Consider the following 54,532-nt stretch of genomic DNA (forward strand, 5'->3'; position numbering starts at 1 on the left):
CGTCCGGGTGGGCGCGGGCGTCGGGGCGGCAGTCGGCCGCGGCGCGGGGCTGGCCGTCGGCGTGGGGCGCGGCGTGACCGGACCGCTTTCGCTGTCCACCGGCCCTTGCGTGGTGGGGCTCGCGGTTGGCGTCGGATTGGGCGGAAGCTGAAAATCCTGCACCGATTGCGCCCGTAGCGCGCCGGACGGCGCCGCAGCGGCAAGAACGAACAGGGGCAAGGCGACAGAGGCGAGAAGGCGGGTCATCATCGGATCGGTTCGGGATTGGGGTGCGAAAGAGCTCGCGAAGTTGCGCTAAATAGGGAGTGAAGCGGGCGCTTGCCAAGCTCTCGCTTGCACCGCGTCCACGATGCGGGCAGAGGCGCGGCATGGGCGACACACCTGATCCCAAGTTTCTCGGCGCGAACACGCCGCTCCCAGCTTCTCCCGAAGAGGCCGAACTCGATTACGTTCCCAATCCGAGGGCGGGCGAGCTTTACATGGTGCGCTTCGCCGCGCCGGAATTCACCTCGCTCTGCCCGGTCACCGGCCAGCCCGATTTCGCGCATCTCGTTATCGATTACGCGCCCGGCGAAACCATCGTCGAAAGCAAGAGCCTGAAGCTCTTCCTCGGCAGTTTCCGCAACCATTGCGGCTTTCACGAGGATGTGACGGTCGGCATCGGCAAGCGCCTGTTCGACGAGATGCGCCCGCGCTGGCTGCGGATCGGCGGTTACTGGTATCCGCGCGGCGGCATACCGATCGACGTGTTCTGGCAGAGCTCCGCTCCGCCGAAGGATTTGTGGCTGCCCGATCAGGGCGTGGCCTCCTACAGGGGAAGAGGGTGATGAGCGATCTGAAGGCTAATCTGCCGAAATACGCGCTGTGGGCGGCGCTGGCGCTGCTCGTCTGGTTCGCCATCGCCGTGTTCGGCCCCAAGATCGGGCTGATCGGCTGGAAGACCGGCTTCGGCTTCATGACGGTCACGGCGGGTCCGTGGCTGATGGGGATCGTGGCGCTGGTGGCGCTGATCGCACTGTTCCTCGCCCTGCGCGGCAATCCGCGCGGGCCGGTCTGGAAGGCCGCGATCGCGCTGGCGATCCCGGTCGTGCTCTTCATGGGCCTGCTGTCCGTCCGCGCTGCGGGGGAAGCCGCGCCGCCGATCCATGACGTCGCGACCGATCTCAGGAATCCGCCCGCTTTTTCGGCGCAGACGATGCAGATGCGCGAGGAATGGGGCGCGAACCCCGTGGTCGATTACGGTACGCCGCTGGGTCAGCTCGATCTGTGGAAGGATCGCGTCGATGGCGATCTCGCCGTGCAGAACCACGCCGACGTCATCGCTGCCAATTATACCGATCTGCGTCCGATCCCGGTCGGCAACGCCACGCGCGAACAGGCGATGAATGCCGTGGTCGCCGCGATGGGCGAAATCGGCCTCGACGATATCCGCGCCGACAATGCGACCGGTATGGTCGAAGGCGTCGCCGAGACGTTCGCTTACGGTTTTCGCGACGACGTGGTTGCGCGCGTGACCGACACGCGCATCGATCTGCGCTCGGCGAGCCGAGTGGGCGTCAGCGATCTGGGCTACAACGCCGATCGGGTGCGCGAATTGTCGGACGCGATCCGCAGCAGGCTCGGAAGCTAAGGACCTGGAATCAACGGCCTGAGAAGCGCGCGATCCAGCGGCGGTCCAGCCAGTCCTTGAGCCGCCGCAGCCAGCGCGCCTTCAGACCGAAGGCGCCGTAGCTGAGGATGCTCGTGCCCCGGCAGGTGTTGAACAGGTAGAAGTCTTTGCCGAACGGCGAATAGGTCGCCAGATCGCTGCGCCCTGCGATCAGGCGGCGCAGATTTGTCGCCAGCACCGGCCCTGCATAGACCGCGTGCACGCCGGAATGGCGCACGCGGACATCGGTGCGCCGCGCGACATCGCCCGCGGCGAGGATCTGGGGAAGGCCCTCCACCTGTTGGGTAGGGCCGACGCGGATAAAGCCGTCTTCGTCCACCGGAAGCCCGCTCTCGCGCGGCCAGGAGGGCGCGCCGCTGCCGACTGCGGCGAGGATCGCGTCGAAAGGTTCGATCGCCTTGTCCTCCACGGTGAGAGCGCCGTGGTCGTCGAATTGCGCTTCGCCGGTGAGGACGGTGATGTTCTGGCTTTCCAGCTCGCGCCCCACCACGCGGCGGGCTGCGGCGGGATGGCCGGGGATGAGGCCGTGTTCGCCTGCGATCAGCACGACCTCGGGCTGGCTCGTGGAATTGCGCGCCCCGAAAGCGAGTTCCACGCCGCCCGCGCCTCCGCCGATAACGGCGATGCGGCGCGGCTCGGCGGTGTCCTCGACTTCGTCCCAACGCTCCATGAAGCCGTCGATCGGCCTTATGTCGATCAGTCGCGGATCGCGTCCGACCAGATTTTCCGCCCGGCCCGCGCCGCCGATGGCGATGGAGCAGACATCGAAAGCGATGCGCTCGCCCGTTTCGAGGAGGACTTCGCGGCTGACGGGATCGAGCCCGACCGCGCGGCAGCGACGCCAGTCGATCCGCGCCTCGCGCACCAGCGGTGCCAGCGCGATGCGGGTCTCCTCGTCGCGATATTCGCCCGCCATCCAACCCGGCACCATGCCCGAATACTGCATCGCGTCACGCGGCTCGACGAGGATCGTCCGTACGGGCGGCGAGCCATGCTTCAACCAGTCGTCGATTACGCCAAGATGCGCGTGGCCCGCCCCCAGAAGGACGATCGTCGGACCGCTGTCGCTCACCCGAGAACCGGTCCGCGACCAGCGGACCGCAAGCGCGACCGCGCGCCCGCAGCGACCAAAGGAAGTGAGAATATCGCGCTCGCAAAAGCGAGCGCCCAAACAAAAATGGTGCCGGTTAGAGGATTCGAACCCCTGGCCTGATGATTACAAATCAACTGCTCTACCAACTGAGCTAAACCGGCCCGATGCGTCATAAGCGCGAGGCGAACGCCCTTCGATCATAGCGCGCCGAAAGTCCAGCCCTCGGTGCGGGCGATGGCGGGCGTAAGCTGCGCCGGAGCCCAGCGACGGGCTTCTCCTGCCACCTTGCGCAGCCATGCGGCGGTCAGCAGCGCGTCGGAAGAATGGTCGTCGATCGCGCCGTCGCCACCAACTGGCGGCGATCCCAATACGGCCAGCGCCTCGTTCAATTCGGCGAAGCTGCGCATCTTGGCTCGCGCGACGCTGCGCCCGGCTTCCAATGCGGCGAGGCTGGTGTAGATTTCGACCGCGACCGATCCCGTGTCGGGCAGCGGATCGATGGGCCAGACGGGCAGCCTACCGCGCAGGCGATGAAGCATACGCATTCCGGTCAGGCTCGACTTGCCGACCTGGGCGGCGCCGACCAGGTTGAAATTGGAGTAGGGTTTGCAGCCCATGGCGGCCTGCGCCTGTTCGGTGACGCGGAAACGGCCACGGCCATGTTCGGCGCCGTCGCAGCGGAAATGCAGTCCCGTTGCAGCGCCGTTGCGAAAATAGGGTGCGAAGCGCGGATCGGCGACGAAGCTTCCCGCTTCGAGGTTCGAATCCTCTGCGCACACCGCGTCGATCAGCGCCCAGAGAGCGGGCGCATCTTTTGGACTATCCTCCAGACCGGGAAAATAGGCACCGCAATCCGCGAAGGGCAGAGCAATGCCGAGGTCCATTCCGACCAGCGTATCGGGCGGCAGATCGTCGCGCAGCAGCGCAAACACGTCCTCGCGCCCCCAGCCGCGCCCGCGATCGATCAGGACGGGCGGGCCGCCCTCGCCATCGGCGAAGGCGAGCGCGATGCCCTTTTGGCGCGGCCCCTTCGCGCCCGACCAGTCGATGGCGAGGAAATGTTTAAACCGCACCCCGTTCCCGCCGCAATTTATCCCAATAATCCAGCCGCTTCTTCACTTCGCGCTCGAACCCGCGATCGACGGGCTGGTAATAGGTCTGCGCGTCCATCTCGTCCGGCCAGTAATCGTCGCCGGAAAATCCTTCCTCCGCATCGTGGTCGTAAGTGTAGCCCGAGCCGTAACCGATTTCCTTCATCAGCTTGGTCGGCGCGTTGAGGATGTTCTGCGGGGGCATCAGGCTGCCGGTTTCCTTCGCGTTGCGGAAACTCGCCTTCATCGCCTTGTAGGCCGCGTTCGATTTGGGCGCGGTGGCGAGGTAGATGCAGGATTGGACCAGCGCCAATTCGCCTTCCGGAGAGCCGAGAAATTCGTAGGCATCCTTTGCTGCCAGGCATTGGACCAGCGCATGCGGGTCGGCCATGCCGATATCCTCGACCGCCATGCGAACCAGCCTGCGCGCGAGAAAGCGCGGCTCCTCGCCCGCGGTCAGCATCCGCGCGAGGTAATAGAGCGATGCCTGTACATCCGACCCGCGCACTGCTTTGTGGAGCGCGGAAATCAGATTGTAATGCCCTTCGCGGTCCTTGTCGTAGACGGCCACGCGGCGTTGCAGGAAGGCGCCCAAAGCCGCGGGATCGAGAGCTGCGTCAAGCTTCGCATTGTAGAGCGTTTCCGCCTGATTGAGCAGGAAACGCCCGTCTCCATCGGCGCTGGCGACCAGCGCGTCGCGCGCCGGATCGGTAAGGGGGAGGGGGCCTTCCAGCTCCTCCGCGCGGGTCAGCAATTGGCCCAGCGCCTCGCGATCGAGCCGCTGGAGGATCAGGACTTGGGCACGGCTGAGCAGAGCGGCGTTGAGCGCGAAGCTGGGGTTCTCGGTCGTCGCGCCGACCAGCGTGACCGTTCCGCGCTCCACGAAGGGGAGGAAGCCGTCCTGCTGGGCGCGGTTGAAGCGGTGGATCTCGTCCACGAACAACAGGGTCCGCTGCCCCGCTTCGGCGGCCTTGTCGGCAGCGGCGAAGGCTTTCTTCAGATCCGCGACGCCGCTGAACACCGCGCTGACGCTTTCGAACCGCATTCCCACGCTGTCGGCGAGCAGGCGCGCGATCGTCGTCTTGCCCGTGCCGGGAGGCCCCCACAGGATCATGCTGGACAGGCGCCCCGCCGCCACCATCCGCCCGATCGCGCCTTCCGGCCCGGTCAGATGATCCTGCCCGATAACCTCGCCCAGATCGGCGGGCCGCAATCGGTCGGCGAGCGGGGCATCCTCGCGAACGGATTCTGGGCGTGATGGGGGAAGCTCGTCGGCGAAGAGGTCGGCCATGGACCAGAACTTAGGTATTGGCGCGCCGATTTGCCATCATGCGCGGTTCGGGTAAGTTCACAACGGGGTCTGAACAGGGGAGGATATGATGGATCGAAAGGTAGGGGCGCCGTGGCATTTGTGGGTGGTTGGCGTGGTAACTTTGCTGTGGAATGCGATCGGCGCGGCGGACTTCGTGTTTTCAAACCTGCGCAGCCCGTTCTGGTTCGAAGCGATGCAATATCCTCCCGAGGGAATCTCCTATCTCGATGCGTTTCCGTTCTGGGCGAGAATGGCCTGGGGCATGGGCACGATCGGCGCGTTTCTGGGCTCGCTCCTGCTGCTGCTTCGCAGCCGCCTGGCCGTGATCGCCTTCGCGCTGTCGCTGGTGGGCATCCTGCTCACCACGATTTACGAAGCGGGCGCGGTCATGCCGCCGGAACTCGAAGCGATGCAGCCCGCATGGTTTCCGATCCTGCTCTGGAGCGTGGCGGTCTTCCTTCTGATCTACAGCTGGTCGCTGCGGCGCAAAGGCGTGCTGCGGTAGATCAGCGATCCGCGCCCCGTTTCGCCTCTCGGTGCAGCCGCAGATAGGTGTCGACCACGGCCTGATTGATCGCATCCCAGGAATAGGCGCGGCTGGCCCTCTCGCCTGCCGCACCGTGGGCATGGCGCAGTGCGTCGTCCCGGCAATAGGGGGCGATCGCATCGGCGAACCCTTCCGGCGATCCCGCATCGACCAACGCGCCCGTCTCGCCATCCGCGACCAGGCTGGCGCTTCCGGTCGCGCCGGCAGCGACCACGGGCAGGCCACTCGCCATTGCTTCGAGCGTGACGTTCCCAAAGGTTTCGGTGACCGAGGGGTTGAAGAAGATATCGGCGCTGGCCAGCGCTCGACCGAGGTCCGGGCCGGTCTGAAAACCGGCGAAGATCGCCTCCGGCATCGCATTCTCGAACCAGGCGCGCGCAGGACCGTCGCCGATCACCAGCACCTTGTGCGGCACACCCCGTTCGCGCAGGAGGCTCATAGTATCGGCGAACATGCCGAGCCCTTTCTCCATGACGAGCCGTCCGAGAAACGCGATGGCGACGTCGCCATCTTCGAGCCCGAATTCGTGGCGCCATTGCGGATCGCGCTTCGCGGGATCGAATATCGACCGATCGACGCCGCGCGACCAGATCGTCACGTCGTCATGCATGTGCTGATCGTGCAGCGTGTCGACCATGCTTTGCGAAGGCGTCACCAGTGCGTCGCACTTGCGGTAGATGCCGCGTAGATACGCTTCCACCACCGGTTCGAGAAAACCCAGGCGGTAATAGCGCGGATAGGTTTCGAAGCGGGTATGGACCGAAGCGAGCACGGGAATGTCGCGTCCGCGCGCCCATTTGACGGCGGCCCGCGCGCTGAAATCGGGCGAGGCGATGTGGACCATGTTCGGCGCGAACACGGCGAGATCGTCGCGCGTATCGGCATCGAGCCCGAGGGGCACGCGATATTCCGAGCGACCGGGAATGGGGACCGAAGGCAGGCTGACGAGATCGCCCTGCGGTTCGAAGGCGGGCGTGTCGATCGTGGGCGAATAGACGCGCAGGGCAGCGCCGCGGCGTATAAGATATTCCGCCAGTCGGTTCAGTGCCTTGTTCGCGCCATCCAGCGTCATATTGTAATTGCCGCTGAACAGGGCGATGCGGAGATCGGTCACATCCATTGCGGCGGGCCATAAGCCAGCGGGTCGCTTTTGGCGAGGGGCGAGAGCAAGCGATCCGGGGTGCTTCATCCGGTTGTCGACCATCCGATTGTTAGACCGCCCTGTCGATAGCGCGTGATTCCACGTTGACTCGCCGCGCCGCAACTTTATTGCCGCCCCTGGGCCACGCGGTCCCAACGCCGCGCGTGCTCTCTGAAAGGAGAGAATACATGACTGACCAACCGACGCTTAAGCCTGAGCGTCCCTTCTTCTCGTCCGGGCCGACTGCCAAGCGCAAGGGCTGGTCCGCGTCCAATCTCAAAACCGAATCGCTCGGCCGCTCGCACCGCAGCAGCCTCGGCAAGGCGCGGCTGAAATACGCCATCGACCTGTCGAAGGAGATGCTCGGCGTGCCGGAGGATTACCTCGTCGGCATCATGCCCGCGAGCGATACCGGCGCGCTCGAATGCGCGATGTGGACGATGCTGCGCCCCGATCGCCCGGCCACCGTGGCGGCGTGGGAAAGCTTCGGCAATGTCTGGATTCAGGATGCGGTCAAGCAGCTCAAGCTGCCCAAGCTGACCACGCTGGACGCCGATTACGGCCATATTCCGGACCTGGCGTCGATCCCGCAGGAAAACGATGTCGTCTTCACCTGGAACGGCACGACCTCGGGCGCGAAGATTCCGAACACCGACTGGCTGGCCGAAGGCCGCGAAGGCGTGACGATCAACGATGCGACCAGCGCCGTCTTCGCGCAGGAGATGGATTGGCCCAAGCTCGATGCCACGACCTATAGCTGGCAGAAGGTTATGGGGTCCGAAGCGCAGCACGGGATGCTGATCCTCAGCCCCAAGGCGGTCGAGCGGATCGAGAGCTACGATCCCGAATGGCCGTTGCCCAAGCTGTTCCGCCTGAAGAAGGGCGGCAAGATCAACACCGGCATCTTCGAGGGCGCGACGATCAACACCCCGTCCATGCTGGCGACCGAGGATTACATCGACGCGCTCGAATGGGCGCAGGCGATGGGCGGGCGCATGGCGATGTTCGAACGCGCCGACGCCAATGCCAAGATCGTTCTCGACTGGATCGAAGCGACGCCGTGGCTGCGCAACATGGTCCCCGATCCCGCGCAGCGCACCAATACGGGCGTCTGCTTCGTGTTTCAGGGCGATTGGTACGAAAGCCTCTCCGCCGAAGATCAGGCGGGCGTACCGAAAAAGATCGCGTCCATGCTCGAAAAGCTCGAGGTCGGATACGATTTCAACGGCTATCGCGACGCCCCGCCGAGCTTGCGCATCTGGTGCGGCGGCACGGTCGAAGAGGAGGATCTGAAGCGCCTCCTCCCGTGGATCGAGTGGGCTTACGAGCAGGTGAAGGCGGGCGCCTAGCCCGACCGCCTCTCCCCGCAGCGGGAGAGGAAAACCTTCTTCATTTTCAATCTTTTGAAGGGGCCGGGGCGGAGTATCTTTCCATCCGGTCTTCCCCCCTTGGAAGGGGGCGGAGTGTATCATGACCAAACCCAAAGTTCTCATCAGCGACAAGATGGACCCCAACGCCGCGCGCATTTTCGAAGAGCGCGGCTGCGACGTCGACGTAAAGCCGGGCATGACGCCCGAGGAACTCGCCGCCGTGATCGGCGAATATGACGGCCTCGCCATCCGTTCCGCCACCAAGGTGACGCCGGCGATCCTCGAGGCTGCGACCAATCTCAAGGTCGTGGGCCGCGCCGGCATCGGGGTAGACAATGTCGACATCCCCGCCGCCAGTTCGAAGGGCGTCGTGGTGATGAACACGCCTTTCGGCAATTCGATCACCACTGCCGAACACGCCATCGCCATGATGTTCGCGCTCGCCCGCCAGATTCCGGCAGCCGATGCGCGCACGCAGGCTGGCGAATGGCCCAAGAACGATTTCATGGGCGTCGAGGTGACGGGCAAGACGCTGGGCCTGATCGGGGCGGGCAATATCGGCTCGATCGTCGCCTCACGCGCGCTCGGTCTCAGGATGAAGGTGGTCGCCTTCGATCCATTCCTGACGGCGGAACGCGCCATCGAGATCGGCGTCGAGAAGGTCGATCTCGACACGCTGCTGGCGCGCGCCGATTTCATCACGCTGCACACGCCGCTGACCGACGAGACGCGCAATATTCTCAGCCGCGAAAACCTCGCCAAGACCAAAAAGGGCGTGCGGATCGTCAATTGCGCGCGCGGCGGGCTGATCGACGAAGCGGCGCTGGCCGATGCGCTCGATAGCGGGCAGGTCGCGGGCGCGGCGCTCGACGTGTTCCAGACCGAACCGGCGAAGGAATCGCCCCTGTTCGGAAAGCCGAATTTCGTCTGCACCCCGCATCTGGGAGCCAGCACCACCGAAGCGCAGGTTAATGTCGCGCTTCAGGTCGCCGAACAGATGGCGGATTACCTGGTCAGTGGCGGTGTCACCAACGCGCTCAACATGCCCAGCCTTTCCGCCGAAGAGGCTCCGAAACTGCGTCCCTATATGGGCCTTGCCGAAAGCCTCGGCAGCCTGGTTGGCCAGCTGGCGCACGGCAATCTGACCCGCATTAGCATCGAGCGGGAGGGCGCTGCAGCCGCTCTGTCGGGCAAGCCGATCGAAGGCGCGGTGCTGGCGGGGCTGATGCGCCAATATTCGGACACGGTGAACATGGTCAACGCGCCCTATCTCGCCAGGGAGCGCGGGCTCGACATCCGCTCGATCCGGCACGAGACCGAAGGCGCGTACAACACTCTGTTGCGCGTGACCGTGGGCACGGAAAGCGGCGACCGTTCGGTTGCCGGCACGCTGTTCGGCAGCGACGCTCCGCGCCTGACCGAGATTTTCGGTGTGCGGATCGAAGCCGAACTGACCGGCCACATGCTCTATATCGTCAACGAGGACGCGCCCGGCTTCATCGGCCGGATCGGCTCTCTTCTGGGCGAGAACGGTATCAATATCGGCACCTTCCACCTGGGCCGCCGCGAGGCGGGCGGGGAAGCGGTATTGCTTTTGAGCGTCGACCAGCCGATCCCGCAGGATGTGGTGAAGAAAGCCTGCGCGATCGAAGGAGTGCGCCGGGTAACGCCGCTGGCCTTCTGATCCTTCCGTCTGCCGACGGGGAGAATTTCGCCTTCCGCTCGCCTCCCGCGCCGATTAGGGGCGGGGCATGACCGACCAAGACGATCTTCTCCCCATCGGCCTCGAAGATGCGCTGCCCGAGCGTGCGGCTGCGATCACGCGGGCGATGCGCGCCGTGCTCGATACGATGGATTCGCACGGCTACGACCGGGTGCGCCCCCCGCTGATCGAGTTCGAGCATTCGCTCGGCGGGCGCATGCAGGGCGTCGCGACCCGGCGGATGGTGCGCTTCACCGATCCCGACAGCCTGCGCACGCTGGCCCTGCGCGGCGACATGACCGTGCAGGTCGGGCGCATCGCGGCGACGGGTCTCGCCACTGCACCGAGGCCGCTCCGGCTCTGCTATGCGGGCGAAGTGGCTCTGCTCCGCGCCGATCAGCTCGATCCCGCCCGCCAGCGCCTCCAAATGGGCGCGGAACTCATCGGCAGCGATGCAGTGGCCGCTGCGAGCGAGGCCGTGTTGCTGGCGATCGCAAGTCTCGAAGCGGCGGGCCTCGCCGACATATCGGTCGATTTCACGCTGCCCGATCTGGTGGATGTGCTGGCCGACGGCGCATTCCCGCTCGATCCCTCGGCGCGCGAGGCGGTGCGGCGTGAACTGGACACCAAAGATGCGGGTGGACTCGCTGCGGCGGGCGGCCACGACTATCTGCCGCTTCTCTACGCGACCGGGCCGTTTTCGGAAGCGGCGGACAAGCTCAAGGCACTCGATGCGGGCGGCGAACTTGCCAGCCGGATCGAGGGGTTGGAGGCGATTGTCGAACGGATCGGATCGCGCGCCCGGATCACGTTGGACCCGACCGAGCGGCACGGTTTCGAATATCAGAGCTGGTTCGGCTTCACGATCTATGCGGCGGGCGCACGCAACGCGATCGGGCGCGGCGGCACTTATACGATCCGCGGCAGCGACGAGGCGGCCACAGGCTTCTCGCTCTATGCCGAGCCCTTGCTGGAAGCGTTGGGGAGCGCGGAGGGTGCGCCGCGCGACACACTATTCCTGCCGACCGACCACGATCCTTCGGTGGCGGCGCGGTTGCGCGCGATCGGCTGGCGCACCGTGGCGGCGATCGACGATGGTAATGACGCGCTTGCGCTCGGTTGCACGCATCGTCTCGATGGAAGCGAACCGGTAGCGCTCTAGCTCTCAGCCGGTCTTTCTGCCGCCGCCACACCCGATCTCATCGCGTGTGGCGAAGGAGACGGGTGCGTCGGCGTCCAGAATTGGGATCGATCAGTTCAATTCTGCGGGGTGCGGGCCCATGCGCCCATCATCGCTGTCGAGTGCGTCGATGCGGCTCATCTGATCGTCGCTCAGTTCGAAGTCGAGCGCTTCGAAATTGGCTTCGATATGCTTGCGGCTCGATGCCTTGGGGATCGGCACCAGTCCGTGCTGGAGATGCCAGCGCAGGATGACGGCGCTGTTCGGACGCCCGGTCTCTTCGGCGATTTTGGCGATCGCGTCATTGTCGAGACCTTCGCCCTGGCCGAGCGGCGACCAGCTCTGCGTGACGATGCCGAGCTCTTCATGCACCTTGCGCAGTTCGCGCTGCTGGAAACTGGGATGCAGTTCGATCTGGTTGAGCGCCGGAGTGACGCCGGTCTCGTCGATGATTGTGCGCAGATCTTCCTCGCGGAAGTTCGACACGCCGATGGACTTGGCCTTGCCCTCGTCGCGCAGCTCGATCAGCGCTTTCCAGGTTTCCACGAACAGGCCGTTATCGGGGCAGGGCCAGTGGATCAGCAGCATGTCGACATGCTCGCGCCCCAGACGATCGAGGCATTTCTGCGCAGCCTTCTTGGTCCGCTCGTACCCCTGGCTTTCGTTCCAGATCTTGGTCTGCAGGAAGATGTCGGACCAGTCGCCGATGCCCTTGCCGACGCCCTTTTCGTTTTCGTAGATCGCCGCCGTGTCGACCAGCCAGTATCCGACATCGAGCGCGGTCTTCACGATTTCGGGCGCGTCGCCTTCGTCGATCTTGTACGTACCGAAGCCGAGCTGGGGAATCTGGCGTTCGTCGTTGAGAGTGAGAGTGGGATAATCGGTCAAATTCTGTCTCCTTTCCCCATCAATGGCCGGGCCGCCCGGTTGTTTCCCGCGCTCTTGCCGCCACCGCCACTTGCCCCGCTCTGCCCCAGCGCCTAACGCCGCACGCGTTTGAGCACCTGAAGGAACGAGCGAGCGCATATGGCCAATGTTACCGTGATCGGTGCCCAGTGGGGCGACGAGGGCAAGGGCAAGATCGTCGACTGGCTGGCGAGCCGCGCCGATGCCGTGGTACGTTTTCAGGGCGGCCACAATGCCGGCCACACGCTGGTTATCGACGGGACGACCTACAAGCTGTCGCTCCTGCCCAGCGGGATCGTTTCCGGCACGTTGAGCGTGATCGGCAATGGCGTCGTGCTCGATCCGTGGGCCCTGAAGTCCGAGATCGAGAAGCTCGAAGGCCAGGGCGTCACCATCACGGACGATAATTTCGCGATCGCCGACAATTGCGCGCTGATCCTGCCGCTGCACCGCGATCTCGACGGGCTGCGCGAAACCGCTGCGGGCAAGGGCAAGATCGGGACGACCGGGCGCGGGATCGGCCCGGCTTATGAAGACAAGGTCGGCCGCCGGGCGATCCGCGTGTGCGATCTGGCGCATCTGGACGATCTGGAGCCGCAGCTCGATCGCCTCTGTGCGCATCACGATGCCTTGCGCGCCGGGTTCGATCAGGAGCCGATCGACCGCGCCGCTCTGCTCGCCGAACTGCGCGAGATCGCTCCCTTCGTGCTGCAATACGCGCAGCCGGTCTGGAAGCGGCTGAAGAAGGTGAGGAAAGCGGGCGCGAAAATCCTGTTCGAAGGCGCGCAGGGCGTGCTCCTCGATATCGATCACGGCACCTACCCCTTCGTCACCAGCTCCAACACCGTCAGCGGCACGGCGGCGGCGGGCAGCGGCCTTGGGCCGAACGCGACCGGCTTCGTGCTGGGGATCGTCAAGGCCTACACCACCCGCGTCGGCAGTGGCCCGTTCCCGACCGAGCTGGAAGATGAAATCGGCCAGCGTCTGGGCGAGCGGGGCCATGAATTCGGCACCGTCACCGGGCGCCAGCGCCGGGTGGGCTGGTTCGATGCCGTGATCGTGCGCCAGAGCTGTTCGATCAGCGGCGTGACCGGCATCGCGCTCACCAAGATCGACGTGCTGGACGGGCTGGACGAAGTGAAGATCTGCACCGGCTATCGCCTGCGCGGACAGGTCTACGATTACCTTCCCAGCCACGCGGCGGACCAGGCGGCGGTACAGCCGATCTACGAAACGATGGAAGGCTGGAAGGAAAGCACTGCGGGCGCGCGCAGCTTCGCCGATCTGCCCGCCAATGCGATCAAATATATCCAGCGTATCCAGGAATTGATCGAAACCCCCGTTGCGCTGGTTTCGACCAGCCCGGAACGCGACGACACGATCCTGATGCGCGACCCGTTCGAGGATTGAGACGTTCGGGATTGACGACATTGCAAGCATGAGGGGCTAGGACGGAATAATGCGCTTCCTCGCCCCTCTTTCGTTGCTGCTTGCAGTCCTCGCTGGCGCTCCGGCTTCGGCCCAGCAGGCGCGAGCGGGAGAAAAGGCCGATCTGGTCGTGGTCGACAAGTCGGAACGCACTCTGTGGGTCTATCAGGATGGCAAGGCGATCCGCACCTATCGCGGCCTCCAGTTCGGCGACGCGCCGCAGGGTCACAAGCGTTTCCAGGGCGACGAGAAGACGCCCGAGGGCCGCTACACGCTCGATTACGCCAATCCCCAGTCTAGCTATTATCTCAGCCTCCACGTCTCCTACCCCAATGCGCAGGATCGCGCCTATGCGCGGGCGCGCGGGCGCTCGCCTGGCGGCGATATCTTCCTTCACGGCCAGCCCAACGGCATGCCCTTCGATGAGCGGGTGGAGGGCGACTGGACCGACGGGTGCATTGCACTCTCGAACCGCGAGATCGCCGAGATCTGGAGCCTGGTGCCCGACGGGACGCCGATCCACATCAGGCCGTGAGACGCCGATAGGTCCAGAATGGACCTCCTCCATTCTTGACATAATCTGGTTTTGTTCTACTTCCGTTTCGTCGTTGAACGGAGAGCAATGCATGGCGCAACTGGCCTATCTGATCGATGCGGAATCCGATTCGCCGGGTGCTTCGGGCGGTGCGCCCTTGGCCGCGCGTAGCCTGTCGCTGTTCGGTTCCGATACGGCGCGGCTGGGTCGGATCGCGGATGATGCGCGGCTCGCCGGGCTGACGGTTCAGGCGATGCGGGCGCTCTCATGCCTGAACGAGGATGCGGGCGGCCTGCTGGGCGATATCGTGGCGGTCGATGCGCCCCTTCTATCCGCAGCGGAGATGGCTGCGCTGGTCCGGCTGGACGAGCGGGTCGCAAGGGCGGGCGCGCAGCTGATCGTGTTGACGAGCGAGGCGGCGCTGGAAGATGTGTTCGGCTGCCTCGAACGCTCGCACCCGCAGATCGTGATCGGCGGCCGCCAGTCGGAAGGGCTGATCGCCCTGGGCGCGGCGCTGGCGCGGCTTCCCGGCCGCCGTGTGCGCGAAATGGATGAGGAGGACCGGCTCGCCTTCCTCAAGCTTACCGAACAATTGGGGCGCCTGTCCGATCGGCTGGACCGCTTCGAAAGCGGCGCCTCGCGGCTCGAATCGCCCGCGCCGGGCTTTCGTGGTGAAAGCGGCGATGCCCGCCGCCGCACGCGCCCGGCTCTGCCCGACGCGCGGCTGGTGCACCGCATCATGCACCAGCGCCGCCTGCGCGAGAAATTCCTGGGGACCGATCTCTTCGCCGATCCAGCCTGGGATATCCTGCTCGACCTTACCGCCGCGCGGGTCGAACATCGCCGCGTTTCGGTGACATCCCTTTGTATCGCTGCGGGCGTTCCGCCGACAACGGCTCTGCGCTGGATCGGACAGATGATCGATAGCGGCCTGCTGGTGCGCGAGCAGGACGATCAGGACCGTCGCCGCGCCTTCATCGATCTGAGCGAGGAAGGTGCCGCCGCCATGGCGCGCTATTTCGCTGCGCTCGATGGCGAGGGCAGTCAGCTGAGCTGACGATAGCGGCCGGATTGGCTCAGGCGTCGGATGCCTGAAAATGCAGAACGACCGTCAGACCGTCCTCGTCCTGCACCTCCGACCAGTCATCCCGAAGCACACGCTCCGCGTCCGCACGTGCTCTGACGAGGATCGCTTCGGGTATATCTCGCGGATGCACCACGCGGTCGGCGGTGCCGAGCAGGCGCGCCTGGCGCAAGGTAAGATCGTCGGGATCGGAACTTGTCAACGCGATTTCCACCGTTCCGACCGCGCCCGCGCCGCTTTCTTCCGACAGCCAGCTTGCAACGCGATCTGCGGACCCTGCATCCATCGGATCGAGCACACCGCCGCTTGCCAGGGCCTTGTCGAGCGATCGCCGGCGCTCGCCGCCATCGGGCCAGCGATCGCGCATCGCCTTTTTCGCATGCGCCAACCGTGTGGCCAGATCGCCGAGCGAGGCGGGCAGCATCCGTTCGAGCGCCAGCCGCAATTGCTTGGCGAGGCCCGCGGACGCGCCACCCGTCGCCACCGCAATCGTTATCGGACCCCGTTCGAGCACGCTGGGAAGCGTGAAATCGCACAGATCCGGCCTGTCCGCGACATTCACCAGCAGGCCCAGCCGCTTCAGCCGCAGCGTCGCCGCCTGCGCCTCGCGTTCGTCCTCCAGCGCCACGAAGCCCAGCCGCGCCTGATGCGCTTCCGCCTCGCTCACGCAGGTTCCGCCCGCGCGTTCAACCAGCCGCCGCTTCGCATCCGCCATCGTGCCCGCGCCCACCAGGACGATTCGGGCGCTCTCCAGGCGGTGCAACAGCGGCAGTCCGTTCACGTCAGCCAGTCCGGCACGCGTTCGGCGTCCATGATCGCAGCGGGTGCGATCCGGTCGGCCACCACGGCGTAGCGATCGCCGTCCACCAGCACTTCTGGCACGAAACCGCGCGAATTGTAACTCGACGCCATGGTCGCCCCATAGGCGCCTGCGCTTCGGAACACGGCGAGATCGCCTGCCGCCAGCGCGTCGCAATCGCGGTCCATCGCGAAAGTGTCTCCGGTCTCGCAGATCGGGCCGACGATATGGGCGGTGGTGCGCGTCCCATCGGGGGCGACCGCGTCGAAATCGTGCCAGGCGCCGTACATGGCGGGGCGGGCTAGATCGTTCATCGCGGCGTCGACCACCACGAAGGGCGGGCCGTTACCGCTGCGCTTAGAACGGATCACGCGGGTCAACAGCACGCCCGCATTGGCCGCGATCACCCGGCCGGGTTCGAACATCAGCCGCACGTCCCAATCCCTCGTCACGCGCGCCACCATCGCGCCGTATTCGGCGGGGCTGGGCGGCGTTTCCTCCGCCCGATAGCTCACGCCGAGGCCCCCGCCGAGATCGGCATGCGTGACCGCACAGCCGCGCGCGCGAAGGTCGGCGATGAGCGCACCCAGTTTGACGAAGGCGATTTCGAGCGGTTCGAGGCTCTGCAACTGGCTGCCGATATGGACGGCGATACCGCGCATATCGAGCCCGTCTTCCTCGGCGAGCGCTGCGTAGAGCTGGGCGGCACGGTCATAGGGAACGCCGAACTTGTTTTCGCTCTTGCCGGTGGAAATCTTCTCGTGGGTACGGGCATCGACATCCGGATTGACGCGCAGGGCGCATCGCGCCGTAACCCCCTGGCGGCGCGCGATCGCGGCGAGCTCGTACCCCTCTTCCTCGCTTTCGATGTTGAACTGCCCGATCCCGGCTTCGAGGCCTTGGAGCAGTTCGGCGTGCGTCTTTCCGACACCGCTGAAGACGATATCTTCCGGCTTCATGCCCGCCGCCAGAGCGCGCGCCAATTCACCGCCGGAGACCACGTCCGCCCCGTACCCCTCGTTCGCGAGCACGCGCAGGACGGCGAGATTGGGGTTCGATTTGACGGCGAATGCGATGTGCGGATTGTCGAGCGCGCTCAGCCCGTCGCGGAACACGCGGGCGTGGCGGACCAGAGTGGCGCGCGAATAGACATAGACGGGGGTGCCGACCTCTTCGGCGATCCTGGGGAGCGGTACGTCCTCGGCGTGGAGGATGCCGTCGCGAAGCTGAAAGTGATCCATATTCGGCGCCTCTGGCGAAGCTTCGCGCCGCTGTCGAGCAAGCCTTGCTTCGCCCCGGGAAATCCCCTCGCTACAAAATGGTGGTGAGCATCATTCCGGCGGCAGGTCGAAGGGATCGTCCTCGCGCTCTTCGCTGCGACGGCGCAGCTCCACGCTGCGTTCCGGTGCCGCCTGCGGATCGAGTTCGAGCAGATCCTCGGCCTCGGGCCGTTCCGCCGTCCCGTAAGGGGCGGGCGGCAGGCTTTCGCCCGGCGGCGGTTCGAGCGCGGCCTGCTGGCCGCACGCGGCGAGCAATCCGGCTCCGGCAAGGACGAACAGGCTGCGCATCATGTCTCCATCCCCAGATCCGAGCGCGCTTCGGCGACCCGTGCCCGTACCTGATCGGGCGCGGTACCGCCATAGGATGCGCGCGCGGCGACCGAAGCATCGACCGACAGGGCATCGAACACGCGGGCATCGATGCGCCTATCGATATCCTGCAAATCCGCGAGCGGGAGAGAGTCCAGCGCCACGCCCCGGCTTTCGGCCAGCTTCACGGCGGCGCCGGTGATGTGGTGCGCTTCGCGGAACGGAATGTCCGCCTCGCGCACCAGCCAGTCGGCGAGATCGGTGGCGGTGGCGAAGCCCATTTCCGCCGCCTGCCGCATCCGGTCGGTCTTGAACTCGCTATCGGCGATCATGCCCGCCGTGGCGGCAAGGCAAAGGTCGAGCAGGCCCGCCGCTTCGAAGACGGGCGGCTTATCGTCCTGCATGTCCTTGGAATAGGCGAGCGGAAGGCCCTTCATCGTCACCATTAGCGATGTCGCGCAGCCGATGATCCGACCGGCATGGCCGCGCACCAGCTCGGCCGCGTCGGGGTTCTTCTTCTGCGGCATGATCGAGCTGCCGGTCGAAAGCGTATCGGGCAGGCGCACGAAGCCGAAAGGCTGGCTGGCCCACAGGATCAGCTCTTCGGCAAGGCGCGAGAGATGGATCGCGCACTGGCTGGCGGCGGCGAGGTAATCCATCGCGAAATCGCGATCCGACACGGCATCGAGGCTGTTGCGTGTCGGACACTCGAAACCGAGCGCCTGCGCCGTCGCATCGCGATCGATCGGAAAGCCCGTTCCGGCCAGAGCAGCGCTGCCCAGCGGGCATTCGTCCATCCGCGCCCGCGCATCCGCAAAGCGGCTGCGATCACGCCGCGCCATCTCGTAATAAGCCATCAGATGGTGGCCGAGCGTGACGGGCTGCGCGGTCTGCAAATGGGTGAAGCCGGGCATGATGCTGGCGGCGTGTTCACAGGCGCGCGTCACCAGCGCACGCTGGAGCGCCTCCAGCCCCGCTTCGGCCCGCGCGGAGGCTTCGCGCACCCAGAGGCGGAAATCGGTCGCCACCTGATCGTTGCGGCTGCGCGCGGTGTGGAGCCGCCCGGCGGCGGGACCGATGAGATCGGACAGGCGCGATTCCACGGTCATGTGGATATCTTCGAGATCCCAGTCCTCGGGCACCCCATCGCGCTCGTATTCCTCGGCGATCCGGACCAGGCCCGCATCGATCGTCCCGGCGTCCTCGCGCGAGACGATGCCCTGATCGGCAAGCATGGCGACATGGGCGCGGCTGCCCGCGATGTCCTGCCGCCAGAGTGCCTTGTCGAACGGGATCGAAGCGTTGATTTCGCGCATGATCGCGCTAGGCCCGGCAGCGAACCTGCCGCCCCACATCGCATTGGAGCCCGCCTTGTCCGCTTTTTCGCGTTCGTCCTCGCTCACACTCGCTCTCGTTCTGTTAGCCGGTCTGGGCGGTTGCGATAGGGACAGCGCCGAACCGGCGCAAGAAACTCCCGCCACCCCGTCCGCCGCGCCGAGCGGCGAAATCGACCGCAGTCAGGCGGGGCAGCTGATGCCCGCGGTCAATCTGGCGCACCCTGATGGCCGCACGCTTAATCTGGGCGCGCTTCAGGGCAAGCCCGTCCTGCTGAACCTGTGGGCGACCTGGTGCGCGCCCTGCGTCAAGGAAATGCCCCTGCTAGACGATCTGGCGAGCGATTACGACGGCGATCTGCGGGTCCTCGTCGCCAGCCAGGATTTGCAAGGCGCCGAAGTCGTCGAGCCGTTCTTCGCCGAACGCAATTTCGCCTATCTCGAACCGTGGCTCGACACCGAAACCGCCTTGAGCTTCGCGCTGTCGGGCAATCTGCCGACCACGGTGCTCTATGATGCTGGCGGGCGCGAGATATGGCGTGTGACCGGCGATCTCGACTGGGCGGACCCCGAAGTACGCGCTGCGATCGATGATGCGATCGGGCGGGAGAATTGACCTGAGGGGATATGGTGGGCGCTGACGGGCTCGAACCGCCGACCCTCTCGGTGTAAACGAGATGCTCTACCAACTGAGCTAAGCGCCCGCTTTCCGATCGGAAGCGTGCCGTGCACATAGCGCGGCGGACATGAAATGCAATTGCCCGGTTCGGGCACCGAATTTTAGGGCACAGACATGACGACCAGGCTCACCGTCCTCGCCACCGGCGGCACCATTGCCGGGATCGCGGGCTCCGCGATCGCAAAGGATTATCGCGCGGGAGAGATCGGGATCGAGGCCTATCTCGAAGATGTCGGCGCCTTGGGATTGGAAGCGGACCTATCCGGGCGCCAGATCGCGAATATCGATTCGGCGGATATCGGACCCGATGTCTGGATCCCGCTCCACGAGGCCATTCTCGAAGCGCTCGCCAGCGAGGCATGCCAGGGCGTGATCGTGACGCATGGGACCGACACGCTGGAAGAGACCGCCTTCCTGCTCGACCTGACGCTGCCCGCGACCAAGCCGGTGGTGCTGGTCGGCGCGATGCGGCCTGCCGATGCGGTGGGGTATGACGGCCTGCGCAATTTCGCCAATGCGGTGCGGGTGGCGAGCGATCCGCAGGCTGCGGGGCGCGGCGTGCTGGTGGTGATGGGGGACCGCGTCTTCGCCGCGCGCGACGTGCGCAAGGTGAGGACGCGCGGTTCGGAAGCGTTCCGCGGCTTCCCGCGCGAATCGCTCGGCCTGGTCAGCCCCTCCGCGCTCGAATGGTTCGGCGCGCCCTGGCGCCCCAACGCGGCGGCGCGCTTCGCATGGGTGGACGAATTACCCGAAGTGGCGGTCATCCATGCGCATGCCGGGCTGACGGGCGAAGCGGTCGAGCGGATGGTGGGCACGGCGGCACGCGGCGTGGTGATGGCGGGCGTGGGCGAGGGGAACTTCCCCGAAGCCGTGCGCGCGGCCTTACGCCGGATGCGGGATCGCGGCGTCTTCGTGGTACGCGCCAGCCGCGCGGAAGAGGGGCTGGTGGACCGCGAGCCGGACGACGATAGCAACGGCTTCGTCGCCGCGCGGGCACTCAATCCGCAGAAAGCGCGCCTGCTGTTGCAGGTGCTGATCGCGAACGAGATCACCGACCTCGCCGCGATCCAACGCGCTTTCGACGGGAATTGACCGATCGGGTTCAGGCCCCCGATCAGGCCTGCGGCGTGACCAGATATTTCTCGCCGGTCTTCATCTGGCGATAATCGAGGATCGCGTCCTTCGTCAGCATCTCTTCCAGCGAGACCTTCTTCTTGTAAGAGCTGGCGAAGGTCGTCGTCAGATTGTCGAGCACGCGCTGGCGCATCCGCATCACACGCTCCATGCCCGCATTCTGGAGGAACGGGGTCAGCAGCCAGCCGGACAGCGTCCAGCCGAAACCGTAGCTCGGCGTCAGCGTGGTGGGACCCATGTCGAGACGGCCGTAGATGAACATCCGCTTCTGCTGGTTCGACCCGTAGCGCGAATATTCTGTCATCTTGGCGACCGCGACCTGCTCCATCGCCTTGAAGCAATGGTCGACCATCTTGCCGCCACCGATGGGATCGAAGCCGTAGAAGGCATCCGTCGCGTCGATCGCGTCGCGCAGCTGCGCGGCGAAATCGCCTTCCGAGGAATCGACGACGTATTCGGCGCCCTGGTCTTTCAGCATCTGCGCCTGATCGGGCTTGCGCACGATATTGACGAGCTTGATGCCGTCTTCCTGACAGATGCGGTTGAGCATCTGGCCGAGATTGGACGCGCCGACCGTGTGGAGGATGGCGTTTTGGCCGTCCATCTTGGCATTCTCGACGAAGCCCAGCGCTGTCATCGGATTGACGAAGCTCGACGCGCCTTCTTCCGCGCTGTGATCGCCCAGCGGCAGGCACATGGTGGCATCCGCGATCGCGTATTCGCTGAAGGCGGTGCCGGGGACGCAGGCGACGCGCTGCCCCATCAGCGCCTTGGCCATGTCGCCGTCTCCCGTAGCGACCACGGTGCCCGCGCCTTCATTGCCGGCCGGAAGCCGCCGGCCGTGGCGCGCCTTGGAACCGGAATTGAACGGTTCGGGCATTTTGGCCACGACCTTGCCGGGGGAATAGTCCGCATTCTCGAAATCGGCAGCGCCGGTCAGGATGGCGAGGTCCGACGGATTGATCGGCGCGGCTTCCATCTTCACGAGGACCTGATTGTCCTTGGGTTCGCGAAAAGTGCTTTCCGCGATTTCGAGCGTGAGCGTGCCGTCCGCTTCGAGCGTGGTGAAGAGTTGCTTGCCTGTCGTGGTCATCCTTGGGTCTCCTTTTGCCACTCGCCTAGGGTGTCGTATCCGGTGACACAAGCGGAGCGGGATAATCCGCCCGCACGAAATAGAGCCCGTGCGGCGGAGCGTTCAGCCCCAGCGCCTGGCGATCGCGCGCCGCCAGTGCCTCGCCGACGCGGCCTTCGTCCCACCGCCCCATGCCGACGAGGGCGAGGCATCCCACCATCGAGCGTACCTGGTGATGCAGGAAGCTGCGCGCCTCGGCATGGATGCAGACTTCCTCGCCGTTGCGTTCGACAGCCAGCCGGTCGAGCGTCTTGACCGGGCTGTCCGACTGGCAATGGACCGATCGGAAGGTGGTGAAATCGTGCAAGCCGACGAGCGCCTGTGCGGCGCGGTGCATGGCTGCCGCGTCGAGATCCTGCGGCACCTGCCACAGCCGGTCCTTCTCCAGCGTCAGCGGCGCGCGGCGGTTGGCGATGCGATAGACATAGGCGCGGCCCGTACAGGAAAAGCGCGCGTGCCAGTCGTCCGGCACGATCTCGCAGTGCGTCACCGCAATCGGATCGGGGCGTAGATGTGCGTTCAGCGCCTCCATCAGGCGGAAGGGCGTGATGTCCTTCGCGATATCGACATGGCTGCGCATGGCGAGCGCGTGGACGCCCGCATCGGTGCGGCCCGCGCTGTGCATCCGCACCTCCTCGCCCGTGACGCGCATTGCGGCCTCTTCCACCGCCTGTTGGACGCTCGGCCCGTCCTTCTGGCGCTGGAGGCCGAAGAAGGGCGTTCCGTCGAATTCGAGAGTGAGAGCGAAACGGGTCATGCGGTCAGTCGAAAATAGTCCCCGCGGCCACCTTGTTTCCTCGCAGGAAAGTTTCGAGATCCATCTTCGGCTTGCCGGCACGCTGCAATTCGAGCGGGCGCAGTGCCCCTTCGCCGCATGCGATCGTCAGTTGCGCGTCGAGGACCTCGCCCGGCGATCCCTCGCCATCGACCTTTTCGGCCCGGAGCACCTTTACCCGGTCGCCGTCCAGTTCGAACCACGCGCCGGGGAAGGGCGACAATCCGTGGATCTGCCGCACCACTTCTTCCGCCGGGCGCGACCAGTGGATCCGCGCCTCGCTCTTGTCGATCTTCGCGGCATAGGTCGCCTTGTCGTCGTCCTGCTCCAGCGGATGCAGCGCGGCGAGATCGATCAGCGTGCCGACCATCAATTGCGCGCCGATCTCGGCCAGTTCCTCAGTCAGCTCGCCGGTCGTCTTGTCCTCGACCGGCGTCCTGGCAAAGGCCAGCATCGGCCCGGTGTCGAGGCCCGCTTCCATCTGCATGATGGTGACGCCGGTCACCGGATCGCCAGCCATGATCGCGCGGTGGATCGGCGCGGCGCCGCGCCATTTCGGCAGGATCGAGGCGTGGACGTTGAGGCAGCCGTGTTCGGGCGCGTCGAGCACCGCCTGCGGCAGGATCAACCCATAGGCCGCGACTACGGCCACATCCGCGTCCAGTTCGGCGAAGTGTGCCTGTTCCTCGGCGGATTTGAGCGAGGTCGGATGGCGCACCTCGATCCCCAGATCCTCCGCGCGGCTTTGGACCGGCGAAGGCGTCAATTCGCGCCCGCGCCGTCCGCCGGGGCGGGGCGGCTGGGTGTAGACGCACACCACATCGTGCGCGGCATCGACCAGCGCCTGCAATGTCGGCACCGCGAAATCGGGCGTTCCCATGAAGATTATGCGCATGGCGGAGGGCGGAGCCTTTCTCTGTTCGTTCCGGGCCCCTATCTACAGGGCCATGGCATCGCAAGAAATCGAAACGCTCGCTACGGCGCTGGCGCGCCTGCCGGGTCTTGGGCCGCGCAGCGCGCGCCGCGCCGTTCTGTGGCTGGTCAAGCGGCGCGAAAGCGCGCTGCCGGCCCTGCTTGAGGCCTTGGCGCAGGTCGGCGAGGCGCTGGTCGAATGCGACATCTGCGGCAATGTCGATACGCGCAATCCCTGCGGCATCTGCTCCGATCCGCGCCGCGATGCGAAATCGCTCTGCGTGGTGGAGGATGTGGCGGACCTTTGGGCGCTCGACCGGGCGAAGCTGTTCACCGGGACCTATCACGTGCTGGGCGGGCGCCTGTCCGCGCTCGACGGTGTGCGGCCCGAAGATCTCAACATCGCCGCGCTGATGCAGCGGATCGAAGCGGGCGGGGTGGACGAAGTGGTCCTCGCCATGAATGCCACGCTGGAGGGTCAGACCACCGCGCATTACCTCGCCGAACGGCTGGAGGATTTTCCGCTGCGAATCACCCAATTGGCGCACGGCCTGCCCGTCGGGGGCGAGCTGGACTATCTCGACGAGGGCACTCTGGCGCAGGCTTTGCGCGCGCGGCGACCCGTCTCTTGAGAATCGCGCGGGTCGCGCTTATCTGACGCCGATGGCTATCCGTGAAATCCTCGAAGTGCCGGACCCTCGGCTCAAGACCGTCTCGACCCCCGTCACCGAATTCGACGACGAGTTGAAGACGCTCGTCTCCGACATGTTCGACACGATGTACGATGCGCCCGGCATCGGCCTCGCCGCCATCCAGGTCGGCGTGCCCAAGCGCGTTCTCGTGATCGACCTCCAGCCCGAAGATACCGAGGCTGAGGGCGAGGTGTGCCACCATAACGGCCACGAACACATGCACTATCCGACGAAGAAGGAACCGCGGGTGTTCGTGAACCCCGTAATCCTCGATCCGGCGGAGGAGTTGGCGAGCTATCAGGAAGGCTGCCTGTCGGTGCCCGACATCTTCGCCGATGTCGATCGCCCGGCGCATTGCCGTGTGCGCTATCAGGATCTCGAAGGGGAAACCCACGAAGAGGATCTGGATGGCCTCATGGCCACCTGCATCCAGCACGAGATGGACCATCTCGAAGGCATTCTCTTCATCGACCACCTTTCGCGCCTGAAGCGGAACATGGCGCTGAAGAAGCTCAAGAAGCTGCGCGAAGCCGCTTGAACGAGCCCGACGGGACTCCGCCTGCGCCCGCCATGGGCTGGCACACGGCCTCCGTCGCGGGGCTGCTCTACGCTTTGCTGATGTGCACCTGGAAGCGGATCGACGAAGGTACGGGGTTCGACGAATTGGCGATCCGCTTCGCGATCTATTTCGTCGTGTTTACGGTCGGCTTTCGCCTTTTGATCAATCTGTGGCTCAAACATCGCGGGGCCGGACGCTAGTCCAGCCCCGCAAGGTTCTCGGAAGCCTTGATTACCGGTCCATCGTGTCGAGCGCCTTGCGCACGTCCGCCAGGATTTCCTCGCACATTTTCGCACAGCGCTTGCAGTGCGCATCGTCATGCATGCTGCACAATTCGTGGCAGGCCTTCACCGCTACCAGAACCGCATCGCCCATCGCCTTGATCGCGGGCACGTTGCCGCCCGTACGGCGGCTGCCCATGCGGTAGAAGGCGGTGCAGGCGTCTGACGCATCGAGACAGCGGCGGATGCATTCCGCGCGCTCGCCCGCATTGGGTTCGGCGAGGCAGGCATCGGCGCAGCTGTTCATGATGGCCGCACCATACATGGTGTGCTTGACCGCCTGGCCGAGCTCGTCGGTATAGCCTTCGCCCACTTGCGGGTGGTCCTGGATCATTTCCTTGATCGACATATTTTAAATCTCCTTTCCCTATTGAGCGGACGGGGCTGGGGATTGTTCCGTGCCGATGCGTCGCCGGACTTTCCTACTCAAAGCGTTCCAGCTATGTTCCGGGTATGGATAGTATTGCGATCGTCTTCGTTCTGGCCGCCCTTCTCATCGGCCTGGGGCTCGGTTTCTTCTTCGGCTCGCGCCCGGTGGCGGAATGGAAGGCCCGCCATGCCGCGCGCGATTCCGAAGCGCGCGAGCTGGATGCGAAATATCTGCGCACCTTCGCCGATCTGGAAGCCGCGCGCGAGCGGGCGGGGCGGGCTGACGCGCTTGCGGAGGAGCTGCGGGAAACGCGGGTTTCGCATGAGGGGGCGCTGGAGGATCTGCGACGCACCAATGGCGCGCTGTCGTCCGAACTTGCGACCCTTCGCGAAAAGACCGCCAATTTCGACGAGCAGAAGCGCCTGCTGGTCGAAGCGCGCGAGGAGTTATTGAAGGAGTTCCAGAACACCGGTTCGGCCGTCCTGGGCAAAGCGCAGGAGGCGTTTCTGGAACGTGCCGCCGAACGCTTCGGCCATTCGGAGCGGTCTTCGGAAGAGAAGATCCGCGCGCTGCTTCAGCCGGTCGGCGATCGCTTGAAGAAATACGAAGATCAGGTCGCCGCGCTGGAGGAAAAGCGCACCAACGCCTTTTCCTCGCTCGCCAGCCAGATCGAACAGATGCGGCTGGGCCAGGAGGAAGTGCGGCGCGAAGCGCAGCGGCTCGGCAATTCTCTCACCAACGCGCCCAAGGCACGCGGCCGCTGGGGCGAGCGGGCGCTGCAGAACGTGCTCGAACAGTCGGGCCTCGCCGAACACACCGATTTCCATCTCGAGCATTCGATCGACACGGATGAGGGCCGTTTGCGGCCCGACGCGATCGTCAACGTGCCGGGGCAGAAGAAACTGGTGATCGACGCGAAGGTGTCGCTCAACGCCTATCAGGCCGCGTTCGAGGCGGATGACGAGGACGAGCGGCGTCGCCATCTCGATCAGCATGCGCGGTCCATGCGGGGCCATGTGCAGACGCTCGGCTCCAAGAGTTATCAGAGCCAGTTCGACGATGCGCCGGATTATGTCGTCATGTTCGTGCCGGGCGAACATTTCGTCGCCGCCGCGCTTGAGCATGATCCTGAATTGTGGGATTTTGCCTTTCGCAACAAAGTCTTGCTGGCGACGCCGACCAATCTCGTCGCCATCGCACGCACGGTCGCGCAGGTCTGGCGCCAGGATACGATCGCGCGCGAGGCAGTCGAGATCGGTAAGGCGGGGGCGGAATTGTACGACCGTCTGGCGATCGCGGCGGAGCATATGAAACGCGTCGGTGGCGGGCTCGAAACCGCAGTCACGAACTATAACAAATTCGTCGGCAGCTTCGAACGCAATGTCCTGTCCGCCGGAAGGCGTCTGTCGGAAAAGGGCATTGAAATCGGCAAGCGAGAGATCGAGGATATTCCGCTGGTCGAAGGCACGCCGCGCTATACGGCCAATGATGTCGAAGCGGAAAACGATGCACCGCGTCTGGAAAAGGTGAGCGATACAGACGCCTAGCGATGTCTCCGGTAATTGGATCGATAAGAGGCTTGGAGCCCGTCGTTTTTAACGGGCTTGTCCTGTTCGGCCTTTTAATCTTCGAATAACCATAGGAAATCGTACCCGGATCGGTCCCAATCGTTTTGCGTCGGCTTGCCTTTGAAGGACGCATCCCGTATTTAAGGACAAGTCGCAATCGAACGTGACCAAGGCACGCCTCGGCGATTTAGAACAGAAATGCCCACATCGTTCGGAACATACAGTCCTTTCGCCCGTCATTGCGGTGAGAGACAAGGAAAGGTTTTTATGCTTATCAAGAAACTGGCAATCGGCACTGCCGCTGCTTCGCTCATCGCGGCCCCGGTCGTCGCGCAGACCGCCCCCGTCACCGGTGAATCGGAACTCGGCGGCGAAAGTATCACGCCCGCATTCATCGTTCTCGCCATCGGCGCGATCGGTATCGGCGTTCTGCTTCTGACCGACGACGATGATGACGATGCTCCGATCAGCGCCTAAGCGCTAAGGACATTCGAAAAACATTGAACGCCCGGCCCTTCAAGGCCGGGCGTTTATCGTTTCCAGAACCTCGTATCCCAGCACAGCCGCAGCGATCGCGGCGTTGAGACTGTCCGCACGGCCCATCATCGGCATAGTGACTCTCAGATCGCAGGCGTCTTCATACGCTTGCGGCAGGCCCCGGCTTTCGTTCCCGACCATGATGAAACACGGCGCGCTGTAAGGTGCACCACGATAGGGTTGCGCATCGCGCAGGCTGGCGGCCACCAATTGTCCCGCAGCACCGCCGTCCGGCCCGCGAAGCCATTCTTCGAATGCCTCCCATGGTGCCTGCGCGATACGCTGAGTGAAGATCGCGCCCATGCTGGCCCGCACCGCTTCGACCGAGAAGGGATCGGCGCAATCGTCGATCAGGATCAGGCCACCGGCACCGATCGCATCGCCCGTGCGCAACATGGTCCCCAGATTGCCCGGATCCCGCAGCGCCTGTGCCACCAGCCAGATATCGGCGGACGATCTTTCGATCCGGTCGAGCGACGTGTCGAATTCCGTGAACACACCCGCGACGGCCTGCGGATTGTCCTTACCCGTGATTTTCGCAAGGATATCCGGCGCGGTTTCGATCACTTCGCCGCCCGCCGCTACGACCTCGCGTTCGAGCGCGTCCAGCAGCGGGTGCGCATCGCGCGCGCTCGACAGCACCAGCGTTTCGGGGATGTGGCCGCATTCGCGCGCATCGGTCAGAAGGCGCAGGCCCTCCGCTAGGAAACGCCTCGCCGCCTTGCGGCGTTTTTTCTCGCGCAGGGCGCGCAAGGCTTTGACGGTGGGATTGGAAAAACCGGTGATCTGGCGACGTGTCATCGAGCGGATCTCTCGCGAGGACGCCTCAGCTCTCGCCGAAACCGTCTTCGATCATCGCGGCGAGGTCGTCGGCAATGCGGGGCGCATCCGGCCCGGCGACGATAAGTTCGACCGTATCGCCTTTCGCAGCGCCCAGCATCATCAGCCCCAGGATCGATCCGCCGGCAGCCTTCGTCCCGTCCTTCGCCACATGGACCTGCGTTCCTTCGGGCAGGGCAGCGACGGCGGCCACGAATTTCGCGCTCGCCCGTGCATGCAGGCCGCGCTGGTTGACGATGGTGAGCGTGCGCCGGTCTTCGCCCATGCTGGCGTCGCCGCTCACGTCGCCGCTCACGTCGCCGCTCACTGGGCCTGCTTCCGCTCGGCCGCTGGCGGCGCTTCGTGCTGGCCGAGAAATTCCGACGCGACCGTGATGTAATTGCGCCCCGCCTCGCGCGCGGCATGCACCGCTTCGGTCACGCCGAGCGTCTTGCGCGCACCGGCCAGCCGGATGAGCATGGGCAGATTGATCCCGGCGATCACTTCGACGCGGCCCGCTTCGAGCAGGGAGATCGCCAGATTGGACGGCGTGCCGCCGAACAGGTCGGTCAGAACGATAACGCCTTCGCCGCTATCGGTTCGCGCGATCGCCTCTGCGATTTCGCGGCGGCGCAGTTCCATATCGTCGCTCGGCCCGATGCAGACCGTGGCGATCTGGTCCTGCTCGCCCACGACGTGTTCCATCGCATCGATGAAATGCTCGGCGAGATTGCCGTGGGTGACGAGGATCATGCCAATCATGCGAACCGTGCTGACTTCCGTTTCTGGTTCAAGCTTCGCAGCGAGACTGCGCCCATGATGATGACTGGATGCTGAGTCAACCGAAAGGGCCTGCTCAGGGAACCGGCCCTTCGACCGTATCGGCGGCCCGCGCGGCGAGATCGCGGTGGAGCAGAGTGGGCTCGTAACCCTCGTCCAGCAGGCGCTTGAAGAGGGATTCTGCAGAAAAGACCGAGCGGTGCCGCCCGCCCGTGCAGCCGAAGGCGACCGTCAGGTAGGCACGACCCTGCGCCGCGTAGAGGGGGATCAACGACTGGACCAGAGCGGCGATCTTCTCGAAAGCGGTATCGAAGGCGGGATCGGCTTGAATATGCGCGGCCACCGCCGGATCGCGTCCGGTCTGTTCGCGCAGTTCGTCGATCCAGTGCGGATTGTCGAGGAAGCGCATGTCGAAGACGAGATCCGCGATCGGCGGCATGCCGCGCGCAAAGCCGAAACTGGTGACGGTGATCGTCAAGGCGCCGGAAGGATCCTGCGCAAACCGTTCCCGCATCGCCTGTTGCAGATGGTTGCGGCCATAGCCCGTCGTGTCGATCACCATTTGCGCCCATTCGCGCAAGGGGGCGAGCAATTCACGTTCGGCGCGGATTCCCTCGCTCACCGGTCGTCCCTGGGCCAGCGGGTGGCGTCGGCGGGTTTCGTTATAGCGGCGCTCGATTTCGGGACTGGCACAATCGAGGAACAGCGTGCCGACCGACAGATCGGATCGCTCGGTCAGATCTTCGAACTGCGCTCTGATCTCGCTGGGCACGAAGCCGCGGGTGCGGGCATCGACGCCGATCGCGAGCGGCGCGCAATGGCCCTCGCTGCGGGCAAGCAGGTCGGGCAGCATGCGGATCGGGAAATTGTCGATCGCTTCCCACCCCAGATCTTCGAGGGTTTCCAGCGCCGTGCTTTTGCCCGCCCCGGACATGCCGGTGACGAGCAGGATCTGCTGCGGAGCGGACGATTCGGCGGTCATCGCGCGAATATCGAAGCCGCGCCCGAAAAAGGGAAGCGGTTAGATGCGGTCATCCCAATCCGTGCAGCCGCAGGGCATGTTCCGCGCGCAGCGCCTGTGCGGCATCGCCCGTACGGAAGGCGATCGCAGGCAGCGCGATATCGAGCAGGCTGCGCTTCTCGATTTCGGGAACGCGCGATGCATTCGGATCGAGCCGAAGGATCAGGGTCAGTCGCGCCGAAACGGCGGGAAACTCCACGATCCCGGCTCCGCGTACCTCGATCAGGCCCCGGATCGCATCGGGCGGGTGGGTCCATATGTCCCCTCCGCGCCGCTCCAGCATGACGCCGTCATCGCCCACGAGCTGCGCGCCGCGATCGATCAGCAGCAGCGCGAGCGTGGATTTTCCGCTCCCCGGCGGCCCTTCGATCATCAGTCCCCGATCGCCCAGCGCGACGCAGGTGACATTGGCTAGCGGCTCGAAATGCGCGCCGCTCATCCTTCGCGCAGTGCGGGCAGGTTGAGGACGAGGCAGGCGCCGTTTTTCCCGTCGGGGCGACTTTCCGCCATCAAGGTTCCGTCATGGGCTTCGGCGATTGACCGCGCGATGGCGAGGCCGAGGCCCGAATGGTTGCCGAAATCCTCGGCCTGCGGGCGGTGCGAATGGAAGCGCTGGAACACCTGTTCGCGCCGCGCTTCGGGGATCCCCGGCCCCTCGTCGCACACGCTCAGAGTGATCCAGTTGTCCGCTCGCGCAAGATCGATAGTGATGGCGCCATCAGGGGGCGAGAACGACACCGAATTGTCGAGCAGGTTGGAGATGACCCGCTCCAGCCGCGAAGGCTCGCCATGAACCCGATATCGGCCTGGCTCGGCATCGAAGAGGACGTGGCGCCCTTCGTTTTCCGAGCGATTCTCGCGCGATCCGATGATGTTGGTGACCAGACTGGCGAGATCGACCGTCTCGAAGGTGGCGCGCGACAGCTCGGCGTCGATCCGGCTGGCTTCGCTGATTTCGGTGACGAGCCGATCGATGCGGCGCACATCGTGGGTGGCGATGTCGAGCAATTGAACGCGCAGCTCCGGATCGTCGACCCGATTCAGCGATTCGGTCGCGCTTCTGAGGCTGGCGAGCGGATTCTTGATCTCGTGCGCCACGTCCGCGGCGAAGCTTTCGACCGCATCGATCCGCATCCGCAGCGCATGTGTCATGTCGGAGATCGCGCGTGCCAGCATGCCGATCTCGTCGCGCCGGTCTGGCAGGCGGGGCACCTCGACCTGGCGATCGCGGCCCTGCCGCACGCGGACGGCAGCCTGCACCAGTTCGCGCAAGGGCCTGACGATGGTCTGGGCGAGGAACAGCGACAGCATCGTCGATACGAACAGAGCCAGCAGCGTCACCAGCGCCACGGTCGATCGCGCTTCGCGCACGCGTTCAGTGATGTCGATGGGATTGCGGGTGATCAGCAGCGTCTCGCCGTCGAGGCCGACGGGCGCGGCGGCGTTGATGACATGCGTTCCGTCCGCCGCATCGCGCAGCACGATCTGGGTCAGGCTTTCGCTGCGCGCTCGGTCGAGTTCGGGCCAGGCATTGGCGTTATCCACCTGCGGTTCGCGGTAATCGGGCAGGGGCGGTGCGCCCACCACCCGGTCGAACCAGCGATCGAGCGTCAGGGCGAAGTCGCGATTGTCCTCGGGCACGGCATCGATCGAGAATGTCGGCGCGGACAGGGCGAAACTGTCGCCCTCCAGCTCGCCATCGGCATCGTAGAGCCGGATGCGCAGGCGCTGTTCCTTGCCGATCTGGATCAGCAGGGCTTCCTGGCGTGCATCGGTCGCCCCGGCTAGCGCCTCGGCCGTGATCTGCGCTTCGACCAGGGCAAGTTTGAAGCGCTCGTCAAGCAATTGCTTGCGATAGAAGTCGAGATAAATGACCCCGCCGCCCAGCAGCACCAGCGGCAACACGTTCACGAACAGGATGCGGCTGGTAAGCGAGAGGCGCCGCGACCAGCGCGGTTTTTCCGCCGCCGGATTGGGGCCCGGCCCGTCCCTCAGGACATTGCTGCGCGCCGGATCGGCCATGGATCGGTCAGCTTTCGGCGAAGCTATAGCCCGCGCCGTAAAGCGTATCGATGGCGGAAAACTGCGGATCGACGCTGCGGAACTTGCGTCGCATGCGCTTGATATGGCTGTCCACCGTCCGGTCATCGACGAAGACGTCGTCCGGATAGGCGGCGTCCATCAGCTGATTGCGGCTCTTGATGACGCCGGGGCGCACCGCAAGCGCTTCGAGGAGGAGAAATTCAGTCACCGTCAGGGATACCGCGCGGCCGTCCCACGTCACCTTGTGGCGTGCCGGGTCCATCACCAGCCGCCCGCGTTCCAGCACTTCGCTGGGGCGGGGCGCTTCGGAAGGGCTTCCCGGCTCGTCCGGCAGGTCGATATCGCTGCGGCGCAGGATGGCGCGCACGCGGGCGAGAAGAAGGCGCAGGCTGAAGGGCTTCGAAATGTAATCGTCCGCCCCCATGGCGAAGCCCGCTTCCTCGTCCTGCTCGTCGTCCTTGCTGGTGAGGAAGATCACGGGGAGGGCGGAATGTTCGCGCAGGCGGCGCAGCAATTCCATTCCGTCCATGCCTGGCATCTTGATGTCGAAGACGGCGAGGTGCGGCGGATTTTCGAGCAGCGCCTTCAGCGCCGCTTCCCCTTCGGAATAGACGCGGGTGGCGAAGCCTTCGGCCTGCAACGCGATCGATACCGAGGTGAGAATGTTGCGATCATCGTCCACCAGCGCGATCACGGCCTGCGAGGCGGTGCGCTGGGGCGCCGGTTGAGCGGTTTCGAGAGGTGCGTCCTGAGTCACAGGGCACAGCTAATCGCTTTGGCGCGGCAAGACAATCGCGAGGCCCTGCCGGATCGACCGCCGAGGATGTCAAAATGGGTGAAAAGCGCAGCGTTTCATCCATCTGTCGCAAACCGGGGCAGACCTGCCGAGGGGAATTTGACGGACGCCTGTGCGCGCTTTATGGGCCAGCGTAAGGTCTGCGCATTCGTATGCAAGTGCCGCCCGCACTTCTTCGCATGCCGGTCCGTCCCAGACATCGAAACTCCCGCCCGGAGACACGCAGTGACCGCTTCGCTTTCCCACACGCTTGCCGACCAGGGTATCGCCACCGATGCCGCGATCCACGCCAATCTCGATTCGGCGCAGCTGACCGCAGCGGCTCTCGAAAACGGCGAAGGGCGCCGCGCCAAGCATGGGCCGCTGGTGGTCGAAACCGGCAAGCACACCGGCCGTAGCGCGAAGGACAAGTTCATCGTCCGCGATGCCGAAACCGAAGAGACGGTGTGGTGGGACAATAACGCGTCGATGACGCCCGAACATTTCGCCGCGCTGAAGGACGATTTCCTGGCTGCGCTCAAGGACAAGGACGCGCTCTATGTCGCCGACCTGTTCGGTGGGTCGCAGCCCGAATACCGCGTCAATGTGCGCGTCATCAACGAACTTGCCTGGCATAACCAGTTCATCCGCACTCTGATGGTGCGCCCGACGGCAGACGAGCTCGAAGGCTTCGTGCCCGAATACACGATCATCGATCTGCCCAGCTTCAAGGCTGATCCCGAACGGCATGGCTGCCGCAGCGAGACGGTCATCGCGGTCAATCTCAGTGAAAAGCTGATCCTGATCGGCGGCACGCGCTATGCGGGCGAGATGAAGAAGAGCGTGTTCGGCGTGCTCAATTACCTGCTTCCGCCCCAGGGCGTGATGCCGATGCACTGTTCGGCCAATATCGGCCCGGACGGCAAGAGCGCGGTGTTCTTCGGCCTTTCCGGCACGGGCAAGACCACGCTCAGCGCCGATGCCAGCCGTACGCTGATCGGGGATGACGAGCATGGCTGGTCGGACACGGCGGTCTTCAATTTCGAAGGCGGCTGCTACGCCAAGATGATCCGCCTGAACCCGGAAGCCGAGCCCGAGATCTTCGCGACGACGAAGATGGAAGGCACCGTCCTCGAAAACGTGGTCATGGACGAGAATGGCGAGATCGACCTCGACGACAACACACTCGCGGAAAATACGCGCGGCGCCTATCCGCTCGAATCGATCCCAAACACGTCGGACGAGAATATGGGCCCGCCGCCCTCGAACGTGATCATGCTGACCGCCGATGCCTTCGGCGTCCTGCCCCCGATCGCGCGGCTGACGCCGGACCAGGCGATGTATCACTTCCTGTCGGGCTACACCGCCAAGGTCGCGGGCACCGAAATCGGCGTGACCGAGCCCGAGGCAACCTTCAGCACATGCTTCGGCGCGCCCTTCATGCCGCGCCATCCCAGCGTCTACGGCAATCTCCTGAAAGAGCGGATCGCCAAGGGCGACGTGGCCTGCTGGCTGGTCAATACCGGCTGGACCGGAGGCAAATACGGGGTCGGCAATCGTATGCCGATCAAGGCAACCCGCGCGTTGCTCAACGCCGCGCTCGACGGGTCGCTCAACGAGGCGGAATTCCGCAAGGATCCCAATTTCGGCTTCGAAGTTCCAGTCGCCGTTCCGGGCGTCGACAGCGGCATCCTCGATCCGCGCTCGACCTGGAATAATGCGGACGAATACGATCGCACCGCGCAGAAGCTGGTGCAGCTTTTCGTCGACAATTTCACGCCCTTTGCGGATCATGTCGACCAGGGCGTGAGAGACGCGGCCCCCGCCGCCGCCTGACCGGTTTCGCCCCACCGGGCGCACGAGTTGGAGAGGAGAGTCCCCGGCCGCGAGCAATCGCGGACCGGGGACCCGTTTTTCCGCCCGCCGATATGATCGTTAGGGAAACGGGCGAAAGCCTGCTAGACCATCCGGGCTGACGTCGAAATTTGCGACGGACTTCGGCTTTTGATCACCGGTCGGCTTCGTTATCGCCGAGCGCTTTTTAGACGACGACTTCCTTTCTTCGGACGACCTGACGCACGACCGCGCCGCATGCTGCGGCGGGGCAATACCTCGTTCTTGAAAGGAACACCTCATGGCCAAGACCGGCACAGTCAAATTCTTCAATTCCGACAAGGGCTATGGCTTCATCCAGCCCGACGATGGTTCGGATGACAGCTTCGTCCACATCTCCGCCGTTCAGGCGGCGGGCATGCAGACGCTCGACAAGGACCAGCGCCTCAATTTCGAAGTCGAAACCGGCCGTAACGGCAAGGCGAGCGCGGTGAATCTCTCCTCCGCGGACTGATTTTCTAAAAGGACGGCCCGTCGATCCCTCGCGATCGGCGGGCCGTTTCCCGCCTCTATTTCGCGCGCGTGCACCGAAGGACAAAGCCGATGAGCCAGACATTCGAATTCTATGACAGCCGCGCCCGCGAAGCCGCCAAGGAGGCGCGCGATGCGACGCTGGAAAATGTACGCCAGCGCAGCCTGCGTGCGGAAAAGACCTGGCGCGGCCTTGCCGAACAGGCGCGCAAGGTGAAGATCGACCGCGAACGGGCCCTGGTCGAACGCGAAGCGAAGCGCCTGGCCGAAGAGGCCGCAGCGCTCGCCAATACGGCGCCCGAAGCCGCCTAACTTCGCGCCCGCGCGATGTAGCGGTCCACGTTCTTCGCCATCACGTCGAGCGGCGCATTCCCGCCGAGCACGACGGCATCGTTGAACGCCTTGAAGTCGTAAGCATCGCCCAGGGCCGTTTCGGCTCGACCGCGCTGCCTTACGATCTCGCTATGGCCCAGCTTGTAGCCCGTGGCCTGACCGGGCCAACTGCAATAGCGGTCCACCTCGCTTACCACCTCGTCGTATTTCGAGCCGTTTTCCTCGACGAAGAACCGACGCGCCCGATCGCGGCTCCAGCGTTTGTGGTGAAGGCCGGTGTCGACCACCATCCGGCAGGCACGGAAGGCGAGGCTCTGAAGATAGCCCAATCGCCCGACCTTGAAATCGTCATAGGCGCCCAGTTCGTCCGCGATCTGTTCGCCATACAGGGCCCAGCCTTCGGAAAAGGCGTTGAAGGCCAGGATCGAGCGGATCAGCGGCAGGCGGTTGGAATATTCCCCCTCCCAGACATGGCCGGGAATGGTCTCGTGATAGGTCAGGTCGGCCAGATCGTATTTGCGGTGCAGGTCGGTGGTCCTCAGATTGATCCACATCCGGCCCGGAATCGTCCCGTCCTTGCTGCCCGCGCCGCCATAGGCTCCCGGCGCGCCGGGTTCTTCCGCCAGGGGCAGGCGGCGGACTTCGAGATTGGGATCGACCAGCGTGTCGAAGGCGCGCGGCATCTGCGCGGTGATCCATTCGATGCGGTCCTTGATAAAGGCCATGATCTCGGCCCGGCCGGGATCGCCTTCGGCGAATTTGTAGCGCGGATCCTGCGAGAGCGCCTGCATCCGCTCGCCCACCGTGCCGGTGGTATAGCCGATCTCTTTCAGGATCGGGTCCATGCGCGCATGCAGCGATGCGAGTTCTTCCAGCCCCTGCTCGTGCACCTCGTTGGGCGAGAGCGTGGTGGTGGTGCTGGCGCGCAGGGCCCAGTCATACCATTCGTCGCCCCGCGGCTGGCTCCACATGCCGGGATCGGAATCGGCCTCCGCCATTTCCAGGCGCAATTCGGCGAGCTGCGCTTCCAGCGCGGCAGCGATCGGGCCGGTCTCCAGAGTTTGCGCGCGATTGGCGTGGCTTTCGGGCATGCCTGCCTCGATCAGCCTGGCGCGCAGCGGGGCGGCGAACAGATCGCCCGCCATCGCCGACTTGATCGTCTCGGATAGCTGGGTGGTCGCTTTCTCGATAAGGAAATCGGGCGGCACCATGCCCATGGCGCGGGCCGCGCGCATCCGTTCGAGCTCGCCCGCGAACACGGCGGGCATGGCTTCCATCCGCTCGATATAGGCATCGGCATCGCTGCCGTCCTTCAGCGGATGCGTTGAATCCATGAAGCGCGGCAGGTCGAGATAGCTGCCGACATTCTGGATCACGACATAGGGTGCATTGCGCCAGCTCCCCACGGCGACATCGCCATAGGGCAGGGCGAACCCGTCGAGCGCGGTGGAATAGGCGCTCTGGACGACGTCCAGATTGGTCACCGTGTCCGCATCCAGCCCTTCGCGCGGGAAGGCGCGGACCCGATCGAGATCGCGGCGCAGCGTGGCGGCATAGAGATCCTGGCCGGTTTGGGACTGGTCCTCCAGTCGGGCGCGCAATTCGGCGTATCGCCCGGTATCGACGCCGAGCGAGGTAGCGCGTTCGGGTTCGTGTTCGAGGAGATTGTACGCCGCCACTTCCAGCAGGCGTTCGGCGCCGATCGCCTGTGCCTGGGCGATGGCCTCGGGACGAGCGGTGGCGGCGCATCCGCCGAGAGTGAGCGCGGTCGTCGCGCCGAGGCCTGCGAGGGCCTGGCGACGGGTGATGTCGAAGCTTTTGGATGTCATGGGCGCGGGTGTGCGCGCCGAGCCCTGACCTGTCAATTAATCGAAAATACCCGGCCGATCCTCAGTCGAGATATTCGGGCGGCACCTTCCCGCCATGCGCCGCCAGTTCGCGCATCGTGCGCCTGTGCAACCAGACATTGTCTTCCGCCGAGCCTTCGTAATCCTCGCGCCCCAGCTCGCTGGCGAGCGCCTTGCGGCTGGCATAATCGGAATCGACATTGATCAGCTTGAGCAGGTCGACGATCGAAGTGCGCCAATTGAGGCGATCGGCGCCGGGCATCGAATCGAGGTGGTTTTCGACGTCGACGGTGTCGATCGATTGCCGTTCGACCACCGGCGCGTCGGCCCAGGCATTACCGGTCTTGGGCGCGGGCTTGCCAGCGGGAGCCGTGCCGGGCTTGGCAGCGGGTCGTGCAGCGGATGGAGCCTGCTTAGCAGGCTCGTCCTTGCCGAAGATCGCGTCCTTGATCGAACTGAAGATACCCATATCGCAACCCTTTCGGTGGTGCGCGCATGATCGCGGCGCATTCGCAGGAAGAACGGGTGTTGGCGAGACGCGTTCCGCAGCTTTGCGCTTCCTTTCGCCGTCCCGTCGCGGCTAGGATGCGGGGCATGACCGATGCCGTGCTCTCGATCGTCGTCCTGCTGGCCATCGCGCTGATCGTGGGCGCGGTGTTCGCCTATCGTGGCGGGTATCGCCGCCAGGCGGTGTTGATGGTTATCCTGGCGCTTGTCGCGGGGATGAATGTGGCGATCTGGACGGTCCCGAACGAAGCGGGCGAAGCCCCGCTCGACCGGATCGAGCGGGGCCGCTGAGGCCGCTTCGGCTGGCGGATTAGTCCGGCAGCACCCAGCGCACCGCGCTTTCGTAACTGCCAGCGATCGGCTCGCCCGAACCGGTGCGCGCCGGCTGGAACTTCGCGCGCCGCTCCAGTAATTGGCAGGTCGCCTGATCGAGCGCGGAATGGCCGGTCGATCCGGTGATCGTGCAATTGGTCACGCGGCCATTGGCGGCGATTTCGAGCCGGAAGCGCGCCGTACCGGTCATCTCGCGGTTGATCCATGACGAACGGTAATCGTCCGTGCTGATCCAGGCGGAAGGATCGTTGCGCGGCTTCGCGCCGACCGAAGGGCCGACCGGAGGCTGGGTCGGCGTGACGCGCGGAGTCGGCACCGGATCGAGGCCGAGCGTCGGGCCGGGCCGCGGCACCGGGGGCGCGGGCGGCAGGATGATTTCGGTCGAATCGAAACGCGGCGCGGGGACCGGCAGGTCGAGCGGGGGTTTGGGGATGACCATCGGCGGAGTGACCTGCGCGACATCTGGCATATTATTGGTCGGCTCTGGCGTTGGTTCCGGCGGAGGGGGCGGCGCATCCTTGATGTCATAGGTCGGGATGAATTCGTCGGGGGGCGCAAGCGTCCCCGAAACGGTCAGTCCGGTGACGATTGCCACGCCGACCGCAGCGTGGATGGCGACGACCCCAGCCATGCTGGCGGGCGACGGGCGGCGGGTCTGGTCGAGATAAGCCATATGCAAGATCCTCTTCCTTTCGCAGCCCGCTTGTTTTGCGACACGATGGGGCGGGCTTACGATGAGAGGATGTTACAACATTACTGGGATGGCAAGCGGTTTCGCGTTGCGGTTTGCAACCGACCGGGCCTCTGTATGGCCAATACGAAAAACCCTCCCGCCCTAAAACAGGGCGGGAGGGTTCGATATCAGACGGATGTGCGCCTTTCAGGGCGCGTCACTTGATCGGGCAGCTCGGGTCGAGGCGGAAGTCGAGATAATTGTCGACCGAGGCCATCAATTCCTTCTGCTCGTTTTCGAAGAAGTGATTGGCGCGCGGGATTTCCTCGTGATGCACGGTGATGTGCTTTTGCGTGCGCAGCTTTTCCACCAGCTTGGTGACCGCCTGGGGCTGCACCACCGTATCCTGCGCGCCGTGGATGAAGATGCCGCTGGCTGGGCAGGGGGCAAGAAACGTGAAATCGTACATGCTCGCCGGGGCGCCGACGCTGATCCAGCCACGGATTTCCGGACGGCGCATCAGCAATTGCATCCCGATCAGCGCGCCGAAGCTGACGCCTGCGACCCAGGTGGTCTGCGCTTCGGGGTGGATCTGCTGCACCCAGTCGAGCGCGCTGGCTGCATCGGACAATTCGCCGATCCCGTTGTCGAAACTGCCCTGGCTGCGCCCGACGCCGCGAAAGTTGAATCGCAACACGGCGAACCCGCGATCGACGAAGGTTTTGTAGAGCTTCTGCGTGATCTGTTCGTTCATCGTGCCGCCGCCCTGGGGGTGCGGATGCAGGATCATCGCTACGGGCGCGCGCGGGCGCGGGGCGGGAGAGAAACGGCCTTCGAGGCGGCCTTCGGGGCCGGGAAAGATCACGGTCGGCATCGGGTGGGGTACCTGTGCGAAAGGGTTGCGGCGCATCGCGCGTGGCGGGCGCCCGGTAGCAAGCTGGAAGTCGCGCGCTATATAGGGTTTTCCCGCAAATTCGCAATTGTTTCGAGCACGTCCCATTCCGACCCCGAACTCCGACCGCATCTATCTCGATCACGCCGCCACCACGCCGTTGCGCCCGCAGGCGCGCGCCGCGATGGAGGAGGGGTTCGGGCTCTGGGCCAATCCATCCAGTCCGCATGGCGAAGGCCGCAAGGCCCGCGCCGCTCTGGAAGACGCGCGCGAGCGGATCAAGACGGCGCTGGGCTGGACGGGCGAGCTAATCTTCACCAGCGGCGCGAGCGAGGCGGCAGCGCTGGCCCTGGGCCGGGCGAAGGGTGGCAGGAGTTTCGTCAGCGCTGTGGAACACGATTGCCTGCCGCAGGCCGCGCCCGGTGCGGAAGTGCTGCCGGTTCTTGCTGACGGGCAGCTCGATCTGGCGGCACTCGTCGAGGCGATTGGGGCCGATCGTCCAATAGTGGCGGTGCAGCAGGTCAATTCCGAAACCGGCAACCGACAGGCGATCGAGCCGATCCACGAGCGGGTTTCCGACGCCGGTGGACTGCTGATCGCGGACTGCGCGCAGGCGGCGGGAAAGTTGACGATCCTCCCTTGCGACATGGCCATGATCGCGGCGCATAAGTTCGGCGGACCGATCGGGATCGGTGCGCTGCTGGTGCGCGACTTTGCCATGCTGGAGCCCTCTGGCGGGCACGAGCGCGGCTATCGGCGCGGGACCGAGAACCTGCCCGGCGTGTTCGGCATGGCGGCGGCGCTGGAAGCCTGCTCCGAATCCTATCTCGACGAAGACGTGCTGCGGGCGTTCGACGCGTTCGAACGCGAATGCCGCTCGGCTGGCGGCACGCCGCTGTCGGATCGCCTGTCCGATCCCACGCCCTATATCCGCGCCATCGCCATGCCGAACCTGTCCGCCACCGCGCAGGTAATGCGGTTCGACATGGCGGGGATCGCGGTATCGCAAGGCTCCGCCTGTTCGAGCGGGACGATGAAGACCAGCCGCGTGCTCGATGCGATGGGCGTCGAACCGGATATCGCAGCGAACACCATCCGTGTGAGCCTCGGCTGGAACACCACGCGCGCCGAGGTGGAACGTTTCGCCGAAACATGGTTAGGGATGGCGCGACCATGATCTATCTCGATTACCAAGCAACCACCCCGCTCGCGCCCGAAGCGCGGGACGAAATGCTGCGCTGGCTCGACGGGCCGGGCGGTTCCGGCTTCGGCAATCCGCACAGTCCCCACCGCATGGGCCGCCAGGCCAAGGCCGCGATCGAAGTCGCGCGCGAGCGTGTGGCGGAACTGTTCCCCGCCGGCGGCCGCGTGATCTTCACCAGCGGCGCGACCGAGGCGATCAATCTCGCCATCAGGGGCAGCGGCACTGGCGGCACCGTCTCCGTCTCCGCGATCGAGCATGCCGCCGTGCTCGACACGGCGCGCGCGGTCGGCAACTGCCACGAATTGAACGTGGCCAAGAACGGCCAGTGCAACACCAAGCAGGATCTCCCCGCCGACACGCGGCTCGTCTGCGTGATGCAGGTCAATAACGAGATCGGCACGATCCAGCCCACGGTCGAATGGCATCGCAAGGCCAAATCCGCGAATGCGCTCTATCTGTGCGACGCGGTGCAGGCCTATGGCCGCATGGAAGTGACCGGTGCGGACATGGTCGCGATCAGCGCGCACAAGTTTCACGGCCCCAAGGGCGTCGGCGCCTTGTGGCTGCGAAAAGGATTGGACATCGCCGAGGTCCAGACCGGCGGCGGACAGGAATTCGGCATCCGTTCGGGCACGCTGTCCCCGGCCCTGATCGCGGGCATGGGCGTCGCGGCGAAGGAAGCGAAGGAGCGGATGGAGCAGGACGCCGATCATGTCGACAAGCTCTGGACCCGCGCCTGCGAGCTTTTCTCGGACTGGGAGTTGAACGGCAGCGCTGAGGCGCGCTGGCATGGAAACATGAACATCCGCCCGGCGGGCAAGAACGCCGGCGGGCTCGACGTGAACCGGCTGATGAGCGAATGCCGCGACGTGATGTTCAGCGCCGGAAGCGCCTGTGCCAGCGGATCGGGCCGGACCAGCCATGTTCTGGAAGCGATCGGCCTGTCGCAGAAAAAAGCCAAGGCCTCGATCCGGCTGGGCTGGGGCCGCTATACCACGATGGACGAGATCGAGACGGCGGCGGCCAAGATCAACGCGGCGGCGAAGGAGCAGGGCGTATGAGTGAGACGATCGGATTGCGCCTGCGTACGCCCAAGGGCGACATCGTCGAAGCGCGTGGGGCCATCGGCGATACGCTGCTGCGCGCCGCGCAGGCCGCCGGGCTTCCCCTGGAGGGGACGTGCGAGGGGCAGATGGCGTGTTCGACCTGCCATGTCGTGGTCGATCCCGAATGGTTCGACCGGCTGGAGGCCGCGAGCGAGGAGGAAGAGGACATGCTCGACCTCGCCGCAGGCGTGCGCCGCACCAGCCGCCTCTCCTGCCAGATCGTGCTGGACGAGACGCTGGACGGGCTGAGCGTGGACGTTCCGACCGAAAGCCACGACGCGCGGCGGTTCTGACGCGGCTCCGCTTTCAGAATCCAGTCGAAAACCCGACTCGCCAGACCAGCTCGGTATCGTCGAGCCCATTGGCCACCCGGTCGTTGAGCATCCAGTAATCGAGCCCCGCCGTCAGCCTGACCGCGCTCGCCGCACCCTTGAACGGATTGGCCGCCACGCCAGCGCCCACTCGGAAGAACCCGAAAGTCGGCGTGCCGCCATCGACGCCGCTGTAGAAACTGTCGGACAGGCCGATCGCCATCGGTATCGACACGGTGACGCCGCCGTCCCCAGAGCCCAGCAGCACGCTCGGCGCGATGGACGGCTGGATATACAGCGCGTCGGGGCGATTGGGCTGGCCGATCTCCTGCACCATGCGCAGGGCAGGCTGAACCGAGAAGCCGCGCGCCTCTGCCGCCTCGCCCCATAATCCGCTGTCGTCGAATGTCAGGGTGAGATCGAAATCGTCGTATTCGTCGAACGAATTGGCGGGGGAGAGATAGCGGAAATAGGTCGCGCTGACGCCCACACGCTCCGCGATCTGGACTGCCCCGCCGATATAGATGTCGGCTTCGTACCATCCGGGCGTGGAGCCGCTGTTCGGCTGGCCGAGGCCGGGACTGCCGCTCTGCATGCTGTTCCAGTTACCGACGAACACGCTCGCATCGGTAATCGCCCCGCCGGTCAATTCCGGTAGCGCGACGGTGAGCGTGGCATAGGGTTGATAGCTCGTCGCATCGGCGAAGGCGACGCCGCGCGAGATATACTGGCCCACCACGCTCGCCCCGAACGAGACCGACACGCGGCCCGGCGCTTCTTCGGCCAGCGGCACGGTCTCCGGCGGCGTCGCGTCGGCCACGGTTTGCGGACCGGTCTGCTCGGGCTGGGCACCGTCATTGGCAGGCTGCCCCTCGGCCGCCGCGAGCGGAGCCGAGCAGGCGAGAAGGGCAAGGGCGCACGATAGGGGCCGGCGGCGCATGGGCTCTAACTCCAGATTCTCGATGTCCGACCACAGCGGCACCGTTTGCAAGGCGGGCGCCCATTCAGCAATCCTCGCGCCGTAGCAAGCGGGATTTCGGTGCGAGGGTCGAGCACCGATCGCGGTAACGCCAAGACCTCCGGCTCGTTCCTACTCGCTTTCGTCCTTTCCAGCGAGGTCCATACGCACCTCGCGCTCGCGGGGAAGGAAGGCCGGGGCAGGTTCGTTCGACGCAGCCGCGTCGAGACCGGCTGCGACCGCCAGCATCCGTTCGCGCAGGCGGCAATGCATCTTCCATCCGCATTTGGGATCGCTCGACCGGGCCATGAAGCGCACGACCATCGCCTGCGCGTTTTGGCCGACGACTTCGCAGATCGCGTCGTCGGGATCGACCACATCCTCGTCCTGCTCGACGAATTCGCGGAACGGGCCACGTAGTTTCTCGACATCGGAGCGATTGTCGAGTTCGAGCTCGACATGCATCATCAAGCTGGCATCGCGCTTGGTCCAGTTCTCGAAGCTCTTGTTCGTGAAATCGCTGAGCGGCGCGATTACGCGGCGTTCGTCCCATGTCCGCAGGCGTAGATGGGTGAAGCCGATCTTCTCCACATAGCACCACTGGCCCTCGTACTGCACCGCATCGCCGATCCGGGCGGTCTGCGCGAAAGCGATCTGCACGCTCGACATGATGTCGCCCAGCAATTTGCGCCCCGCAAACACCAGCACGAGACCGAGCACGCCGGCAGAAGCCAGGATCGAAAAGCCGAGCGTGCTCGAAACATCGCTGGCGACGAGGAGGAAACCGACTGCGGCCAGCATCACCAGCGCCGTCACGATCCGCCTGATCGCGCTCAGTTTAGTGTAATAGTCCCGGTCGTTGCCATTGTCCGGATCTTCGAGCGCGTCGGTCCGCTTGTCGGTCGCGATCTCGAACATGGCTTCGATGATCGACAGACCGATGCCGAGAACCGCCGCGATGATCAGGACCAGTTGCAGCGGATCGAGCAGATCCTTGACCGGGCCGGAGAGGCGGAAAAACGTCTCGCGCACCAGCGCGAACGTTCCGGCGAAGGCCAGCAGGACGGCGGGCAGGTGTACCGCGCGCAGCACGCCATGAATCGTATCGTCGTGCTGAAAACGGCTGCGGAAGCGACGAATGCCGAGATAGGTGAAGAAGGCGGCAAACGCCGCCACGATCAGTATCAGCGGGAGGGCGATGACCTCCCACCAGGCCAATGTCCAGAACGCCTGTTCGCGCAGAAATGGGGGCAAGGCCTTCTCGAACCGGGTCGGCCCATAGGTCTCGTAAAGCGCGGGCACGTTGGCAACCGTCTGCCTGCTGAACACCCAGACCGGCTCTCCGCCCGGCGCCTGCACCCTTGCGATGCGGATCGGCACGGACCGACCTTCCGTCTCGATCTCGGCAAGAGTGATCGAGCGCCGCGGCGTGCCCGCCATCGGATCCTTGCTGCTCGTTTCGGTGTCGACGGCATCGGGCCGGTCGGGAAGGACGGCCCAGTCGATCGCGACCGATCGTTCGAGCAGATCGTAAAGCGCCGCCGTGACGTCGCGCTGCGATGCGTCGGTGCCATCGAGATTGGCAAAATCGAGTGCAGCGGATGCACGCGTCCACTCGCGCGCCTCGCCCGCCGCCATGAAGGTTTCGACCAGACCCATCGGCGTATCGAGTTCGAGCGGCGTTCCCGCGCCGCCGCCGTTCTCGAGCCGGTCGACTTGATAGACAAACGGTTCGGAACTCTGCGCGATGTCGCGCTGGGATTGGGCCCCGAGCGGGACGGCGCCGAGCGCGGCTGTCAGTGCCGTCAGAAAGGCGAACAGGTATGTGCGTAAAGCCGACATCTTTCTCCCTCTGGAAAGCAATGAACGATACGGCCTATGTTTCCGAAACGCTGCGGAAGGCGTTCAAATCATATGAAAAACCCCGCCGCATCGCTGCGACGGGGTTCTCAAAAAAATCGGACTGTGCGTGTGATCAGGCGGTTTCGAGAGCCTTCTCGTCCACAGTCTCGCCGACCGCTTCGATCAGCGCCTTGCTGAAGGCGGGGATGTCGTTCGGATTGCGGCTGGTGATGAGATTGCCGTCGATCGCGACTTCCTGGTCGACCACGTTCGCGCCCGCATTCTTGAGGTCGGTGCGGATCGATTTGTAGGAGGTCGCGGTCTTACCCTTCACGATGTCCGCTTCGATCAGCAGCCAGGGGGCGTGGCAGATCGCGGCGATCGGCTTGCCCGACATGGCGAAATCCTTGACGAGGGCGACGGCGCGGTCTTCCACGCGCAGAAGGTCGGGATTGATCTGGCCGCCGGGCAGCAGGAGCGCGTCATAGCCTTCGCAGCTGCTGACTTCGTCCAGAGTCTTGTCGACCTTGACGCTGTCGCCCCAATCGTCGGTATCCCAGCCCTTGATCTCGCCGCTTTCGAGGCTGACGACGGTGGTTTCGATGCCCGCCTTTTCCAGATTGGCCTTGGGCTTCATCAGTTCGGACTGTTCGAAACCGTTGGTGGCGAGGATGAGGACGCGTTTTGCCATGAGAGTATCTCCATTGAGTTCGTGTTACCGGACTTACGCATGGGGAAAGCATGGCGTTCCGCGCTTCTAGCCGAGCCGGGGCGGTGATAGGGTGAATGGCATGGCTGCCGACAATACCACTGTGATGGACGAACCCGATCCCTTCGACGCGATCGTCGATGCCCCCTTCGACAGCGCGCTGAGCGAACGGTATCTGGTGTATGCGCTAAGCACGATCACCGCGCGCTCGCTCCCCGATCTGCGCGATGGGCTGAAGCCGGTCCATCGCCGCCTGTTGTGGGCGATGCGGCAGCTGAAGCTGAACCCGACCGACGCGTTCAAGAAATCCGCCCGCGTGGTCGGCGACGTGATCGGCAAATATCACCCGCATGGCGATGCGAGCGTGTACGATGCGATGGTCCGCCTCGCGCAGGATTTCGCGCTGCGCTATCCGCTGGTCGAAGGGCAGGGGAATTTCGGCAATATCGACGGGGATAACGCCGCCGCCTATCGCTATACCGAAGCGCGCCTGACCAAAACGGCCTTGCGCCTGATGGAGGGGCTGGACGAGGGCACGGTCGATTTCATCCGGACTTATAACGGCGAAGAGCGCGAGCCGGAGATCTTTCCCGGCCTGTTCCCCAACCTACTCGCCAACGGATCGAGCGGGATCGCGGTGGGCATGGCGACCAATATCCCGAGCCACAATGTCGCCGAAGTGGTCGATGCGACGCTGGAACTGATCGACAATCCGCAGGTCGAACATGCCCGCCTGATGGAGCTGTTCCACGGGCCCGATTTCGCGACCGGGGCGCTGGTGGTGGACAGCCCGGAAACGATCGCTGCCGCCTACGAGACCGGGCGCGGCAGTTTCCGCCTGCGCGCGCGTTTCCATGCGGCGGAGGCGAGCACGGACAAGGATCGCGAGGCGGGGATCGAGCGGCTGGGCGGGGGCCAGTGGCAGCTCGTCGTCGATCAGATCCCCTACCAGGTGCAGAAGGGCAAGCTGATCGAACAGATCGCCGCCGCCATCGCCGATCGCAAGCTGCCGATCCTGGAAGATGTGCGCGACGAGAGCGACGAGAACATCCGCATCGTCTTCGTCCCGCGCAGCCGCAATGTCGATCCCGAGTTGTTGAAGGAAAGCCTCTACAAGCTCACCGACCTCGAAACGCGGTTCGGCCTCAATCTGAACGTGCTCGACGCAACGCGCACGCCGATGGTGATGGGGCTGAAGGAATTGCTGTCGAACTGGGTCTCCAGCCAGATCGAGATCCTCCAACGCCGCAGCCGCCACCGGCTCGATCAGATCGCGAGAAGGCTGGAGCTGGTCGAAGGCTATATCGTCGCCTTCCTCAATCTCGACCGCGTGATCGAGATCATCCGCTACGAGGACGATCCCAAGGCGGTGATGATGGAGGAATTCTCTCTCACCGAACGGCAGGTCGAAGCGATCCTCAACATGCGGCTGCGATCCTTGCGCAAGCTGGAAGAGATGGAGCTGCGGCAGGAGAAGGACGATCTCCTGAAAGAGCAGGACGATCTCGAAAAGCTGCTCGGCTCGCCCGCCCGCCAGCGCACGCGGCTGAAGCGCGATCTTACAAAATTGCGCAAGGAATACGGGCCGGACACCGCACTCGGCGCGCGCCGCACGCTGATCGCGGAAGCCGAACCCATGGTCGAATTCAGCATGGAAGCCATGATCGAGAAGGAGCCGGTGACGGTGATCCTCTCGCAGAAGGGCTGGGTGCGTGGCGCCAAGGGGCATCTGCCGCTCGATCAGGAGTTCAAATACAAGGAAGGCGATGCCCAAGGGTTCGTCCTGCACGCGCAGACGACGGACAAATTGCTGCTCGTCACCGATACGGGGCGCTTCTTCACACTGGGCGCGGACAAATTGCCCGGCGCGCGCGGGTTCGGGGAACCGGTCAGGAACACGCTCGACATCGATGCGGGTTCGCAGATCGTGGCCGCGATCGTCCACCGGCCCAAACAGCGCCTGCTGCTCGCCGCCGATACGGGCAAGGGCTTCGCCGCGAACACGGACGACCTGCTGGCCGAGACCCGCAAGGGCCGCCAGGTGGTGAATCTGAAGGGCGAGGCGAAATTGCAGGTCGTGCGCCCGATCGCGGCGGAGGACGACCACGTCGCGGTGGTCGGCGACAATCGCAAGCTCGTCGTCTTCAACCTCGAAGAGCTGCCCGAACTCGCGCGCGGACAGGGCGTGCAATTGCAGCGCTATCGCGACGGCGGCCTATCGGACGCGATCACCTTCAAGCTGGAAGACGGGCTCAGCTGGACCATGGGCGGCAAGGAAGGCCGCACGCGAACCGAGAACGAGATGTGGCAATGGAAGGTCGCGCGCGGCGGCGCGGGCCGGATGCCGCCGCAGGGTTTCCCGCGCGACAACCGGTTCGAATAGGGCGCAGTTCCTTCCCCGGTGGGGGCATGAAAAAGGCCGGAAGCGCCCCCCAGCGCTCCCGGCCTTATGCGATCCCGAAAGGATCGGATTTTACATATCGGCGGCCGCTTCGGCGTTGGCTTCCATATCCGCCAGCGCGGCATCGACCTGCGCCATGGTCAGGCGCGCGATCAGCTGGCCCTCGGTCGCGACGAAGTAGTTGCGCGGAACGGTGAATTCGCCCGCATCCTCGGCGCGAACCACGAGAACGTTGTCGCCTTCGACCGTTCCGACGGTGCCCAGCGTCTGGCTGTCGGCGGTCATGATCGTGGCGCCTTCGACCAGCGCTGCGTCGAGCGCGGCATTGGCGGCGGCCATCTGCTGTTCGATCATGGTGTCGAGCTGGACTTTGGTCACGGTGATGGTCGGGCCGGTTTCGCCCACGCCGTACATGTCGACGGCGAGCGGAATCTGATGGGTGCCCGTGTCGAGCAAGGTCTGGCCGTTTTCGACCTGCGTGATCGTACCGACCTGATTGCCTTCGGGCCCGTAGACCGTCGCACCGGCGACGACCTGATCGTTGGCGAGCGCCGGAGTGGCGATCGTCGCGACTGCGAGAGCGAGGGCGGATGCGAGGGTCTTCATAAAGGAACTCCGATTGGTGTTTTTCTACGCGATCCCCCAGACGCGAAAGACGCGCCGGAAGCGGGATCGGGAATGAGGGGCGGCACGAGACGCGAAACGCCAATCCGCTACCGCCGGACGGTCCGCCGCGATGGCGGGAGAGGGCTTTCTAAACGGATGCTGCGCTGCAATGCAACCGTGGGTCCGGTTATAGGGTTTCGCGATTAAGCTGGCCTGAAGCCGCGGTTGCCGCGCGTGCGGTGGCCTTTAACGTTCGGCCAGTTCTTCCGTCAGCAGCGCCTCGATCCGGGCCTCGCCGGGAAAGTCTTCCGCGATCCAGCGCGCTTCGACGGCGCGCATGATCCGCGCGACGTCCGGCCCGGCGGCGATACCGCGCGCCACGATCGTCCCACCCTTCAACGGAAAATGGGGCGGCGTCCAATCGTCGAGCGAGGCTGGCGAGGCGCCGGTCAGCAACAGCCGGTCGCGCGCGCATCCCATCCCCTCGTGATAGGCGAGCGCACGGGGAAGTTGCGCGTCGTTCGGCGTACGTGCCGCCGCGCAGGCGAGGCGTCCGCGCTGCTGCTTCGACAGCCGCAGCCGCGCCGCCACGGTCTCGGCGAGGCTGGGCACTGAGGGCAGCAGCGCGGCGAGGCGGCGGATCGCCTCCGGTTCGGCATCGTGTTCGCGCTCGGTTTCGATCAGACGCGCAAGCGCCGCGATCTCGCTGGCGCGCGATTCGGGCAGGATCACGCGCAGCACGCCTGCATCGTCCATCAGGCGGACAGTCGGCACCGGATCGGGCAGAGCGAGGATGCCGAGCAATTCCATCGCCACGCGTTCGCGGCTGATGCCTTTCAGCGTTTCGGCCAGTTCGCTGCAGGCCGCCAATGCCCCGTCTTCGGTCTCGCGTCCGAAGCGCGCCTGGAAGCGGAAATAGCGCAGGATGCGCAAGTGATCTTCGCGAATGCGTTGGCGCGCATCGCCGATAAAGCGCACCCGGCGCGCCTCCAGATCGGCCAGCCCGCCGAAGAAATCGGTGATCTCCAGCGTTTCTGGATGGGCATAGAGCGCGTTGATGGTGAAATCGCGCCGTGCCGCATCCTCGCGCCAGTCGTCGGCGAAGGCGACCGTCGCGCGGCGTCCATCGGTGCTGACGTCGCGGCGCAGCGTGGTGATCTCGACCGGGCCGGTTTCGAGAATGGCCGTAACGGTGCCGTGCTCGATCCCGGTCGGCACGGTACGGATACCGGCGTCGCGGCACAAATCGATCACCTGTTCGGGCCTATGGAGCGTCGCGCAATCGACATCGGCCACGGGGATGCCGAGCAGCGTGTCGCGCACCGCGCCGCCGACCCAGCGCATCGCGTCGGGCCCGAGCGTCGCGGCAAGCTGCGCAAGATCGGCGCGCTGGGTCCAGGGGGCGGGGGGGAGATCGGTCACTGTGTCGCTTCCATCCATTCGAGGCGGCGCGACAGATTGTAACAGATCGCCGCCGTCACGCCCCAGATGCGATAGCCCCGATAATCGAGTTCGAGATATTGCCGCATCGCGCCTTTCCAGAACACTTCGTTGCGCGTCCAATTGTCCGCATCCATCACCAGCGACAGGGGCGCTTCGAACCAGCTTTCGACCTCGCGCGGATCGGCGCGCAGCGGCAGGTCGGGGGCGATCACGCCGAGCACGGGGGTGATGTCGAAGCCGGTCCCGGTCTGATAGCGATCGGTGGTGCCGATCAGGCGCACCTGATCGCGATCGAGCGCCAGTTCCTCTTCCGCTTCGCGCAAGGCGGCAGTGACCGCGTCCTCGCCCGGTTCCAATTTGCCACCGGGAAAGGCAACCTGGCCGGGATGGTCGCGCATGGTCGTGGGGCGCTGCGTCAAAATGACGCCGGGCCCGTCGTAGTGTGGCCTATCGCTTCGCTGCTTCAGGCCGTTGTTTTCCGGCCTAACGCTTCGCTGCATGAGGCCGGTGGGCCGATCCGTCACCGCGATCAGCACGGCGGCATCGGCAGTCCGCTCGGCATCGGCGAAACGCGCATCGGTCATCAGGTCGGGTATGTCGCGCGCATGGCCCGCTTCGGACAGGCGGACCAGCCGGTCGAACAGGTCGCTCATTCCGGGGCGGGGGGCAGCAGCGAATAGGTTTCGCCGCCGCTCATAACCGTCCAGTCCTGCCCCCGCGCCAGCGCGATTTCGGCAAGCTGTTCGTAGGTCGAGCGGTTCAGGCGTGCCTCGCAGCCGCGCCGGACATGGACGTAGAGCGCGGGCGCTTCGGCATCTCCGGCGGCGCGGATCGCATGGTCCGGCCCGGCGACCACCAGATCATCCGTATTGAGGCGGAAGGCGATTCCATCTTCGACCAGGCGGCAATCGGTGGCGATGAAGCAGGCATCCTCCACTTCGATCGAAAGCTTCTGAAACGGCGTGACCAGCCAGTAGGCGCCGTTCTCGTCACGGGTCAACAGGCCCGAAAACGCGCGCACCATCGCTTCGCGCCTGATCGGGCTGCCATCGTGATACCAGGTCCCGTCGGCGGCGATGCGCATGCCGCTGTCGCCTTCATCCTGCGGCGTCCAGCGTTCGACCGGGGGCAACTTGCGGGCTTCGACCTGTTCGGCGATCTGCGCGAGGCTGAGACCGGCGAGCTCGGGGGGCGGAGTGTAGACCATGTGCGTGGCGTTGGCAGATGCGGGCGGGCGAAACAATCCTCCCCGAACCGGCGAACGGCCTCAGCCCATCCAGGGGCCCAGCATGCCTTCGCGCGGCAGGATGGCGGCGTTGTTCGTGCGGGCGAGCAGGCGGCCCTGTTCGTACGGGCCGGGGCAATGCCAGCCGCCGGTATGCGCAGGGCTGAAGTCCCATTTCCCGTAATAGTCGACATCGCCGATCAGGACCTGCGGCAGCGCGGCGGACGAGCCTTCGCCGAGCCTATCGACAGCCGCGAGCGAGGCGGCCATCAGCGCCTTGCCATACCCTTCGCCCTGCCGCCCCGGCATCACCGCGACCGGGCCGACCATCAGCAGCGGATGCGCCCGCCCGTCGGGATCGGTCAGGGCGACGGGCCAGAGCTGGATCGTGGCGACCAGATAATCCTCATCGTCGAGCGCTGCGAAGCTGAGGCCGGGCAGCCACTCGACGCCCTCACGGATGCGATAGGCGGTGCGCGCCCGGCGCTGTTCGCCGAAAGCCGCGTCGAGGAGATCCTCGATCAGGTCGAAGTCGATCGCCGAAAGCGGCACGATGGTGGGCAATGCAGTCGCCATGGGCCGCGCGGATTAAGGGCGCGGCCCCGGCCTGTCGATGAAATAGCGCTATCCTACCGGCAAGCGGCGCTCGCTGTGCCCGCCGTGACTGGATGTCAGCCCGGCGTCAGCTTGAGCAGCCGCCCGTTGTCGCCATCCTCGAGCGCCCAGATCGCGCCGTCGGGGCCCTGCACGACCTGACGGATGCGCTCACCCATAGGCACGCGTCCGACCTCGCGCGCGGTGTCGCCGTCGAAGGCGATGCGGATCAGCGCTTCGGTCTTGAGACCCGCGACGATCCCCTGGCCGCGCCAGGGCGCGAACAAGTCGCCATCGTAGATGAAGAAATTGCCCGAGGCGATCACCGGGGTCCAGCTGATGACCGGCTTGATGAAGCCATCGTCGGGGCTGTGGTTCGGGATCGGCGTGCCGTTGTAGTTTTCGCCGTTGGAGCGCGTAGGCCAGCCGTAATTGCCGCCTTTCTGGACGAGGTTCAGCTCGTCGCCGCCTGCCGGACCGTGCTCGATCTCCCACAACCGGCCATCGGCATCGAAATCCATGGCGAGAATGTTGCGGTGGCCCCAACTCCAGATCTCGTCGCTGGGCGATCCGCGATCCGCGAGCGGATTGCCTGCGGCGGGCGTTCCGTCGAGATTGAGCCGCACGATGGTGCCGAGCGTGTTCGAAATGTCCTGCGCGGGGTCTTTCTTCTGCCGCTCTCCACTGGAGACGAACATGTAGCGCTCGTCCGGGCTGAACACGATACGGTGCGAATAATGGCCGCGACCGCTGACCTTGGGCGTCTGGCGCCAGATCGTCTCCAGCCCTTCGACCTTACAGCTCGCATCCTGGGTTCCGCAATTGAGCGTACCGCGCCCGACGACCGCGCCGCGCGTGTCGCCGTCACCGGCTTCGACCCAGCTGAGATAGATCGTCCGGCTGCCGACATTGGCGGCGCGCTGGCTGGGCAGAAACGCGATCTCGCCGAGGCCGCCCTGGCCGCCGTAATCGACGCGCGGCATCCCGCTGACCGTGCCGGTGCGGCGGGTTTCGGTGTCGATGAACTTCATCGTGCCGGGCTTTTCGGTGATGAACAGCATGGATGGGCCGGGCGCGAAAGCGGCGGCCCAAGGCTCGTCATAGGTGCCGAATGCCGTAACCTGCGGCTCGCCCATCGGTGTGGCGGTGCCGGTCGCGGGCGTACCGGTGGTGGGTGCGGGCGTCGATTGCGCGGCGGTTTCCCCGCCTGACGGGCTGCCGCAACTTGCGAGCAGGGCGCTGGAGGATAGAAGGGCGGCAAGGAAAGGTTTTGTCGTCATGCTATCGGGAACTCCTGAAGGCGGAATTGGCTCCGCGCCGCTGGTCGCTGGCGTGGACGAGGCCGGGCGCGGCCCACTCGCGGGGCCGGTTGTGGCCGCCGCCGTTGTGCTATGCAAGCCATGTCCGGGTGGCCTCGCCGATTCCAAGGTGTTGAGCGCGGCAGCGCGCGCCAAGCTCGAAGCGAGCATCCGCGCGCGCTGCGTCTATGGGATCGCCGTGGTCGATGTCGAAGCGATCGATCGGCTCAACATCTTCGGCGCCACCATGCTGGCGATGACGCTGGCGGTCGAGCGGGCGGAAGCCGCGCTGGGGCAGAGCGTTGCGGAGGCCCTGATCGACGGAAATCTGACGCCGCAGGGCCGATCGCCCGGCTGGCGCTGGCCCGCGCGCGCCATTGTAAAAGGCGATGCGAAGGAGCGCTGCATCTCCGCCGCCTCGATCCTCGCCAAGGAATATCGCGACCGGATCATGCGCGAGGCGGCGCTGGCGCACCCCCATTACGGTTGGGAGCGCAATATGGGCTACGGAACACGCGAGCATGTCGAGGCATTGCGAACATACGGGCCCACGCCCCACCACCGGCGCAGCTTCGCTCCGGTAGCGCAATTGGAGATGTTTGCATGACTTTCGCCTATTCCGATATCCCCGAACAGACCGGAAGGACCGCGATCGTCACCGGCGCGAATACCGGCATCGGCCTCGAAATCGCACGCGGGCTGGCCAGAAAGGGCGCACGCGTGCTCCTCGCCTGCCGCGACGCCGACAAGGCCAACGAAGCCATCGAGGATATCAGAAGCGGCCCCGAGCGCGCCGATCTCGCCTTCCTCCATCTCGACCTCGCCAATATCGCCTCCGTGCGGCAGGCGGCGGAGGAAGCTTCGCATGAGGAGCGGATCGACCTTCTGATCGACAATGCGGGCGTGATGATGCCGCCGCTCGACCATGCGACCGCCGGGTGCGAATTGCAGTTCGCGGTCAACCACCTCGGCCATTTCGCCTTCACCAGCCTGCTGCTGCACAAGCTGGAACAGGACGGGGGCGGCCGC

General features: G+C 65.2%; 59 protein-coding genes, 2 tRNA genes and 1 pseudogene (1 of these 62 cut by a window edge). 26 read left to right on the top strand and 36 right to left on the bottom strand.

The window, feature by feature from the left end; translation table 11 throughout:
* Positions 1-246, bottom strand: a pseudogene (locus A3736_RS17170) (hypothetical protein); the annotation flags it as partial.
* Positions 247-368: 122 nt separating this feature from the next.
* Here A3736_RS17170 and queF point away from each other — a divergent pair.
* Both queF and A3736_RS12520 read left to right on the top strand, forming a co-directional pair.
* Entirely contained in the window at positions 369-827 is a 459-nt protein-coding gene (gene queF, locus A3736_RS12515) for a preQ(1) synthase (protein WP_067683455.1), read from the top strand.
* Positions 827-1,630, top strand: a complete 804-nt coding sequence (locus tag A3736_RS12520) for a DUF1499 domain-containing protein (protein ID WP_067683457.1) — start codon at positions 827-829, stop codon at positions 1,628-1,630. The genes queF and A3736_RS12520 overlap by 1 nt, the downstream gene beginning before the upstream one ends.
* 10 nt (positions 1,631-1,640) lie before the next feature.
* On the opposite strand, the gene A3736_RS12525 is transcribed toward A3736_RS12520, so the two are convergent.
* The 4 genes from A3736_RS12525 to A3736_RS12540 all read right to left on the bottom strand — a co-directional run bounded on the left by A3736_RS12525 (position 1,641) and on the right by A3736_RS12540 (position 5,144).
* Complete coding sequence (locus A3736_RS12525) at positions 1,641-2,741, bottom strand: NAD(P)/FAD-dependent oxidoreductase (protein ID WP_067683601.1); 1,101 nt, start codon at positions 2,739-2,741, stop codon at positions 1,641-1,643.
* Positions 2,742-2,847: 106 nt separating this feature from the next.
* Positions 2,848-2,923: transfer RNA gene (locus A3736_RS12530), tRNA-Thr, on the bottom strand.
* A 36-nt stretch (positions 2,924-2,959) separates the two neighbouring features.
* Entirely contained in the window at positions 2,960-3,835 is an 876-nt protein-coding gene (locus A3736_RS12535) for a hypothetical protein (protein ID WP_233999378.1), read from the bottom strand.
* Complete coding sequence (locus A3736_RS12540; RefSeq protein WP_067683463.1) at positions 3,825-5,144, bottom strand: replication-associated recombination protein A; 1,320 nt, start codon at positions 5,142-5,144, stop codon at positions 3,825-3,827. The genes A3736_RS12535 and A3736_RS12540 overlap by 11 nt, the downstream gene beginning before the upstream one ends.
* 88 nt (positions 5,145-5,232) lie before the next feature.
* On the opposite strand from A3736_RS12540, the gene A3736_RS12545 reads away from it, so the two are divergent.
* Complete coding sequence (locus tag A3736_RS12545; protein WP_067683468.1) at positions 5,233-5,670, top strand: hypothetical protein; 438 nt, start codon at positions 5,233-5,235, stop codon at positions 5,668-5,670.
* Position 5,671: 1 nt separating this feature from the next.
* Here A3736_RS12545 and A3736_RS12550 read toward each other — a convergent pair whose 3' ends face one another.
* Entirely contained in the window at positions 5,672-6,832 is a 1,161-nt protein-coding gene (locus A3736_RS12550) for a glycosyltransferase family 1 protein (protein WP_067683472.1), read from the bottom strand.
* A 209-nt stretch (positions 6,833-7,041) separates the two neighbouring features.
* Between A3736_RS12550 and A3736_RS12555 the strand changes: the two genes are divergently transcribed.
* The 3 genes from A3736_RS12555 to A3736_RS12565 all read left to right on the top strand — a co-directional run bounded on the left by A3736_RS12555 (position 7,042) and on the right by A3736_RS12565 (position 11,087).
* A complete protein-coding gene (locus A3736_RS12555; protein ID WP_067683474.1) occupies positions 7,042-8,202 on the top strand; it encodes a phosphoserine transaminase in 1,161 nt (386 codons plus the stop codon).
* Positions 8,203-8,323: 121 nt separating this feature from the next.
* The gene (serA, locus tag A3736_RS12560) at positions 8,324-9,907 is read left to right on the top strand and encodes a phosphoglycerate dehydrogenase (RefSeq protein WP_067683476.1); all 1,584 of its coding nucleotides are present in this window, start codon (positions 8,324-8,326) and stop codon (positions 9,905-9,907) included.
* A 67-nt stretch (positions 9,908-9,974) separates the two neighbouring features.
* Positions 9,975-11,087 (top strand): ATP phosphoribosyltransferase regulatory subunit, encoded by a 1,113-nt coding sequence (locus A3736_RS12565; RefSeq protein ID WP_067683478.1) that lies wholly within the window; start codon positions 9,975-9,977, stop codon positions 11,085-11,087.
* 90 nt (positions 11,088-11,177) lie between these two features.
* Here the strand turns inward: A3736_RS12565 and A3736_RS12570 are convergent, their stop codons facing one another.
* Positions 11,178-11,993, bottom strand: a complete 816-nt coding sequence (locus A3736_RS12570) for an aldo/keto reductase (RefSeq protein WP_067683480.1) — start codon at positions 11,991-11,993, stop codon at positions 11,178-11,180.
* A gap of 138 nt (positions 11,994-12,131) precedes the next feature.
* Between A3736_RS12570 and A3736_RS12575 the strand changes: the two genes are divergently transcribed.
* The 3 genes from A3736_RS12575 to A3736_RS12585 all read left to right on the top strand — a co-directional run bounded on the left by A3736_RS12575 (position 12,132) and on the right by A3736_RS12585 (position 15,031).
* Positions 12,132-13,421 (top strand): adenylosuccinate synthase, encoded by a 1,290-nt coding sequence (locus A3736_RS12575; protein ID WP_067683482.1) that lies wholly within the window; start codon positions 12,132-12,134, stop codon positions 13,419-13,421.
* Between the two features lie 49 nt (positions 13,422-13,470).
* Complete coding sequence (locus A3736_RS12580; RefSeq protein ID WP_067683484.1) at positions 13,471-13,974, top strand: murein L,D-transpeptidase family protein; 504 nt, start codon at positions 13,471-13,473, stop codon at positions 13,972-13,974.
* A gap of 91 nt (positions 13,975-14,065) precedes the next feature.
* Positions 14,066-15,031 carry a winged helix DNA-binding protein gene (locus A3736_RS12585; RefSeq protein ID WP_067683486.1) on the top strand — a complete coding sequence of 322 codons (966 nt, stop codon included), beginning with the start codon at positions 14,066-14,068 and terminating at the stop codon, positions 15,029-15,031.
* A 19-nt stretch (positions 15,032-15,050) separates the two neighbouring features.
* Here A3736_RS12585 and A3736_RS12590 read toward each other — a convergent pair whose 3' ends face one another.
* The 4 genes from A3736_RS12590 to argH form a co-directional block, all read right to left on the bottom strand.
* Positions 15,051-15,839 (bottom strand): bifunctional precorrin-2 dehydrogenase/sirohydrochlorin ferrochelatase, encoded by a 789-nt coding sequence (locus A3736_RS12590; protein ID WP_067683488.1) that lies wholly within the window; start codon positions 15,837-15,839, stop codon positions 15,051-15,053.
* The gene (lysA, locus tag A3736_RS12595; protein ID WP_067683490.1) at positions 15,836-17,098 is read right to left on the bottom strand and encodes a diaminopimelate decarboxylase; all 1,263 of its coding nucleotides are present in this window, start codon (positions 17,096-17,098) and stop codon (positions 15,836-15,838) included. Before lysA ends, A3736_RS12590 begins: the two co-directional genes overlap by 4 nt.
* A gap of 90 nt (positions 17,099-17,188) precedes the next feature.
* Positions 17,189-17,428 carry a hypothetical protein gene (locus A3736_RS12600; protein ID WP_067683492.1) on the bottom strand — a complete coding sequence of 80 codons (240 nt, stop codon included), beginning with the start codon at positions 17,426-17,428 and terminating at the stop codon, positions 17,189-17,191.
* Entirely contained in the window at positions 17,425-18,801 is a 1,377-nt protein-coding gene (gene argH, locus A3736_RS12605; protein WP_067683494.1) for an argininosuccinate lyase, read from the bottom strand. The genes A3736_RS12600 and argH overlap by 4 nt, the downstream gene beginning before the upstream one ends.
* 16 nt (positions 18,802-18,817) lie before the next feature.
* On the opposite strand from argH, the gene A3736_RS12610 reads away from it, so the two are divergent.
* On the top strand, positions 18,818-19,396 hold the full coding sequence (locus A3736_RS12610; RefSeq protein WP_233999379.1) for a TlpA disulfide reductase family protein: 579 nt from the start codon (positions 18,818-18,820) through the stop codon (positions 19,394-19,396).
* A gap of 12 nt (positions 19,397-19,408) precedes the next feature.
* Here the strand turns inward: A3736_RS12610 and A3736_RS12615 are convergent.
* A tRNA-Val gene (locus tag A3736_RS12615) sits at positions 19,409-19,484 on the bottom strand.
* 89 nt (positions 19,485-19,573) lie between these two features.
* Between A3736_RS12615 and A3736_RS12620 the strand changes: the two genes are divergently transcribed.
* Positions 19,574-20,551 (top strand): asparaginase, encoded by a 978-nt coding sequence (locus A3736_RS12620; RefSeq protein WP_067683496.1) that lies wholly within the window; start codon positions 19,574-19,576, stop codon positions 20,549-20,551.
* 22 nt (positions 20,552-20,573) lie between these two features.
* On the opposite strand, the gene A3736_RS12625 is transcribed toward A3736_RS12620, so the two are convergent.
* The 3 genes from A3736_RS12625 to fmt are packed head-to-tail and all read right to left on the bottom strand — an operon-like array spanning position 20,574 to position 23,395.
* On the bottom strand, positions 20,574-21,686 hold the full coding sequence (locus A3736_RS12625; protein ID WP_067683498.1) for a zinc-binding dehydrogenase: 1,113 nt from the start codon (positions 21,684-21,686) through the stop codon (positions 20,574-20,576).
* Positions 21,687-21,711: 25 nt separating this feature from the next.
* Positions 21,712-22,482, bottom strand: a complete 771-nt coding sequence (gene truA / locus A3736_RS12630) for a tRNA pseudouridine(38-40) synthase TruA (protein WP_067683500.1) — start codon at positions 22,480-22,482, stop codon at positions 21,712-21,714.
* 4 nt (positions 22,483-22,486) lie between these two features.
* Entirely contained in the window at positions 22,487-23,395 is a 909-nt protein-coding gene (gene fmt, locus A3736_RS12635) for a methionyl-tRNA formyltransferase (RefSeq protein WP_067683502.1), read from the bottom strand.
* Positions 23,396-23,447: 52 nt separating this feature from the next.
* On the opposite strand from fmt, the gene recR reads away from it, so the two are divergent.
* From recR to A3736_RS12650, 3 genes are read left to right on the top strand one after another with little or no spacing between them, the layout of a single operon-like run.
* Positions 23,448-24,044 (top strand): recombination mediator RecR, encoded by a 597-nt coding sequence (gene recR / locus A3736_RS12640; protein ID WP_067683606.1) that lies wholly within the window; start codon positions 23,448-23,450, stop codon positions 24,042-24,044.
* Positions 24,045-24,075: 31 nt separating this feature from the next.
* Complete coding sequence (def, locus tag A3736_RS12645; protein WP_067683504.1) at positions 24,076-24,642, top strand: peptide deformylase; 567 nt, start codon at positions 24,076-24,078, stop codon at positions 24,640-24,642.
* On the top strand, positions 24,639-24,863 hold the full coding sequence (locus A3736_RS12650; protein WP_156502115.1) for a hypothetical protein: 225 nt from the start codon (positions 24,639-24,641) through the stop codon (positions 24,861-24,863). The genes def and A3736_RS12650 overlap by 4 nt, the downstream gene beginning before the upstream one ends.
* 31 nt (positions 24,864-24,894) lie before the next feature.
* Here the strand turns inward: A3736_RS12650 and A3736_RS12655 are convergent, their stop codons facing one another.
* On the bottom strand, positions 24,895-25,293 hold the full coding sequence (locus tag A3736_RS12655; protein ID WP_067683508.1) for a ferredoxin: 399 nt from the start codon (positions 25,291-25,293) through the stop codon (positions 24,895-24,897).
* Positions 25,294-25,397: 104 nt separating this feature from the next.
* Between A3736_RS12655 and A3736_RS12660 the strand changes: the two genes are divergently transcribed.
* Together A3736_RS12660 and A3736_RS12665 are read left to right on the top strand one after the other, a co-directional pair.
* A complete protein-coding gene (locus tag A3736_RS12660) occupies positions 25,398-26,861 on the top strand; it encodes a DNA recombination protein RmuC (protein ID WP_067683510.1) in 1,464 nt (487 codons plus the stop codon).
* A gap of 288 nt (positions 26,862-27,149) precedes the next feature.
* Positions 27,150-27,359, top strand: a complete 210-nt coding sequence (locus A3736_RS12665) for a hypothetical protein (RefSeq protein WP_067683512.1) — start codon at positions 27,150-27,152, stop codon at positions 27,357-27,359.
* A gap of 39 nt (positions 27,360-27,398) precedes the next feature.
* Here the strand turns inward: A3736_RS12665 and A3736_RS12670 are convergent, their stop codons facing one another.
* The 7 genes from A3736_RS12670 to A3736_RS12700 form a co-directional block, all read right to left on the bottom strand.
* Complete coding sequence (locus A3736_RS12670) at positions 27,399-28,220, bottom strand: RNA methyltransferase (protein WP_067683514.1); 822 nt, start codon at positions 28,218-28,220, stop codon at positions 27,399-27,401.
* Positions 28,221-28,245: 25 nt separating this feature from the next.
* The gene (locus A3736_RS12675) at positions 28,246-28,524 is read right to left on the bottom strand and encodes an HPr family phosphocarrier protein (RefSeq protein ID WP_067683609.1); all 279 of its coding nucleotides are present in this window, start codon (positions 28,522-28,524) and stop codon (positions 28,246-28,248) included.
* A gap of 38 nt (positions 28,525-28,562) precedes the next feature.
* Positions 28,563-29,000 carry a PTS sugar transporter subunit IIA gene (locus tag A3736_RS12680; RefSeq protein WP_067683516.1) on the bottom strand — a complete coding sequence of 146 codons (438 nt, stop codon included), beginning with the start codon at positions 28,998-29,000 and terminating at the stop codon, positions 28,563-28,565.
* A gap of 94 nt (positions 29,001-29,094) precedes the next feature.
* Positions 29,095-30,000: an RNase adapter RapZ gene (gene rapZ / locus A3736_RS12685; protein WP_067683518.1), complete on the bottom strand. Its 906-nt coding sequence runs from the start codon at positions 29,998-30,000 to the stop codon at positions 29,095-29,097.
* 49 nt (positions 30,001-30,049) lie between these two features.
* Positions 30,050-30,478, bottom strand: a complete 429-nt coding sequence (locus A3736_RS12690; protein ID WP_067683520.1) for an HPr kinase/phosphorylase — start codon at positions 30,476-30,478, stop codon at positions 30,050-30,052.
* Positions 30,475-32,061, bottom strand: a complete 1,587-nt coding sequence (locus A3736_RS12695; RefSeq protein WP_067683522.1) for a stimulus-sensing domain-containing protein — start codon at positions 32,059-32,061, stop codon at positions 30,475-30,477. The genes A3736_RS12690 and A3736_RS12695 overlap by 4 nt, the downstream gene beginning before the upstream one ends.
* 7 nt (positions 32,062-32,068) lie before the next feature.
* A complete protein-coding gene (locus A3736_RS12700; protein WP_067683524.1) occupies positions 32,069-32,839 on the bottom strand; it encodes a response regulator transcription factor in 771 nt (256 codons plus the stop codon).
* A gap of 264 nt (positions 32,840-33,103) precedes the next feature.
* Here A3736_RS12700 and A3736_RS12705 point away from each other — a divergent pair, with 264 nt between their 5' ends.
* The 3 genes from A3736_RS12705 (at position 33,104) to A3736_RS12715 (ending at position 35,533) form a co-directional block, all read left to right on the top strand.
* A complete protein-coding gene (locus A3736_RS12705; RefSeq protein WP_067683526.1) occupies positions 33,104-34,693 on the top strand; it encodes a phosphoenolpyruvate carboxykinase in 1,590 nt (529 codons plus the stop codon).
* 298 nt (positions 34,694-34,991) lie between these two features.
* Positions 34,992-35,204: a cold-shock protein gene (locus A3736_RS12710; RefSeq protein ID WP_067683527.1), complete on the top strand. Its 213-nt coding sequence runs from the start codon at positions 34,992-34,994 to the stop codon at positions 35,202-35,204.
* Positions 35,205-35,293: 89 nt separating this feature from the next.
* Entirely contained in the window at positions 35,294-35,533 is a 240-nt protein-coding gene (locus A3736_RS12715) for a hypothetical protein (protein WP_067683529.1), read from the top strand.
* Here the strand turns inward: A3736_RS12715 and A3736_RS12720 are convergent.
* Positions 35,530-37,383 carry a DUF885 family protein gene (locus A3736_RS12720; RefSeq protein WP_067683531.1) on the bottom strand — a complete coding sequence of 618 codons (1,854 nt, stop codon included), beginning with the start codon at positions 37,381-37,383 and terminating at the stop codon, positions 35,530-35,532. The two genes, A3736_RS12715 and A3736_RS12720, sit on opposite strands and share 4 nt — an antisense overlap.
* A 61-nt stretch (positions 37,384-37,444) precedes the next feature.
* Positions 37,445-37,870: a DUF3597 domain-containing protein gene (locus tag A3736_RS12725; RefSeq protein WP_067683533.1), complete on the bottom strand. Its 426-nt coding sequence runs from the start codon at positions 37,868-37,870 to the stop codon at positions 37,445-37,447.
* Positions 37,871-37,995: 125 nt separating this feature from the next.
* Here A3736_RS12725 and A3736_RS12730 point away from each other — a divergent pair, with 125 nt between their 5' ends.
* Positions 37,996-38,199, top strand: a complete 204-nt coding sequence (locus A3736_RS12730; protein ID WP_067683535.1) for a hypothetical protein — start codon at positions 37,996-37,998, stop codon at positions 38,197-38,199.
* 19 nt (positions 38,200-38,218) lie between these two features.
* Here the strand turns inward: A3736_RS12730 and A3736_RS12735 are convergent, their stop codons facing one another.
* Together A3736_RS12735 and A3736_RS12740 are read right to left on the bottom strand one after the other, a co-directional pair.
* Positions 38,219-38,914 carry an energy transducer TonB gene (locus A3736_RS12735; RefSeq protein WP_067683537.1) on the bottom strand — a complete coding sequence of 232 codons (696 nt, stop codon included), beginning with the start codon at positions 38,912-38,914 and terminating at the stop codon, positions 38,219-38,221.
* A gap of 217 nt (positions 38,915-39,131) precedes the next feature.
* On the bottom strand, positions 39,132-39,788 hold the full coding sequence (locus tag A3736_RS12740) for an alpha/beta hydrolase (protein ID WP_067683539.1): 657 nt from the start codon (positions 39,786-39,788) through the stop codon (positions 39,132-39,134).
* Positions 39,789-39,990: 202 nt separating this feature from the next.
* On the opposite strand from A3736_RS12740, the gene A3736_RS12745 reads away from it, so the two are divergent.
* The 3 genes from A3736_RS12745 to A3736_RS12755 are packed head-to-tail and all read left to right on the top strand — an operon-like array spanning position 39,991 to position 42,409.
* Positions 39,991-40,983 (top strand): aminotransferase class V-fold PLP-dependent enzyme, encoded by a 993-nt coding sequence (locus tag A3736_RS12745; protein WP_233999382.1) that lies wholly within the window; start codon positions 39,991-39,993, stop codon positions 40,981-40,983.
* Positions 40,980-42,071, top strand: a complete 1,092-nt coding sequence (locus tag A3736_RS12750) for a cysteine desulfurase family protein (RefSeq protein ID WP_067683542.1) — start codon at positions 40,980-40,982, stop codon at positions 42,069-42,071. The genes A3736_RS12745 and A3736_RS12750 overlap by 4 nt, the downstream gene beginning before the upstream one ends.
* Positions 42,068-42,409 carry a 2Fe-2S iron-sulfur cluster-binding protein gene (locus A3736_RS12755; protein WP_067683545.1) on the top strand — a complete coding sequence of 114 codons (342 nt, stop codon included), beginning with the start codon at positions 42,068-42,070 and terminating at the stop codon, positions 42,407-42,409. Before A3736_RS12750 ends, A3736_RS12755 begins: the two co-directional genes overlap by 4 nt.
* 13 nt (positions 42,410-42,422) lie before the next feature.
* Here the strand turns inward: A3736_RS12755 and A3736_RS12760 are convergent, their stop codons facing one another.
* The 3 genes from A3736_RS12760 to A3736_RS12770 form a co-directional block, all read right to left on the bottom strand.
* The gene (locus A3736_RS12760; protein ID WP_067683548.1) at positions 42,423-43,367 is read right to left on the bottom strand and encodes a hypothetical protein; all 945 of its coding nucleotides are present in this window, start codon (positions 43,365-43,367) and stop codon (positions 42,423-42,425) included.
* A 150-nt stretch (positions 43,368-43,517) separates the two neighbouring features.
* Positions 43,518-45,227 (bottom strand): mechanosensitive ion channel family protein, encoded by a 1,710-nt coding sequence (locus A3736_RS12765; protein ID WP_067683551.1) that lies wholly within the window; start codon positions 45,225-45,227, stop codon positions 43,518-43,520.
* 133 nt (positions 45,228-45,360) lie between these two features.
* Positions 45,361-45,918, bottom strand: a complete 558-nt coding sequence (locus tag A3736_RS12770; protein WP_067683554.1) for a type 1 glutamine amidotransferase domain-containing protein — start codon at positions 45,916-45,918, stop codon at positions 45,361-45,363.
* Between the two features lie 100 nt (positions 45,919-46,018).
* Here A3736_RS12770 and parC point away from each other — a divergent pair, with 100 nt between their 5' ends.
* On the top strand, positions 46,019-48,319 hold the full coding sequence (gene parC, locus A3736_RS12775; protein ID WP_067683557.1) for a DNA topoisomerase IV subunit A: 2,301 nt from the start codon (positions 46,019-46,021) through the stop codon (positions 48,317-48,319).
* Positions 48,320-48,409: 90 nt separating this feature from the next.
* Here parC and A3736_RS12780 read toward each other — a convergent pair whose 3' ends face one another.
* From A3736_RS12780 to A3736_RS12805, 6 genes are all read right to left on the bottom strand, one after another.
* Entirely contained in the window at positions 48,410-48,943 is a 534-nt protein-coding gene (locus tag A3736_RS12780) for a hypothetical protein (protein WP_067683560.1), read from the bottom strand.
* Positions 48,944-49,189: 246 nt separating this feature from the next.
* Positions 49,190-50,365: a CCA tRNA nucleotidyltransferase gene (locus A3736_RS12785; protein WP_233999380.1), complete on the bottom strand. Its 1,176-nt coding sequence runs from the start codon at positions 50,363-50,365 to the stop codon at positions 49,190-49,192.
* A complete protein-coding gene (locus tag A3736_RS12790) occupies positions 50,362-51,039 on the bottom strand; it encodes a CoA pyrophosphatase (RefSeq protein ID WP_067683566.1) in 678 nt (225 codons plus the stop codon). The genes A3736_RS12785 and A3736_RS12790 overlap by 4 nt, the downstream gene beginning before the upstream one ends.
* On the bottom strand, positions 51,036-51,593 hold the full coding sequence (locus A3736_RS12795) for a DUF1285 domain-containing protein (protein WP_067683569.1): 558 nt from the start codon (positions 51,591-51,593) through the stop codon (positions 51,036-51,038). The genes A3736_RS12790 and A3736_RS12795 overlap by 4 nt, the downstream gene beginning before the upstream one ends.
* A gap of 60 nt (positions 51,594-51,653) precedes the next feature.
* Complete coding sequence (locus A3736_RS12800) at positions 51,654-52,187, bottom strand: GNAT family N-acetyltransferase (protein WP_233999381.1); 534 nt, start codon at positions 52,185-52,187, stop codon at positions 51,654-51,656.
* A 95-nt stretch (positions 52,188-52,282) separates the two neighbouring features.
* Positions 52,283-53,485 (bottom strand): PQQ-dependent sugar dehydrogenase, encoded by a 1,203-nt coding sequence (locus tag A3736_RS12805; protein ID WP_067683572.1) that lies wholly within the window; start codon positions 53,483-53,485, stop codon positions 52,283-52,285.
* On the opposite strand from A3736_RS12805, the gene A3736_RS12810 reads away from it, so the two are divergent.
* Positions 53,484-54,110, top strand: coding sequence for a ribonuclease HII (locus A3736_RS12810; RefSeq protein ID WP_067683575.1), 627 nt, complete (start codon positions 53,484-53,486; stop codon positions 54,108-54,110). The genes A3736_RS12805 and A3736_RS12810 overlap by 2 nt on opposite strands.
* Positions 54,107-54,532, top strand: partial view of an oxidoreductase gene (locus A3736_RS12815; protein ID WP_067683577.1) — the 5' portion only. Its footprint extends 489 nt past the window's final position; the window shows 426 of its 915 coding nt (coding positions 1-426); its start codon is at positions 54,107-54,109; its stop codon lies off the right edge, out of view. Before A3736_RS12810 ends, A3736_RS12815 begins: the two co-directional genes overlap by 4 nt.

Origin of the sequence: Erythrobacter sp. HI0063, assembly GCF_001635685.1 — a bacterium.
Lineage (GTDB): Bacteria > Pseudomonadota > Alphaproteobacteria > Sphingomonadales > Sphingomonadaceae > Qipengyuania.

Excerpts from the sequence above, each read along its gene's own strand:
- A3736_RS12760 (WP_067683548.1), bottom strand. The coding sequence starts at position 43,367 with ATGCGCCGCCGGCCCCTATCGTGCGCCCTTGCCCTTCTCGCCTGCTCG.
- A3736_RS12660 (WP_067683510.1), top strand. The coding sequence starts at position 25,398 with ATGGATAGTATTGCGATCGTCTTCGTTCTGGCCGCCCTTCTCATCGGC.
- A3736_RS12735 (WP_067683537.1), bottom strand. The coding sequence starts at position 38,914 with ATGGCTTATCTCGACCAGACCCGCCGCCCGTCGCCCGCCAGCATGGCT.
- A3736_RS12755 (WP_067683545.1), top strand. The coding sequence starts at position 42,068 with ATGAGTGAGACGATCGGATTGCGCCTGCGTACGCCCAAGGGCGACATC.
- A3736_RS12575 (WP_067683482.1), top strand. The coding sequence starts at position 12,132 with ATGGCCAATGTTACCGTGATCGGTGCCCAGTGGGGCGACGAGGGCAAG.
- A3736_RS12710 (WP_067683527.1), top strand. The coding sequence starts at position 34,992 with ATGGCCAAGACCGGCACAGTCAAATTCTTCAATTCCGACAAGGGCTAT.
- A3736_RS12520 (WP_067683457.1), top strand. The coding sequence starts at position 827 with ATGAGCGATCTGAAGGCTAATCTGCCGAAATACGCGCTGTGGGCGGCG.
- A3736_RS12765 (WP_067683551.1), bottom strand. The coding sequence starts at position 45,227 with ATGTCGGCTTTACGCACATACCTGTTCGCCTTTCTGACGGCACTGACA.
- lysA (WP_067683490.1), bottom strand. The coding sequence starts at position 17,098 with ATGGATCACTTTCAGCTTCGCGACGGCATCCTCCACGCCGAGGACGTA.
- A3736_RS12600 (WP_067683492.1), bottom strand. The coding sequence starts at position 17,428 with ATGATGCGCAGCCTGTTCGTCCTTGCCGGAGCCGGATTGCTCGCCGCG.
- argH (WP_067683494.1), bottom strand. The coding sequence starts at position 18,801 with ATGTGGGGCGGCAGGTTCGCTGCCGGGCCTAGCGCGATCATGCGCGAA.
- A3736_RS12805 (WP_067683572.1), bottom strand. The coding sequence starts at position 53,485 with ATGACGACAAAACCTTTCCTTGCCGCCCTTCTATCCTCCAGCGCCCTG.
- A3736_RS12770 (WP_067683554.1), bottom strand. The coding sequence starts at position 45,918 with ATGGCAAAACGCGTCCTCATCCTCGCCACCAACGGTTTCGAACAGTCC.
- parC (WP_067683557.1), top strand. The coding sequence starts at position 46,019 with ATGGCTGCCGACAATACCACTGTGATGGACGAACCCGATCCCTTCGAC.
- A3736_RS12690 (WP_067683520.1), bottom strand. The coding sequence starts at position 30,478 with ATGAGCGGCGCGCATTTCGAGCCGCTAGCCAATGTCACCTGCGTCGCG.
- A3736_RS12555 (WP_067683474.1), top strand. The coding sequence starts at position 7,042 with ATGACTGACCAACCGACGCTTAAGCCTGAGCGTCCCTTCTTCTCGTCC.
- A3736_RS12680 (WP_067683516.1), bottom strand. The coding sequence starts at position 29,000 with ATGATTGGCATGATCCTCGTCACCCACGGCAATCTCGCCGAGCATTTC.
- A3736_RS12675 (WP_067683609.1), bottom strand. The coding sequence starts at position 28,524 with ATGGGCGAAGACCGGCGCACGCTCACCATCGTCAACCAGCGCGGCCTG.
- rapZ (WP_067683518.1), bottom strand. The coding sequence starts at position 30,000 with ATGACCGCCGAATCGTCCGCTCCGCAGCAGATCCTGCTCGTCACCGGC.
- A3736_RS12780 (WP_067683560.1), bottom strand. The coding sequence starts at position 48,943 with ATGAAGACCCTCGCATCCGCCCTCGCTCTCGCAGTCGCGACGATCGCC.
- A3736_RS12730 (WP_067683535.1), top strand. The coding sequence starts at position 37,996 with ATGACCGATGCCGTGCTCTCGATCGTCGTCCTGCTGGCCATCGCGCTG.
- A3736_RS12790 (WP_067683566.1), bottom strand. The coding sequence starts at position 51,039 with ATGAGCGACCTGTTCGACCGGCTGGTCCGCCTGTCCGAAGCGGGCCAT.
- A3736_RS12540 (WP_067683463.1), bottom strand. The coding sequence starts at position 5,144 with ATGGCCGACCTCTTCGCCGACGAGCTTCCCCCATCACGCCCAGAATCC.
- A3736_RS12800 (WP_233999381.1), bottom strand. The coding sequence starts at position 52,187 with ATGGCGACTGCATTGCCCACCATCGTGCCGCTTTCGGCGATCGACTTC.
- A3736_RS12625 (WP_067683498.1), bottom strand. The coding sequence starts at position 21,686 with ATGACCACGACAGGCAAGCAACTCTTCACCACGCTCGAAGCGGACGGC.
- A3736_RS12585 (WP_067683486.1), top strand. The coding sequence starts at position 14,066 with ATGGCGCAACTGGCCTATCTGATCGATGCGGAATCCGATTCGCCGGGT.
- recR (WP_067683606.1), top strand. The coding sequence starts at position 23,448 with ATGGCATCGCAAGAAATCGAAACGCTCGCTACGGCGCTGGCGCGCCTG.
- A3736_RS12715 (WP_067683529.1), top strand. The coding sequence starts at position 35,294 with ATGAGCCAGACATTCGAATTCTATGACAGCCGCGCCCGCGAAGCCGCC.
- A3736_RS12795 (WP_067683569.1), bottom strand. The coding sequence starts at position 51,593 with ATGGTCTACACTCCGCCCCCCGAGCTCGCCGGTCTCAGCCTCGCGCAG.
- A3736_RS12545 (WP_067683468.1), top strand. The coding sequence starts at position 5,233 with ATGGATCGAAAGGTAGGGGCGCCGTGGCATTTGTGGGTGGTTGGCGTG.
- A3736_RS12580 (WP_067683484.1), top strand. The coding sequence starts at position 13,471 with ATGCGCTTCCTCGCCCCTCTTTCGTTGCTGCTTGCAGTCCTCGCTGGC.
- fmt (WP_067683502.1), bottom strand. The coding sequence starts at position 23,395 with ATGCGCATAATCTTCATGGGAACGCCCGATTTCGCGGTGCCGACATTG.
- queF (WP_067683455.1), top strand. The coding sequence starts at position 369 with ATGGGCGACACACCTGATCCCAAGTTTCTCGGCGCGAACACGCCGCTC.
- A3736_RS12745 (WP_233999382.1), top strand. The coding sequence starts at position 39,991 with ATGGAGGAGGGGTTCGGGCTCTGGGCCAATCCATCCAGTCCGCATGGC.
- A3736_RS12695 (WP_067683522.1), bottom strand. The coding sequence starts at position 32,061 with ATGGCCGATCCGGCGCGCAGCAATGTCCTGAGGGACGGGCCGGGCCCC.
- serA (WP_067683476.1), top strand. The coding sequence starts at position 8,324 with ATGACCAAACCCAAAGTTCTCATCAGCGACAAGATGGACCCCAACGCC.
- A3736_RS12620 (WP_067683496.1), top strand. The coding sequence starts at position 19,574 with ATGACGACCAGGCTCACCGTCCTCGCCACCGGCGGCACCATTGCCGGG.
- def (WP_067683504.1), top strand. The coding sequence starts at position 24,076 with ATGGCTATCCGTGAAATCCTCGAAGTGCCGGACCCTCGGCTCAAGACC.
- truA (WP_067683500.1), bottom strand. The coding sequence starts at position 22,482 with ATGACCCGTTTCGCTCTCACTCTCGAATTCGACGGAACGCCCTTCTTC.
- A3736_RS12740 (WP_067683539.1), bottom strand. The coding sequence starts at position 39,788 with ATGCCGACCGTGATCTTTCCCGGCCCCGAAGGCCGCCTCGAAGGCCGT.
- A3736_RS12665 (WP_067683512.1), top strand. The coding sequence starts at position 27,150 with ATGCTTATCAAGAAACTGGCAATCGGCACTGCCGCTGCTTCGCTCATC.
- A3736_RS12565 (WP_067683478.1), top strand. The coding sequence starts at position 9,975 with ATGACCGACCAAGACGATCTTCTCCCCATCGGCCTCGAAGATGCGCTG.
- A3736_RS12725 (WP_067683533.1), bottom strand. The coding sequence starts at position 37,870 with ATGGGTATCTTCAGTTCGATCAAGGACGCGATCTTCGGCAAGGACGAG.
- A3736_RS12750 (WP_067683542.1), top strand. The coding sequence starts at position 40,980 with ATGATCTATCTCGATTACCAAGCAACCACCCCGCTCGCGCCCGAAGCG.
- A3736_RS12670 (WP_067683514.1), bottom strand. The coding sequence starts at position 28,220 with ATGACACGTCGCCAGATCACCGGTTTTTCCAATCCCACCGTCAAAGCC.
- A3736_RS12550 (WP_067683472.1), bottom strand. The coding sequence starts at position 6,832 with ATGGATGTGACCGATCTCCGCATCGCCCTGTTCAGCGGCAATTACAAT.
- A3736_RS12720 (WP_067683531.1), bottom strand. The coding sequence starts at position 37,383 with ATGACATCCAAAAGCTTCGACATCACCCGTCGCCAGGCCCTCGCAGGC.
- A3736_RS12810 (WP_067683575.1), top strand. The coding sequence starts at position 53,484 with ATGCTATCGGGAACTCCTGAAGGCGGAATTGGCTCCGCGCCGCTGGTC.
- A3736_RS12655 (WP_067683508.1), bottom strand. The coding sequence starts at position 25,293 with ATGTCGATCAAGGAAATGATCCAGGACCACCCGCAAGTGGGCGAAGGC.